The organism is Sphingobium sp. IP1, from assembly GCF_002708645.1.
Lineage (GTDB): Bacteria > Pseudomonadota > Alphaproteobacteria > Sphingomonadales > Sphingomonadaceae > Sphingobium > Sphingobium yanoikuyae.
This window is the reverse complement of record NZ_NOIW01000047.1, coordinates 1-41,042: the sequence shown is the minus strand read 5'-3', so window position 1 is coordinate 41,042 and position 41,042 is coordinate 1. Positions and strand designations below refer to the sequence as shown.

Below are 41,042 nucleotides of genomic sequence, written 5' to 3'. Positions count from 1 at the left end.
CAAGGATCTGCAATCCTCCTTCGCGCAACCGACCGTCATGACCGACAATCTGGCGCTGGTGGCCGACAGGATGGCGCGGGGCGAATTCGACCTGATCGCAGTCGGCCGCGCCCTCCTGATGGACGCGCAATGGGTGACGAAGATGCGCGACGGCGAGGCGGTCAATCCGTTCCGGCTGGACGCCTACGCCACGCTCGATTGATCGACGGACGCTCCGGCTCCGGCCGGGGCGTCAGTGGCTGTCGGCCGCGGCATAGACCTGGATACGCGCGATATTGGTGCGTTCGGACTGCCGCGCGATGACGGCGACTGCTTCGGCGATGTCGCGAGGCTGCATCGCGGGTATGGAGCTGTCCCAGGCGGGCTGTCCCCTCGCTTTCATATCCTCGAAAATCTCGGTGCTGGTCGTGCCCGGCGCGACGATCCCTACCTTGACCCCCGATCCGGCAAGCTCGACCCGCAAGCAGTCGGAAAAAGCCTCGAGCGCGCGCTTGAGGCCGCCATAGACGCCCACGCCGGGGGCGGCGATGTTCGCCCCGATGCTGGAGATGTTGATGATCTGCCCTCTGCCGGCCGCTTTCATCGTGCGCGCGAACAGGGTGCTGGCGCGCACCACCGCCTCATAATTGATCGCGATCATCGGACGGAGTTGGTCGAGGTCGAATGTGTCGATCGGCGCAGCATGAAGCATACCGGCATTGTTGACGAGGATATCGGCGCGGCCGAATCGGTCGAGAACGAAATCGTGCAGCTTTTGCGGCGCATCCGGGTCCGCCATGTCGGCCGCGAAGGCCGTGCTGCCACGGCCCAGTTCCTCTGCCAGTTCGGTGAGACGGTCGGCGCGGCGGGCGACCAGCACCAGGGTCGCGCCCGCTTCAGCAAGCGCTCGGGCGCTCGCCGCGCCGATGCCCGACGATGCGCCGGTAACGATGGCGATCTGCCCTTCCAGATTGTCCATGACGTGATGTCCTCTTCCCAGATCAAACGAGACGGATGAGCCGCTTGCCGTCATTTTCGCCGCGATAGAGACCGGCGAGCGCGTCGGGACAGGCCTCGATCCCGTCCAATATATCCTCGCGCCACGTGAGGCGGCCCTGCGCGATCCATGCCTGCAGTTGCGCCGTCGCTTCGGCATAGCGATCGACATGGTCGAAGATGACGAAGCCCTCCATCCGGGCGCGCTTGACCAGCAGATGCCGTTCCACGCGCGGCCCGGTGGGCCATGGCGCCCAACGGTCGATCGATGCCGTGCCGCACACGACGACGCGCCCCCGCTGCGCCAGATGCGGCACGACCGCGTCGCTGATCGCGCCGGCGACATTGTCGAAATAGATGTCCACGCCGTCGGGAGCATGGCGGGCGATAGCCGCGCCTATGTCGTCGGTGCGATAATCGATGGCATGATCATAACCATAATCCTCCACGCAGCGCCGGGCCTTGTCGGGGCCGCCGGCAAGGCCGATCGTGCGGCAACCCAGGATGCGGGCGATCTGCCCGACGGCCGAACCGACCGCGCCAGCCGCCGTGGATACCGCAATGATGTCGCCCGCGCGGGGCTGGCCGACCAGCGTGAGCGCGAGATAGGCTGTCATGCCGTTGATGCCCAGAATGCCGAGCGATGCCCGCATCTCGGCCGCGCTGGTGCGCTGGACGACCTGATCGGCCGCGACGCAGGCATAGTCCTGCCAGCCGAACCAGCCGGACACATGCTCGCCGACCGCATAGTCGGGATGCGCGGAGGCGACCACTTCGCCCGAAGCAAGGCTGCGCATGACCGAGCCGATGGCGACGGGCGCAGCATAATTGCCCGTATCGGCGATCCAGCCGCGCATCGCCGGTTCGATCGAGAGATAGTGATTGCGCACCAAAATCTGGCCCGGCGCGGACTGCTGGACCGGCGCATGCCGGATCGCGAAATTCTCCGCCTGCGCGACTCCCGCCGGGCGGGACGTCAAAATGACCTGGCGGTTGAGATCAGCCATCCAGACCCGCCTTGACCAGGGTGAACTTCCGGCGGGAAATCTTCCAGCCGTCCGATGTCCGAACCAGGCAATCGTCATAATAGCCGGTCGCGCGATGGGTCACGCCGCCCTGGGCCGCCTCCGGCAGGATCGCATCGACATAGCTGCGCGCGTGCACCTGGTCGTCGCGCTTCTCTATCACGATATTGGTGATGCGGTGCAGCGTCGGCCCCATGTGGCGGTGCGCATCGGCCATATATTCGGCGATTTCGCGCGGACCGCGCCAATGTCCGAAGCTGCCGTAATCGGTCTCGCAATCCTGGGCGAAGCAGGTCCGGAACAGCGGCCAGTCCCGCGTGTCGATACCGGTGGCGTAACGCAGCAGCACATGTTTGATCGCGCGTTCATCGTCGGCGCCGACAAGCAAGCGCCTTACCAGACTGCCATGTGCAGGCATGTTTTCCTCCCCTTGTTTCCCGAAGAAACATAAAGCGCCTTTGGCCAATCTTGCCCGCCAAAGGATAGGATTAGGCGGCCTCTTGCCGCGATTCGTCGCCTTTCCTTGGCTGGTGGAAGGCGCCTATCCCTCGCCGCCCGCTATGGTTTGGGCAGGGCATAGGCGATCAACGCATCGCTCGCACCGGCCAGCATGGCGCCATGTCCGCCCGCTGCGATCACCACGAACTGGCGTCCGCTGGCATTGGACCAATAGGTGGTGGGGGAGGCGTTGCCACCCGCCGGCAGGCGCGCCTTCCATACTAGCCGGCCGGTCGTGGTTTCATAGGCGCGGAACATATGCTCCTGTGTCGCCCCGATGAAGGTGAGGCCGCTTGAGGTCACTACCGATCCGCCGATATTGGGCACGCCCATGGGAATCGGCACGAAGGTCGGCAGGGCCAGTGGACCGCTGTCACGCGAGGTGCCGAATAGCCGGCTCCACACCAGCTTGCCGGTCTTGAGGTCCACGGCGTTGATGCGGCCATAGGGGGGCTGCTGGCACGGAATGGCGAGTGGGGAGAGGAAGGGCGCGATATGGGCGGCATAGGCCACGCCCATCTGGGCGACCGGCCCGCCGACATCGCTCATATGGGCGGCGGTCATCGGCCTGATGCCCTGCCGGTCCGCAACGGCTCTGGGGATCAGGCGGTTATAGTTGCCGACCTGGTTGTTGTTGACGATCATCAGCCCGCGCCGGGGATCGACCGATACGCCGCCCCAGTCGATTCCGCCCAGAAAGCCGGGCCAGGTGAGCGTTGGATGCTCGGTCGACAGCGGCGTCATGTCGCCGTCGAAACGGGCCTGGCGGAAGCGGATGCGGCACATCGCCTGATCGATCGGCGTCAGGCCCCACATGCCCTTTTCCGTCGGACGCGGACCGCCGAAACTGGGCATACCCACCGAATAGGGTTGGGTCTTCGACAGGCGTTCGCCGGGAACGACGCCCTGCGGGACGGGGCGTTCCTCCACCGGCAGAATTGGCTTGCCGGTCGCCCGGTCGAGGAAGAATATCTCCCCGCGCTTGGTCGGCTGGAGCAGGCCGTGGACGCCGCCGGGGAGGTCGACCAGCGTCGGCTGGGCGGGCACGTCATAGTCCCACAGGTCATGATGGGTCGTCTGGAAGGACCAGCGCACCGCCCCGCTTTCCGCATCGAGCGCCAGCACGGCGCTGGAATAAAGATCGTCATTGGCGGTGCGATGTCCGCCGAAATAGTCGGGCGTCGCGTTCCCCGTGGGCACGTACACGAGGCCCAGCCTGTCATCCGAACTCATCGGCGCCCAGCTATTGGGCGTGCCCGGCGTGAATACCCGGCCGGGCGGCGGCGGGCCGTGATCGTCGGGGCGGCCGATGTCGAACGCCCAGGAAAAGTCGCCGGTGACGGCATCGAACGCCCGGACGACGCCCGAGGGTTCCCTGATTTTCTGACCGTCCATCACCCAGCCGCCCAGAACGAGACGGCCCCGCACGAGGGCGGGGGGCGAGGTCACGAAATAATAGCCCTTGTCGACCGTGCCCAGTCCCGCTTTCAGATCCACCTGACCGCCCTGTCCGAAGCCGGGGCATAGCTTGCCGGTGGCGGCATCAAGCGCGATCAGCCGGGCGTCGAGCGTGGCGGTGTAGATGCGTTCGGCGCAAAAGCCCCGGGCCTGCGGTACGCGATAATGGGTGACGCCGCGGCAGACGAGGCCATAGACGCCAGCGAGATCGGTCTTGGGCTGGTGCCGCCATAATTGCCGGCCCGTTTCGGGGTCGAGCGCGATCACATCATTATTGCCAGCGCACAGGAACAGACGATTGCCCACCTTGAGCGGATTGGCCTGAAAGGCGGTGCCTTGCTTGCCGTCGGTCAGCTTGCCGGTGTGGTAGGTCCATGCCCTTTCCAGATGACCGACATTGGCGGGCGTGATCTGCGCCAGCGGCGAGTAGCGCGACCCGCCCCGATCGTTGCCATAGGCGATCCAGTCGCCATCGGCTGCTCGTGCAGGTCCGGCGCCCCAGAGCGCACTGGGCGCTGGCGGCGAACGATCCGTCCAGAAAGCGGTGCCGACGGCGCCTATGAAGAGCAGGAGAAGAGCGGGCCACAGCGCGCGGGCGCCGGGCAGGGGACGGCCAAGCCCGACATGCTGCCGATAAAAGGGGGTGAGCATGTAGAGGCCCATGGCGACGGGCATGGCCAGCCGGGGCGCCAGCGCCCAACCGTCCAGTCCGACCTCCCAGAGCGACCAACCCAGATTGGCGACGAGAAAGGCCCAATAGAGGGTGATCGAGAGCCGCGAACGGCGCCAGCCGAGAAAGGCGGTGACCGTCATGACGAGGCCGGACACGCCATACCAGATCGACCCGCCTAGTAGCGCGAGCTGCCCGCCCAGTCCGAGCAGCGACAGACCGGCAAGAAACAGGAGCAGGACGAAAAGCATGTTCAGAAAACGGCGCATCAGGCTCCCCCTCGGAATCCGAAAAGGCTGTGGGGAAATCAGGCGGGCAATTGGGCCGCGAGCCAGTCCGGCACATTGATCCGGTAGCAGTTCTGCTCATAGAGGCGGCTGATCTTCCAGCCTTGCGCGGTGCGGACGAATTCATGATGGTACCAGAGGCCGAAGACCAAGGTATCGGTCGTTTCGCCATTGCTGACCGTCATCGGATTATAGCAGGCGGTTTTGGTCTGCGCCCGGTCGCCCGCGATCTGATATTGGGTGGTGGACACGGCATGTTGAAAGGCCAGGATCGGCGTCAGGCTTGCCGAGAGGAATGCCTTGATTTCCGTAAGGCTGCCGACGACGCCCACCATTTCCGAATAGTCGATCACAGCGTCGTCGGTAAAATAGCGGTCCAGCGCATCCCAGTCGCGTGTATCGACCGCATAGCAATAGCCAACGATCAGGTCCTGAATTTCGAACCGGTCCGACATTTCCTGCAGGGTCAGTGTCATGGCCTCTCCTCCGCCTCACCTCATTCTATAGAATGGCTGCTGGCACAGGGGAGCAGGCTCGCCGCCTTCCATTAGGTAGGTGCCGGGCGCGGCGGCTATGGGGAAGAAGCCACAGCCCACGGGACCGATCCCGCGGACCGTTTTTTGATCAAGGAGACTATTATGGGCCTCGCCCCGTTCACGGAAGCCGATTTCGTCCTGTCCAAGGAAACGCGGGCGGACATCACAGCCGGGCTGACCGAGCGGCAGGCGTTCATGGTCAATCACTGGATGGACCTGCATGAGGTCATCAATCGCGGCGATTGGGATGGAATGGACGCATTCTTCAATACCGACACGATGACCTACGACAACCCGAACCGGCCCGACCTTGGCACTTATCATGTGTGGAAGACCTCGCCGCAGGGCCTCTACAAGACCTTCCCGCCCAGCATCTATCGCACGCTGAAGGCCTGGGGCCGTGGCGAGGACGAGATCTGCGTGCTGTGCCATCATCATGGCAAGCATACCGGCGGCCCATATATGGGCGTCCAGCCCACCGGGAACGACCTCAACGTCCTGTGGTTCTCATGGCTGCGTTTCCGGGGCGACAAGATCGATCACATCTATTCCATCTCCGACGTGCTGACGATGCTGAAGGATCTCGAAGTCATCAACGTTCCCCAGCCCGTCGATCCCTATAAGTGACCGACATGCCGAACCGGCGCAGCGAGGGCGCGCCGGTTCGGCGAAACGGGGACGTCGGTGTTTGGGATGGAAGGAATGGCAAAGGCATGAAGCGGTCCGTCGAACTGAAGATCGATGTCAGCGAGGCGGCGGCGCTCGGCACGGCCGCCCATGTGGCAATTACTGTCCATCTGCCGGATGTTACGGCATTGGCCCATCCCACGACCGTCTGTTTCGCTTTCCCCGGCGGGGGCTATTGCCGACGCTATTACAGCTTCGACATGCCGGACGGGTCGGGCGGCGGTGAAGCGGGTTTCCATTGCCAACGCGGATGGATTTTCGTCGCGTGCGATCATCTGGGATTTGGTGATTCGACGATTCCCGACGGCAATGTCCTTAATCTCGACAATGTCGCGGCGGCCAACGACGCCATGGTGCGCGCGGTCATGACCCGGCTGGAAGCGGGCACGCTCGTCGACGGACTGGCCCCGATCGTCGATGCCACATGCCTTGGCATCGGCCAGTCGATGGGCGGATGCTTCACGGTCGTCGCGCAGGGCAATCACCAGACATTCCATGGCATCGGCGTGCTGGGCTATAGCGGCGTCCATACCGTCGTGCCGACCCGGCCGGGACAGCCGCCTGCCGCATGGCCCTGGATTTCGCGCCGCTCATCGCTCGATGCGCCGCATGTCCTGAACGCGGCGGCGCTGGCGCAGGCGCCGGGCGTGACGCTGGGCGACGCCGAAGCGCTCCAGGCGGCGGCAAGGGCTGGCGAGCATCCCTTTCAATGGTCCTTCCACCATGATGACGAGCCTGAGGATATCGTCACGCTCGACATGAAGGCGTCCGCTGGGCTGGTCGATCCGCTACCCGAATGGCGTTCGGCGACCACGCCGCCTTGTGGCGTCTACATGGTGGCGCCGGGCGCGGTGGCGCTGGAAGCCGCGGTCGTGCGCGTCCCCGTGCTGATCGCAATGGGCGAGCGTGACGTGGTGCCCGATCCCCTTGGCGAGCCCCGCGCCTATAAGAGCGCGGAGGACATCCAGCTCTTTATATGCCCCCAAATGGCGCACATGCATAATTTCGCGCCCACCCGCGTCCGCTTCTGGGAGCGCATCCATAATTGGGGCGATGGGGTGGCCGCGCAGCGCTTTTTGGGTTGAGCGGAGCAGGCGGCTTCAGAGGCTGAAGCCGCCATCGACGATCAGGGTCTGTCCGGTCATATATTTCGCCCTGTCCGAAGCCAGGAAGGCGACGGCCTCGGCGATATCCTCGCCGCTGCCGAAGCGTTGCAGGGCAATGCGCCTGCGCTGCGCTTCCCAGATTTCCGGCGAGTATAGCGATGTCAGGAAATCGGCGCCAAGCCCGGCGTCGATGATGCCCGGCGCAACCATGTTCGCCCTGATGCCGTAACGGCCTTCCTCCTTGGCGATGGCGCGGCCCAGCGCCTCCATTCCGGCCTTGGGGACCGATGACAACGCGTCGCCGGGGGGGAAGCAATAGTTTGCGACCGACACGACGGTGACGAAATTGCCAAAGCCCTGGGCGCGGAAATAGGGCAGAGCGGTGGACACGATGCGGGTCAAGCCCACCAGTTCGATCTCGATGACTTCGCGCCATTGCTCTTCGCTGATCTGGCTGACGAAGGGTTGGGCTATGTCGACCCCGCTGGCGAAGACCATCGTGCCGATGGCGCCGAATTGCTCGACCGTCTCGCGGATACCGGTCTCTATGGAGGTGCGATCGGAAAGATCGCAGGCAATGGACAGCGCCTCGCAAGAATTGTTTGGCAGGGACGCCGCGACCGCCAACGCCTTTTCCCGGCTGGATCGGTAGCCGATGGCGAGTTGATCCCATTCGGTCGACAAGCGTCGGCAGATCGCGCTGCCGAGGCCGCCGGTTCCGCCGACGACGAAGGACGCGCCTTTCGTCATAGCGGCAGATGAAGTGCCAGGTGGTGAAGCAGGCGATCGGCAAAGGCATCGTTGCGGTCGCCGGTGAACATATGGCCGACGCCATGGGCGATCTCGACCTCCAGTTGCGGGGCGAGCGCCCGAAACTGCCGAACGCTTTCGTCCGAGACGATCTCGCTCAGTTCCGCCTTGACGAGGACGAGTGGCGATCGCGCGCGACGGGCCGCGTCGATGAGCGCTTCCCCTTCCGAAGGGGGGTGCAGAAATTCTGGCGCCGTTGTGCGGGGGTCCCAGTGCCAGAACAGCCGTCCATCCGCTTCGCGCATCGATTTGGCGAGGCCCGACACGTCGGGCAGGCGGGGCTGGCCGAGATGGGCATGCAGCGCATCGGCCGCTTCTTCCAGCGACGCGAAACCGGAGTCGCTGGCGCGGAAGAAGTCACGAATGTCATCAACGCCGTCATCCACCATATAGGGGGCGACGTCGGCGAGCATGATGAGGCGCACCAGATCGGCATGGCGCGACCCGCCGACCAGCACGGATTGGCCGCCACGCGAGGCCCCCACCAGCGCGATCGGCCTGTCGAAGGCCCGGATGATGGACTCGACGTCGCGACCATAGGCTTCCAGCAGATAGTCGCCGTCGGCGGCCCATCCGCTGTCGCCATGGCCGCGCAGATCGAAGGTCAGGCCGTAATAGCCGGCTTGCGCCACTCGCCTGGCAGACCCGGCCCAGGAACGGCGGCTCTGGCCGCCGCCATGGAAGAAGCAGACGGGTGGCGCGGCAGGGTCGCCATAGGCGTCCGCAACCATCTCCAGCCCGTTACCCGGCAGGCTTATCCGTGTGGGGATCGTCATGCCGGGCGACTGCATCATTCGGCGGCGACCGGCGGGACCATGTCTGCGAACGACGGATGCTCGCCGGGGCCCTTATAGGCGAATTTGCCGGGCGCATGGTGCCACTTGCCGTCGTTGCGGCTCTCATAGGGCGAGGCGACCTCGATCAGCGCACCGTGCGTGCTCTTGTGGCCGACCCAACTCCATTTCTGCCAGGTCATGTCCGGATCGTTGAACGTCTGGCCACCGCCGGGCAGGTGCAGCCCTTCGGCCCGCAGCTTTTCCATCGCGCCCGGCACGTCGTCGGTCGCATAGCAGAGGTGATGGACATGTTCGCCGACCTTTTCGAGGCGATCGCCCATGGGCGTGCCCGGTGCCGGCTGAATGAACTGGATTTCCGTGCCGCCATTGTTGACGAAGGTCGCCCACTTCATGCCGGCGTCGTCGCCGCTGGAAAATTCGTCATATTTGACGAGACGTTCTTCCAGCGAGGCCGGATCGAGCACGCGCAGGATCTTGGTCCAATCCTCGATCGCCTTGTCCAGATCGCGCACGACCATGCACACATGGGCAAAAGGTCCGCTAGGCATTGATATTCTCCTCTGATTTTTTAGGTTTCCACCGTCGCTGTGCCGGAATTGACCGTGCCGCGGCCATCGACATCCAGCGAGAATTCGCAGGTCACGGCATTGCCTTCGATCGCCGCGATCTTGCCAGTCACCACTGCCCGGTCGCCGCCATAGACGTTGTCCAGAAAGCGCGAATCCATCGCTTTGATCCGCCCACCGGGAAAAGCGCGCATCAGCATGTTCATCATATAGGCGACGTTGATCGGACCCTGGTTGATGACCCGGTCGCCCAGTCCCTTCGCCTTCACAACCTCGACATCGAGATGAATGGGATTGGGATCGGCAAGGAACACGGCCCATTGCTGCATGGCCTGTGGGCTGACGCTCTCGATCGTGAAGGGCGGCAGCATGTCTCCGACGGCGTGGCTCATGCGGCGAACTCCTTGCGGGGCAATACCCACACATTATCGGTTTCCAGCACCTGCGTGCCATCGAGCATGTGCAGGCGCAGGCGATAGGTCAGCACGTCCATGACGCCCAGCTTGCGGCTGCGCTTGCGGACGAGGCTGAGTATCTCTCCCGTCACTCTGTAGTTTTCGCCCACCTTCAGCGGCGCATCGAACCGCACGCCGCTGCTGCCCATCATCGGGCCATCCTCGACATCGAATTCGCACGCTTCGCAGACGCCCGCCACCGTCTTGCCCATCGCGACCTGGGTGGCGATATAATAATAGATGGGATGTGCGCTGCCATCGGCGGCCGGCTCGATCCCGGTCGACCGGCATAGCGCGGCATTCTCCTCCGCCGTGATGGTGAACACCTTTTCCCCGTCCAGCGATGTGCCGGCGGCGTCGGGGGCAGGGGGTAGATCGTCGAGATCGCTCATCGCTTATAACCCTTAGAAGGAACGCGGCAGGCCGAGGCTTTCGGCAATCGTGTTGCGCACCATCTCGTTGCTGATCGGCGTCATCCGCAAGATGCGGTGATCGCGCCAGTAACGCTGCATGTCGGTCTCCGCCGAATAGCCCATGCCGCCCAATATCTGGATGCCGAGGTCCGCGGCCTTCACCGCATTTTCGGTCGCGACCATCTTGAGCATGTTCGCCTCGACGCCGCACGGCATCCCGTTGGCCTGCATCCAGGCAACATTGTTGAGCAGCAATTCGGTCGTCTTCTGCCAGGTCGCGATGTCCGCGACATAGTGCTGCAGGATCTGGAACCGGCCGATGATGCCGCCGAACGCCTTGCGTTGCAGCATATATTCCAGCGCGTCTTCCAGCACGCCGTCGATCGCGCCCAGACATTGCGCACCGACCATGATCCGCTCATTGTTGAGCGTCGGCAGCATCGCGTACCAGGCCTGTCCGGGTTCCCCCAGCACATCCTCGTCGGGGACGAAGACATCCTCATAATGGACCTCGCACGATCCCATGGCGCGCATGCCGAGCTTGGGCAGGAGCGAAGCGGTGATGCCGGGCGCCTTGGCGTCGACGAAGAACATGGTGAGGCCATGATGCTTCTTTTCGACAGTCTTGTCGGTGCGGGCGAGGACGAGCAGCCTGTCGGCCGCCTTGGCGCCGGTCGTCCACATCTTGGCGCCGTTCAGCTTCCAGCCGCCCTCGACCTTTTCGGCATGGGTCTTCATCGCGCCCAAAACGTCGGTGCCGCCGTCGGGTTCTGTCATCGACAGCGAGACGCGCAGCTTGCCCTGCGCCATGGGGCGCAGCCAGCGGTTTTTCTGCTCCTCCGTGCCGACCGCGCCGATCGTCTTCGCGCCGCCGAAGGAGGTAAGGCCCCAGACCCACAGCAGGCCGCCGGCCGTCCGCGCGAATTCGCGGGCGAAGATCATCTGCATCATGACGTCGCCGCCCAGGCCGTCATATTCCTCCGGAATGCCGATCCCGAAAAATCCCTGCTCGGCAATCTTGTCCCACAAAGCATAGGGATAATTTTCTTCGTCGGCCTCCAGCGCGCGCATCCAGTCCTTGGGCGCTTCCGCATCGACCCAGCGGCGGACGATGTCCCTGAACGCCTGCTGTTCCTCGGTGAGTGAAAAATCCATCGTCGTTCCCGTTTGTAGCACTGCGACTAAGCGCCCGGCGGATGCATTGCGAACCTATCCAACTATAGGGCAGGTCGTCGGCAGAAACTGAACAATTGGTCCACCATCATCCCCAACTGACTGGGGATAGGCGCATTTTCGATCGGGTCGCCTTCGCTGCCGATGGTGTTGATGGCGATGCCCAGCGGCGTGGGCCAGCCCCGCAGCGCGTGGGTAATTACCCGCAATTGCTGGAGTGTAGCGACTGCGGCCTGCCAGCCGGCCGCTGTTGCCACACAGCCCACGGGCAGGCCGTCGAAATAGCAACGCTCGTCGCGGCTCATATCCTCGACATAATCGAGCGCATTCTTCACAAAGCCGGAGATCGCACCATGATATCCTGGTGAGCCGATGATCACGGCATCCGCCGACCGCAGGGTGTCGACATAACGTCTTGCCGCATCCGGACGATCCGGATTTTCAGGCGCGTAAGACGGGAAGTCGATATCCGCCCCGGCGAGCAGCGTCGTGCGTGCGCCGCGGTCCTCTGCGATGGCAAGCGCCTTGCGAAGCGCCCGCTCAGTGGAGGAATAGGCGCGCATTGTGCCGCCAATGGCGACGAAATGAAGCTGGGTCATATCAGATCGACAAGCCTCCCTCGACCGGGATGACCGATCCGGTGACATAGGCGCCCGCGCGCGAGGCGAGATAGATGGCGGCGCCCGCCAGATCCTCGGGCGTGCCGACGCGGCCACGCGGCACCATGGACACGACCATCTTGCGCATCTCGTCGGAGGTGATGACGGTCATTTCGGATTCGAAGAATCCGGGCGCGATGACGTTGACGGTGATGTTGTCGCTACCCAGTCGCTTGGCGAGGCCCTTCGCCATCCAGTGGATGGCGCTCTTCGATGCCTGATAGGCGTAATTTTCCTTCGGCCCGACCTTGAGCGCGCCGACCGACCCGATGTTGATGATCGATGCGGGGCGCTCCGCCGTGCCCCCCGCGCGGAGCAGGGGCAGGAATTTCCGGAGCGTGAAGAAGGGCGCTTTCAGGTTCAGGTCGATGACCGGATCCCATTCGTCCTCGCCATAGTCGTCTATGGGCGCGTCGGCCATGGTCCCGGCGTTGTTCACCAGGACATGCACGGCCTGCTCTCGTGCGGACACCGCCGCGACCAGGGCCTCGATCCCCGCGAGCGTCGATAGATCGGCGACCAGGCCGGTGCAGCGGCCGCCCGTCTTGGCGGAAATCTCCGCTGCTGCTGCCGTTACCTTGGCCTCGGTCCGCGCGCAGATATAGACTTGGGCGCCCGCAGCGGCAAAGCCGGTTGCGATATGGCGGCCGATGCCGATCGATCCGCCGGTGACGACGGCGACGCGATCCTGTACCGAGAACAACTCCGCGGCATTCATGCCAGGGCCCCCGCGTCGGTAATCTTCAGGATGAGGTCGGTCGTGCCCTCCGGATCGCCCACCAGAAGGGCGTGATCGCCCGGATGGTCATGGATGGTCCAGCCCAGTTCGCGCGCCCGGTCGTGCATCGCCGTCATCACGGTGATGGCTGCCGCGATATAGTCGACCGGTCGGGCGATCGTCTCGGCCCCCACGGGGATGACGCAGGCGGTCGCCTTCATCGGCTGGTCCGACAGATTGTCGAGCAGCCATTGTTCCCGCGCCGGGTCCATGAGATGCGGATGTTCCTTGGCGGCCGCGCGCTGCATCTCGTGCACGCCCGACCCGACCGGGCCTTCGCCCGCTTCGAGCATCGCATCGAGCGCAGCGAGCTGGTCTTCGGGCACATAGCCCATGAGGGAGGCGATCCGTTCCCCCGACCGGGGCACGATGGCGTCGAGATAGATGATGGCGGCGATGCGGTCGCCCACCTCGGCGATCACGCCGGGCGCGACCGTGCCGGCATAGCTGTGGGCGACCAGCACGACGTCGCGCAGGTCCTCAAATTTGAACACGTTGACGATGTCGCGCACATGGGTCGCATTGCCGACATCGCGGCCGATCAGATGCTCGCGCTCGCCAAAGCCGGTGAAGGTCGGCGTGTAGACCTTGTGGCCCTTCGCCTCCAGAATTTCGCGGACATATTTCCATGTCCAGCCGCCCATGCCGCCGCCATGGAGAAGTAGGAATGTGGTCATGACGATCAGGCCTCCGTCGGTTCTGTGTTCTGGATGAATTCGGGGAACGGGTCTGGTCCCCACAGGAACATGCTGTCCTCCGGCGCATGGTTGGCGGCCGGCCAGTCGACATCATGCGGGATGAAGTCGATATCGGCCGAATATTCGCTGAAGCTGCCCCAGGGGTCGCGCACATAGTAGAAATAATTGGCACCCAGCACATGCTGGCCCACGCCCCAATTGGGGCCATAGCCTGCCCGCGCCATGGTCGCGCCGCCCAAGCCCACTTCCATCACCGACCCGACGTCCCAGCTATTGTGGTGCATGCCCCGCCGATCAGACAGGACGAGGGCCAGCAGGTGATGATCGCTGCCATGGGCGCCGTGCAGGAAGGCGACGGCCGGTTCGCTCTTGTCGGACAGGCGCAGGCCGAGCGTCTTTTCATAAAAGTCGATCGCGGCATTCACGTCGGTCGTGAAGATCGCAAAATGCGACAGGCGGCGCGGGTGAACCTTTGGCGCCTTGCTGTTGGGGATCGCGCCGGATTGGCCGGGCGCCGCGCTGACGAAGGTGAACTGGCTCTTTTCCGATGGCGTCGCCTTGTCGGCAACGCGGACATTGATCGGAAGGCCATCGAAGCCCGCGAACCAGATGCCGTCCGCTTCCGCGCCTTCGGGCGCTTCGATCCGGGTGACGCCGCAGCCGTCGAGATGGGCGGCAAAGGCATCCGCCTCGTCGGGATAGATGCCAAAGCTCAGATAGCGCAGCCGCTTGGCGTCGCCGCCCTGGCTCAGCACCGCCCAGCGATGCGGATTGCCAGCCGCATAGAGTTCCAGCGTGCCGTTGCCCTCCCGGACCTCAAGCCCGAAGAGCGTGTAGAATGTCAGCGCGGCGTCCAGATCGGGCACTTCGACCGCAAAATGATCGATGGAATGGACGCCCAAACTATTGGTGCGACGTCCCGACGGGCTGTTCTGGTTCATCCTTCCCTCCTTGGCTGGCCGGGCACCGACAGGGCGGCGCCCGACCTTTCGATCATGCTGCCTTGATGGGGTTCACCAACAGGCCGATTTTCTCGATTTCCACCTCGCACACATCGCCATCCTTCATGAACAGCGGAGGCTTGCGGGCAAGACCGATGCCCGACGGGGTTCCCATGACCAGGACATCGCCTGCTTCCAGCGTGAAGCAGGTGGAAAGGAGGGCGACCGTGTCGACGACATCGAACACCATGTCCGAGGTGTTCGCGCTCTGCACCACCTGGCCGTTGAGGCGGGTTTCGATCTTGAGGCCGGCGCCGCCCGCAGGCAGTTCGTCCGCCGTCACGAGCCAGGGGCCAAAGGCGCCGGTGTCGTCGAAATTCTTGCCGACCGTCCACTGCGGCGTCTTGAGCTGATAGTCGCGGATCGAACCGTCGTTGAACACCGAATAGGCGACGATATGCGACAGCGCGTCGTCCTTGCTGATATCCTTGCCGCCCTTGCCGACGACCGCGACCATTTCCGCCTCATAATCAAGTTGATCGGAACAGGGCGGTTTGATGATCGGTGCGCCATGGCCGATGAGGCTGGAATTGAAACGGCCGAATACCGTCGGGAATTCGGGTACGGTAAATCCGCCTTCGGCTGCGTGATCCTTGTAGTTGAGACCCAGGCAGAGGATCTTGGGCGCCTTGACGAGGGGCGGCAGGAACATGAGGTCTTCAACCTGCACTTCCTCGCCCTCTGCGCTGACTTTCACGCCGGCGTCCGTCAGGGCGCTGCCGCCGCTGGCGATCAGCGCATCCAGATCATAGAGGGCAGCGTCGCCGAACAGCGCCTTGACGCCCGCGCCCGTGTCCACTGCCAGACCGACCGCGCCATTCTTCGTTACCTTGGCCAACCGCATATGCAAACCTCCTGAGAATCTGTCCAACCCACTGAACCGATGGCATGGGTTTTAATGAAATATATTTCAAGCGATAAAATACATCTTGTCGAATTGCCACGGTTGGCGAAGCTGATATAGCTCTTCCGATGACGAAGAAGCTGAGCCTGACCGAACGCGCCTACCGGCAATTGCGCGACGATCTTCTGACCTGTCGGCTGGTGCCGGGCGCGAAAATCAACATCAAGGATATCACGGAAACGCAGGGCTTCAGTCTCGGGGCGGTGCGCGAAGCCCTGTCGCGGCTCACGTCCGAGGGCTTCGTGACGCAGGACGATGCGCGGGGTTTTCGAGTGACGCCGATATCGATCGGTGACCTGACCGATCTGGTCAGGGTCCGCAGCGAGATTGAAGGGCAATGCCTCCGGCGCGCCATCGAGAAGGGCGGCCTGGACTGGGAAGCCGCGATCGTCAGTGCGGCCCACAGGTTGAGCAAGACCCCGACCCGCGACCCGCGGGAAGCGGCCCGCCTGAACGAGGATTATGCCGACGCCCATGCGGCGTTCCACCATGCCCTGGTCGCCGCGTGCGACAGTCCATGGCTGCTCAAAATGCGCGACTGGCTCTATGCCCAGTCGGAGCGCTACCGTTATCTCACCGTACCCTTGGCCCATGGCGACCGGGATCTGGTTCATGAACATGCGCAGATCGTCGATGCGGCGCTGGCGCGGGACGCTGATCGCGCCGTGGCGCTGCTGACGGACCATTTGATGGCGACGGCGCAGTTGTTGATCGACCCGCAGAATGCGCGGGGCGGGACCGATGCCGAATGGGCGGCTGGCGTGGATCGGGCCCTTTGATCCCATATCAGTTCTGCCGGTTCTGACCGGTGCCGCCGCCACTGGCGGGCATCAGCATGTTGCTCATGCCGCCATCGACCAGCAGGTCGACGCCGCTGATATGGCCGGCATGGGGACCGATCAGAAACAGGATCGCCTGCGCGACATCCTCGGCCACGCCCAGCTTGCGCAGGGGAATATTGGCCTCCCGCTGATCGCGTCGCGACTGGTCCTTATATCCTGCAGCCGTCATCGGCGTGTAAGTCGGGCCGGGCGACACCGTATTGCACCGGATGCCGTCGGGGCCCCATTCGATACTGAGCTGGCGGATCATCATCAGCAGGGCGGCCTTGCTGGAGGAATAAAAGCCGAGCGCAGGCGTGGGCTGGGTGGCCGACATGGACGCAGTCGCGACGAAGGCGCCCTTGCTCTCCCTGAGGTGAGGATGGGCCGCTTTGCCCAGCAGCCAGGAGGAACGGGTGTTGATGGCGAAGATGCGATCGAAATCGCTGATCGGCAGGTCGACCAGCGCGCCGCCCATGATGATGCCGGCATTGCTGATGACGGCGTCGATCCCGTCCATATGCGCGAGCGCTGCCGCCACGATCCGGTCGCCGCAATCCGGTTCGGCCAGATCGACCACGCAGGTCGCCGCGGTGGGGCCGACGGCATCGGCCACCACCTGAAGATTGGCCGCGTCGCGATCCGCGAGCAGCATCTTGTGTTCGCCCGGAATCACGGACCCGGCCGCCAGCAGTTCGGCGCAGGCCCTGCCGATGCCGCTTGCAGCACCCGTGATGATCACCCGCATGTCACTCTCCCTACACTTTCATGGCGTCGACGCGCCGTGCTTCAGTCTTTCAGGCCCAGTTCGTCCATCAACGCGCCGCGCAGCTTGAACTTCTGGATCTTCGATGCCGACATCGGCCATTCGTCGATGAAACGGATATGCCGCGGAACCTTGAAGGAAGCGAGGCGCTGGCGGGTGAAGGCGATGAGTTCCTCCGCTTCGACCTCGACCTCGCCTTCGCGTTCGACATAGGCCGCAGGAATTTCCGCCAGCCGCTCGTCCGGCAGCCCGACGACCTGCGCCAGGCGAACCGCCGGATGGGTGGCCAGCACCGCCTCGACCTCGGCCGCGGCGACATTTTCCCCGCCCACTTTCAGCATATCCTTGAACCGGCCATGAAACATGACATGGCCCTGTTCGTCGATCGATCCGATGTCGGCGCTATGATACCAGCCGTCGGCGTCCAGCGCTTCCGCGGTCTTTTCCGGATCCTTGTAATAGCCGTCGAACAGATTGTAGCCGCGAATGAGAATTTCGCCGCGTTCGTCCACGCCCTTCTCCGCGCCGGTTTCGGGATCGACGATCTTCATCTCTATGCCGGCCAGGGGAAAGCCGAGCTTCTTGAAGCCCATTTCCGGGTCCATCGCATAGCCGCCGGTGGTGACGATGCCGGTCGCCTCGGTCATGCCCATGGTGCCCACCTGGAGCATGTTCGGGGCCTTCTCGCGATAGGCCTGGCCCACGCGATCCGGCATGAAGGCGAAGCAGCTATTTTGTAGGCGCACCGACGACATGTCGGTCTTGGCCCAGTCGGGATGAGTGATCATGGCCTGATGGAAGGTGACGAAGGGCAGGAACATCATCGTCACCCCTTCATCCTCGATCTGCCGCAGACTCTCCCCGGCATCGAAATGCGGCTGGCCGATGAAGGTGCCGCCCACGTCGATCGCGCCCAGCATGCAGAGCATCGCCGCGATATGGAACAGCGGCAGCGGCGACCAGGCGCGCTCGTCGGGCTGGAAGGACCAGCGATAACGGGCGAGATTCGATGCCTCCCGGGTGACGGCCTCGTGGCTGAGCAGGCACCCCTTGGGATTGGCCGAGGTGCCAGACGTATAGAGGATCATCGCGGTGTCGCGGACCCTGACGGTCAGACGGGACGCATGAATCTCCACATCCTCCACGCGCAGCGCCGCCGCGTCGAAGGTCGCCTGATCGACGAAACCAGGGGCCGAACGACCGCCCAGCATCACGATCCGCTTGAGCAGAGGCGCGTCCGCAAGCGTGAGTGCGGAGGAGTCGGTGGCATCGGGCAGGTCGGGGAATGCCTCCACCAGCCGTCCGCCGAAATCGATATGGTCACTGATCATGTCATTGGTGATGATCGCAGCCAGATCGGCATTTTGCGCGACATAGGCCATTTCGGGCGCCTTGTACCGCGCGTTCATCAGCACGGAGACGGCGCCGCACATCGCATTGGCGAACAGGGTTTCGACAAATTCGATGCTGGACGGCAGCAGGATGCCGACATGGTCGCCGCGCTGGATGCCCAGCGCCTTCAGGCCGCGCGCGCGCTTCAGGACGCTCTGTACGACATCGTCATATGTCTTGCGTTCCCCCGGAAATACCAGCGCTTCCTTGCCCGATGCCTTGTCCCACCCTTTGAGAAGCAGATCGCCCAGAGTGGTTGCAGAAATACGGAATGGGGCGCAATCTTCGCCTTGTGTGACCACGGATGTCCGCTCCTAAAATGCCGGTCAGCTATTGATGATGATCAGATTGCAGCCATCGCCCCTGTCTGCGCCTTTCGTTGGATAGGTGCAGCTTTGCCTGCCGGCTCCAAGAGCAAGGGCAGAGATTTTTGTATCACTGGTCGGGAATTCACGATGGAAGCCTATGTCTACGATCATGTCCGGACGCCGCGCGGCAAGGGCCGCCCGGACGGCGCGCTGCACGAGATCACCTCTGTCGAAATGGCGACGCAACTGCTGAAGGCGCTTCAGAGCCGCAATGATCTCGATACGGGGCTGCTTGACGACGTGATCATCGGCATGGCCCAGCCGGTCGGCGAACAGGGGGGCGTGCTGGCGCGCGCGGCGGTGTTGCAGGCGGGCTATGCGCAGACGGTCGCGGGCCAGCAGATTCATCGTTTCTGCGCCACCGGTCTGGACGCGGTCAGCCTGATCGCGGCACAGGTCCATTCCGGCATGATCCAGGCCGGCATCGGCGGCGGCGTCGAGTCGATGAGCCGCACGGTCATGGGTTATGACTCGGGTGCCTGGACGTCCGATCCGTCGGTCGCCTTCAGCAATTATTACGCGCCGCAGGGCATCGGTGCCGACCTGATCGCGACGCTGGACGGCTACACGCGAGAGGATGTCGACAATTTCGCGGTAGAGAGCCAGCGCAAGGCCGCTCATGCCTGGGAAAACGGCTATTTCAAAAATGCGATCGTGCCGGTCAAGGATGTGCTGGGCGACGTGGTGCTCGACCATGACGAGCATATGCGGCCTGGCACCACGGTGGAGAGCCTAGCCAAGCTCAAGCCCGCCTTCGAAGGGTTTGGCAAGGCCGGGTTCGAAGCGGTGGCGAAGGCCAAATATCCCGAAATCGAAGAGTTGAACTATGTCCACCATGGCGGCAACAGCTCGGGAATCGTCGATGGCGCGGGGCTGGTTCTGGTCGGATCGAAGGAATTTGGGGAAAAGGCCGGGCTCAAGCCGCGCGGTCGCATCCGGTCCTACGCCAATATCGGGTCGGAACCCACGATCATGCTGACGGCCCCGGCGGCGGTGTCGCGCAAGGCGCTCAAGGCGGCCGGCATGACCGAGAAGGACATCGACTTGTGGGAACTGAACGAAGCCTTCGCGAGCGTCGTGATGCGCTTCCAGCGGGAACTGAACGTCCCCGACGACAAGATCAACGTCAATGGCGGCGCGATCGCGATGGGCCATCCGCTGGGCGCGACCGGCGCCATGATCCTGGGCACCGTGCTGGACGAATTGGAGCGGCGGGACGCGGAAACCGGCCTCATCACCCTGTGCGCGGCCAACGGCCTGGGCACGGCGGCCATCATCGAGCGCGTCTGAGCGCATACCGAACTATAGAGCGGGACATCCCATGAAGACTATGCGACTGGAAAAGGCCGAAGACGGCTTTGCTATCCTGACCCTCGACGCCGAAGGCTCGATGAACGTCGTCAACGATGCTTTCATCGCCGACATGGAAGCGGCGACGAAGCAGATCATCGAGGACGACGGCATCAAGGGCGTCATCCTGACGTCCGGCAAGAAGACCTTCATGGCCGGCGCGGATCTCAAGCAACTGGTGAACGGGTTCGGCACGCTGACGCCGCAGGAGGCCTACGCCTTTGCGAAGCGCGCGACCGACATGCATCGCGCCATCGAGCGATCGGGCAAGCCCTGGGTGGCGGCGATCAACGGCCTGGCGCTGGGCGGCGGTTTCGAACTGGCGCTGGCCTGCCACCGCCGCATCCTGGTGGATGATGCCAAGGCGCAGGTCGGCCTGCCCGAAGTCAATGTCGGCCTGCTGCCCGGATCGGGCGGCACGGTGCGGCTGGGCATCATTGCGGGCATGAAGACCGCGCTCGATCTGCTGCTGTCGGGCCGTTCGGTCGGGCCGCAGGAAGCGCTCAAGCTCAAGATCGTGGACGAGGTTGTGCCGGCGGACAAGCTGATCGACGCAGCCAAGAGCTGGCTCGCCACCGGCCCCGATCCAGTCAAGCCCTGGGACGTGAAGGGGTGGACGCCGCCGCAGAAGAAGGGCCTGACCGTGCCCGAGGATTCCGGCGCATACATGATGTATACCGGCGGCCTCGCCAAGGTCGGCTACAACCAGCCCGCACCCGCCGCCATCCTGAACGCGGTGTTCCACGGTATGCAACTGCCCTTCGACAAGGCGCTCGCGGTCGAGGGCAAATATTTCGCCAAGCTGCTGACCGATCCGGTCGCGCGCAACATTATCCGTACCACCTTCATTTCGAAGCAGGGGGCCGAAAAGGGCGCGCGTCGCCCCGAAGGCTTCCCCAAGTTCGAAGCCAGGAAGGTCGGCGTGCTGGGCGCCGGCATGATGGGCGCGGGCATCGCGTTCGTGTCGGCCAATGCGGGCATCGACGTCGTGCTGATCGACCGCGACGTCCCGACGGCGCAGAAGGGCAAGGACTATTCGGCCAAGGTGCTGGGCAAGCTGGTCGAAAAGGGCAAGCTGACGCAGGACAAGGCGGACGCCGTCCTCGCCCGCATCACGCCGACCGACGACTTCGCGCTGCTCGATGGCTGCGACATGGTGGTCGAGGCCGTGTTCGAGGATACGGCGATCAAGGCCGAAACCACGAAGAAGGCTGAAGCCATATTGCCGACCCAAGCCATTTTCGCGTCCAACACCTCGACCCTGCCGATCTCGCAGCTCGCCCAGGCGTCGCGCAGTCCGGACCAGTTCATCGGCCTGCACTTCTTCTCGCCGGTCGACCGCATGGGCCTGGTCGAGGTCATCATGGGGCAGCAGACCAGCAAGGAAACGCTAGCCAAGGGGCTCGATTTCATCGCTCAACTGCGCAAGACGCCGATCGTCGTCAACGACAGCCGCGGCTTCTACACCAGCCGCGTGTTCCAGATGCTGATCCATGAAGGCGCGGCGATGCTAGCGGAGGGCGTGCCTCCCGCGGTGATCGAGAACGCCGCCAAGGCGGTGGGGATGCCGGTCGGGCCGCTCGCGCTGCTGGACGAACTGACCCTCGACCTGCCGCTCAAGATCGTCGACCAGGCGATCGCCGAGGAAGGCGATAAATATACGCCGCCGGCCGGCACTGCCGTGATGCGCCGCATGAAGGACGAGATCGGCCGGTCCAGCCGCAAGGCGGGCGGCGCCTTCTATGATTATCCCGAAGGCGGCAAGAAGCATCTGTGGAAGGGCCTGGCCGATCACTTCCCGGTCAAGCAGGATTGGGATGTCGAGGAGCTGAAGAAACGCTATCTCTACGCGCAGGCGATGGAAACCGCCCGTTGCCTGGAGGAGAATGTGCTCGAAACCCCGCAGGATGCCGATCTGGGCGCGATCTATGGTTGGGGCTTCCCGGCATGGACCGGCGGGACGATCAGCTACATCGACACGATCGGCCTCAAGACGTTCGTCGAGGAATCCGACCGGCTCGCCCAGCTCTATGGTCCGCGCTTCCTGCCGTCGGCATGGCTGCGCGACAAGGCCGCCAAGGGCGAGGATTTCTATGCGCCCGCGAGCGCAACCAGGGTCAAGGAGCCGATGCCGGCATGAAGCGCTTGATCTTCGAGCCGGAACATGAGCAGTTCCGCGACTCCGTCGTCAAGTTCATGACGGCGGAGGTGGGCGCGCATGCCGAACGCTTTCGCGAACAGGGCATGGTCGACCGGGAGCTGTTCCTGAAGGCTGGCGAACAGGGCCTGCTCTGCACCTGGGCGGACGAGAAATATGGCGGGGCGGGGATCGACGATTTCCGCTTCGAGCAGATCATCATCGAGGAGAATATGCGCCATGGCGACATAGGCTTCTATATCAATCTGCATAATGATCTGGTCGCGCCCTATATCGCGAAGCTCGGTACCGACGAGCAGAAGGACCGCTGGATGCCCGGCATCGTCAGCGGCGAGAAGATTCTGGCCGTCGCGATGACCGAACCGTCGACCGGCAGCGATCTCGCTGGCATGCGCACCAGCGCGGTGGACAAGGGCGACCATTGGCTGCTGAACGGGGCCAAGACCTATATTTCCAACGGCATCCTTGGCGATCTGATCGTCGTCGCCGCGCGGACCGATCCCAATAGCCGCCACGGTCTGGGCCTCATGGTCGTCGAACGCGGGATGGAAGGCTTCGAGCGCGGGCGCAAGCTGGCGAAGATGGGGCTGAAGGCGCAGGACACGGCCGAGCTCTTCTTCAACGACGTGAAGGTGCCCAAGGAGAATGTGCTGGGCGATCCGACCCAGGGCTTCAAATATCTGGCGCGCTTCCTGGCGCAGGAGCGGCTGGTCGCGGCCATCGGCTTCATGGCGACGGCGCAGACCGCGTTCGACATCACGCTCGATTATGTGAAGGAACGCCGGGCGTTCGGAAAGCCGATCGGCGCATTCCAAAATACGCGATTCAAGATGGCGTCGATGCGGGCCGAACTGGATGCGCTCCAGACCTATGTCGACCAGTGCGTGCTGCTGCTCAACGCGGGCGAACTGACCCCCGAAGATGCGTCGGCCGCCAAACTGCTGACCAGCGAGCTGGAAGGCCGGGTGATGGACGAATGCGTCCAGCTCCATGGCGGCGCGGGCTATATGGAAGAATATCGCATCAGCCGCATGTATACCGACGCCCGCATCAGCCGCATCTTCGCCGGAACGTCGGAAATCATGCGCGAAATCATCGGACGCGGGCTAGGCTTGGACGAGCGCAAGCTGTCCTGACTTCTGGACCGGGGATGAGTCGAATGCTTGACGTCAAACGATTGCGCGGCTTCCGGGTGCCGGAAGCGCAAGATGTCTGCGATCCGCGCGGGGCGATCCTCTATGCCCTGGGTGTTGGCGCCGGTTTGGGCGCCATAGATGAGCAGAATTTGATTTTCGAACGCGATCAGGCCGTGTTGCCGACCATGGCGCTGGTCCTGGGGACACCTGGCTTCTGGCCGATGGCGCCGGAACTGGGCTGGGACTGGCCGCGCATTCTGCATGGCGAGCAGACGCTGAAACTGTTCCGTCCGCTCGAACTGGGCCAGTTGGTCAACGGCCGGATCGAGATTATCGGTCTCGCGGACAAGGGGGCAGGCAAGCCTGCGCTCGTGCGGGCAAAACGCGTGATCACCACGCCGACGGACCGTCCGATCGCCGAGATGGAGGAAGTGTGGGTCTTGCGCGGCGCGGGCGGTTTTGGCGGGCCGCGTGATCTTGACGGGCCGGCGCCGGTCATAATGCCGGATGCGCCGGCGGATGCATGTCTCGATCTCCCGACGGCCTCCAATCAGGCGATGCTCTATCGCCTGACCGGCGATCGAAATCCCCTGCATGTCGACCAGGGTACGGCGCAGGCGGCAGGTTTCGACCGGCCGATATTGCATGGCCTCGCCACTATGGGGCTGGCGGCGCGCGCGCTGATCCATCTGTGCTGTGAGGGCGATCCGGGTTTGTTGACCGACATGCGGGTGCGTTTTACCGCGCCGGTCTGGCCAGGCGAGACGGTTCGGACGGAAATCTGGCGCCGGGGCGACACCATATCGTTTCGGGCGAGCGTGCCTGACAGGAACAGCATCGTCATCGATGGCGGCGAGGCCCGCATCGGTGGTTTCAAGGAAGAAAGGGACGCATTGACGTGAAGATATTGGATGGCAAGGTCGCACTGGTGTCTGGCTCTGGACGGGGCATCGGGAAGGCTATCGCGCTGAAACTGGCCAGTGCCGGCGCCCATGTCGTGGTGAACGACCTGGACGAGGATGTCGCAAAGGCGACGGCGAACGAAATCGAAAGCCTGGGCGTTCGCGCCGTGGTGTGTGTGGGCGACGTGACGGAGGCCGATTTCGGCGACAAATTCGTGGGAGCGGCGGTCGCGCATTTCGGCACGATCGACATCATCGTGAACAATGCGGGCTATGCCTGGGATTCTGTGCTTCAGAAGACGAGCGACGAGCAGTGGATGGCCATGCTCGATGTGCATCTCAACGCCCCTTTCCGCATCTTGCGCGCCGCGCAACCGGTGATCGCTGCCGCGGCGAAGAAGGAGGCCGCGGAACAGGGCCGGGCCACACGCCGGACGGTCATCAATATATCTTCCGTGGCGGGTCTTGGCGGCAATGCCGGTCAGTCGGGCTATGCGGCGGGCAAGGCGGGAATCGTCGGTCTCACCAAGACGGTGATGAAGGAATGGGGGCGCTATAATGTCACCGTCAATGCCGTGGCCTTCGGCGCCATCATGACCCGCATGACCGCAGGCGAGGCGGGCAGCTCGACCATCAGCGTCAAGGGTCGGGACATCAAAGCCGGCGTCAGCGACGAAATATTGGAAGCCATGGAAAAAGGCATTCCGCTGGGCCGCGCCGGCACGCCGGAAGAAGCGGCGGGTGCCGTCTTCCTGCTGTGCCTGCCCGAAGCCGATTATATCACCGGCGAGGTGATCGTCGCGGGCGGGGGCTGGAAACTCTGACGACAGGATGGGCGGGCCCTGGTGCCCGCCCTCGGTCAGGCGGGCCAGCCAGGCGTGCGGCCCTGCATGGCCTGAAAGATGGGACGCATGGGATCGGGCACGGATCCGGCGCCGATGCCCGTACCGAAATTGATCCCGCGCCGCTCAAATATCCGCCATCCCTCGGCCGTGCGTCGCAGCCTGTCCTCATAACCGCCCACCGCGAGAAGGTCGGTGGGGCGCAGCGGATCGGCATCGGGGATATCGAACCACTGCCAGGTCATGACGCGGCTGGCTGCGCGCGCTTCGTCGCCGTTCACCTCTATCACCAGGTTGGTGATATTGTGCGAACAGCCCATCAAAGCGCCCTGATAACCCATGCACTGGGCATGGATAGCCTCGCGCCCCACGGAACGCGCGCTGCCAAAGTCGATCGATCCGTCGTCCGTGAACACTTCCTCCGCGATGCGATGAAATTGCATCGAATCGACCAGATGGGCGTACCGATAGATGCATTCCTCGATCGCGAGGCGATCCGCCAGCATGGCGAGGTCGATCGTCATGGCAAAACTACTCCTCTGCGGCGTGCAAGGGCCGTCGTGATGTCCCACAATCGTCCCCCCTCCTGCGCGGGCAGATCGAAGGGGGCCGGTGTGAAACGCTTGGGATTTTTGAAGATGGCGGCTTGCATGGCCGGACGTGCTTCGTCGAGCAGCAGCCGTGTGGCATTGACGGCTGATTTCTCGGCCGTGATGCCCAGCCGACCCATGATCCGCATGATGAGCGGCATGGCGGGGTCAAGCATCGCTCTTGTCCGGGTGGATGCCACGCCGGTCGCATAGAGTCCGATCTGTCGGTCCGCCCAGCGCCGCGATGCCTCGTCCAGGAACAGGAAGCCCTGGACATGGGTGGTCAGGATCGCTTTGAAGAAGCGCCATTTGCGCCGTTCGAACTGCAGATCGTCAAGATCGGGCGCCGCCATCCGATAGGGGACGGCGCCAGCGATATGAACGATGCGCCCGTCACCCGATGCGGCCAGCGCATCGGCGCATAAGCGATTGATGATAGCGCGCGCGAGATATTGGAGCGCGAACGCGAACTCCAACCCGTCGGTTGTCACGGTCTTGCCCGAAAATGCGCTCATCGCGCTATGCATCAGACCATCGATCGTGGAGCGCCAGAGGTTGATGCCCTGCGCGGCGGCGGCTGCCCCCGCGATCGTCGAGAGGTCGGCCTTGAGAAAGGCGGCGTCCCGCGCGCCCGCATCCAGCATTGCATCGACCGCAGCCGCGCCGCGATCCTCGTTTCGCGCGACGAGGAGGATGGATGAGCCGTGCCGCGCCACGTTCAGCGCCGCGGCGCGACCAATGCCGTCCGTGCCGCCGACGAAAACGAAATTGCCGTTTCTCGCCATGGCGGCCCCCTCCCTCAGCCGCAGCCGACGACCCCGCCGTCGACCGGGATTTCCGCGCCGGTGACATAGGCTCCGGCGCGCGAGCACAGGAAAATGACGATGCCGGCGATATCGTCCGGCGACCCCAGCCGTTTGAGCGGAATATGCGCCAGCAGGGCAGGATCGACCTGATCCTCGTCCCGCATATGCGCCGTCATCTTGGTCGGGAAGAAGCCGGGAATGACCGCGTTGACGGTAATGTTCCGTTCGGCGAGATCGCCGGCCAGATCGCGCGTCATCATATGGACCGCGGCCTTGCTCGCGGCATAGCTGTAGGCGCTGAGCCGGGCCGTCTTCATCCCCGCGACCGAACCGATGTTGATGACCCGGGCCGGATCGCCCGGCGTTCCGGCCGCGCCGAGTTCGGGCAGCAGTTCGCGGACCATGGTGAACGGCGTCTGGACATTCACCGCCATCACGCCGGGCCAGGCCTTGTCGGGGAAGCTGTCGATCGGTCCGCCCCAGGTCTTGCCCGCATTGTTGACCAATATATGGCATTCGCCGACCGCATCGCGATACCGGGCGACGAGGTCCACCGCCGCCTCGGGCGTGGACAGGTCGGCGGGGAGCGGGATGCATGATCCCAGCGCCGCCATGTCGCGGGCGGCTTCTTCGCAAATGTCGGCCTTGCGCGATGTGATCGCGACCGTCGCCCCGGCCCGCAGCAGACCTTCGGCGATCATGCGGCCCAGGCCTTGCGCGCCGCCGGTGACCAGCGCTTTCTTGCCGGCCAGGCTGAACAGATCGCTCACATCGTCACCACGACTTTGCCGAATTTATGCTGGTCACGCAGATGCAGCAGCGCTTCCTTCGCCTGGGCAAGCGGATAGGTCGCCTCGATCACCGGCTTGATTTCATGTTGTCCGGCAAAGGCGAGCATTTCCTTGAAGTCCTGCGGATCGCCGACCTGGCTGCCGACGATACTCGCGCTCTTCAGGAAGATGTCGGTGGCGTTGAACTTGATCTCATTGCCGGCGGTAGACCCATAGATGACGATGCGCGCGCCCGGATTGATGGCGCGGACATAGTTGGCGAAGCTGGGCGAGGGCGCGCCGTCCAGCACGACGTCGATGCCGCCGGTCAGCTTGCCGACCTGCTTGCGCCAGTCGGGATCGGTGTAGAGCAGGCCGCCCTTGGCCCCCATCGCAATGGCCCGATCAATCACGTCCTGACTTTCGCCGGTGACATAGACATTGGCGCCCTTGGCCACGGCGAAGGCCAGGCCGAATGTCGCCACGCCGCCACCCACGCCACTGATGAGCAGCGTCTCGCCCGCTTCCAGCCGCCCCTTGAACATCAGCGCGCGCCAGGAGGTCAGCGCCGTCAGCGGCATGGCGCCGGCTTCCTCGAAACTCATGAAGGCCGGCTTGGGCGCCAGATTGTCGACCGGCACGCAGATATATTCGGCGATCGTGCCGGCAAAGGGCATGCCGAGCAGGCCGAAATCGGCGGCCGGCGCATGGCGGTTGGGGCCCCAATTGCGCGCGGGATAGAGGACGACCTCGTCCCCCTCGCTGACGCCGGTCACGCCCTCGCCGATCATGTCGACAACGCCCGCGCCGTCGCAGCCCAGCGTGATCGGCACAGTCATGCCGGGATATTGGCCCTGCGTGATGAACAGTTCGCGATGGTTGATCGATGCCGCCCGCAGCGCGACGCGCACCTCTCCCGGACCAGGAACCGGGGTGTCGACATCCGTCACCACCACGGAGTCAGGGCCGTCGATCCGTTCGAGATAAAGGGCCTTCATGGTCAACCTTTCCTAATATCCTGCTCTGTGCCGCAGTCTGTATGGCAACGCTGGTTGCCGAGCGACCTTGGCTTGTTCGCTTGGAAGCTGGACAATTTTCTGCCTCACTGGGAACCTATCTGCCGATAGGAAAAAGGGATTGCGTTATAGATTCATCGCGCAGAATATATTTCGCATAACAGAACGAATCGCGCCAAGCGCGCGTCAGGAGAGAACAGCATGACTGTCGTGCCTACAGCTATCTTGCCGCCCCGTTCGACTCATAGGCCTATCCGCCGCGCTGCGTTGGTGGCGTTGACGGAGAGGGTGGCGCAGTCGCGCATGACCGCGGTGTCGGCCCCGGCTGGCAGCGGGAAAACGACCGCGATGCTGTTCTGGGCGGACGAACTCAGGTCGCAGGGGCGTCCCGTCATCTGGCTCGCGGCCAGGGCGGGCATAGAAAGCAAACGGTCCTTTCTCCAGGCGCTCAAGGCGGCCGGTATTGCGGCCGGCATGGCGTGGGATGCATTGGACAGCGACGCGTCCGACGCCAACTGGCTGTCCGTCCTCGCGACGATGGGCAGCGTAAGGCCGGTCATCATTGTGGATGACGCGCAGTTTCTGGCGAAGCCGATCCTGGAATTTCTGGCCCAATTATCCTCGAGCGCGCGCGACGCATTGACCATCATCATCGCTGCGCGCGGTACGGTCGGCCTGTCGCTGGCGCGTATGCGGGCGCTCGGATTTCTGGTCGAAGTGGGCGTCGCGGATCTGTCCTTCACCTTGGCGGAAGCGACGGAACTGGTCACGCGGTCCATCGGAACGCCGGTGGATTCGCGTGACCTTCAGGACATTGTGGGCGATACCCAAGGCTGGGTTTCCGGTATCGTCATTGCATGCGATCTCTATCGCCGCACCAGCGACAGCGCGGTCAAGCTTCGGCTGACTGGCCTGCGCCCCGAATTTGCCGAATATTTCCATGACGAAGTGGTGAGTTTGCAACCGGACGATGTTCGCCGCTTCCTTGTCGACACGTCGATCCTCGATGAACTGACGCCCTCGGCCTGCGCGGCGGTAACCGGCGACGAGAATGCCCGCGCGATGCTGGACCATGTCTTTCGCGAAGGCCTGTTTCTGAACGCGATTGACCAGGAACATAGTCGTTATGCCTATCATCGGCTGTTTCGTGAGATGGTGTTGGGCCGGCTGATCGATCGGGCGCCCGACCGCGCTGCCGTCATGCATCGGCGGGCGAGCGAATATTTTGCCGATACCGGCCAGCTTGCCCTGGCGATCGAACATGCGCGGCTGAGCGGGGAAAAGGCGTTCCTCGCCGACCAGTTGGATCGTCTGGCTGAAGGACTGACCTATTCGGGCTATCTCTATCGCATCGACGAACTGGGCGCGGAACTGCCCTGGCCGATCCTGGCCGAACGGCCCAATCTGCTCCTGGCGCTGGCCTGGAGGCGCATCCGCCAACTGGCCTTTTCATCGGCCGACAGACTGATTTCCGCCGCGCGGCAAGCCTGTGACGCGAAGCGGGAGGCGCAGTCCCTGCCCGCGCATGAAATCGAGCAACTGGACCTGCTGATCCGCCATCGCTTCGTCATGCTGGCGGCGGCGCGCGACGACATGATCAGGGTCGAGGCCGATTCGGAGCCGCTGCTTGCCGAATTGGCCGACAGTCATGCCTATCTTAGCTGCACCTTGCTGGCGCAGCTCATGTCGGCGCGGCGCGAGCTGTATCATTTTCAGGACATGCTCAAGCTGGAGGCGGAAACGAGCCGCGCTCTGTCGCGTCCCGGTTCGGCCTTCGCATCCATCGCCCTGAAGGCATCGGTCGCGCCGACCATGATGGCGCAGGGCAAGATTCCCTTGGCGCAACGTTTTCTGGAAGAGGCCTTCGCGTTAGCCGTTGAAATCCATGGCGCGGGTTCCGGTCTGGCCGCGCTTCCCGCGCTGCCGCTGGCCGAACTGCTCTATGATGCGGGCGATCTTGAACAGGCGGCGGAGCTGGCGGAACAATATCTGCCAGTCGTGCGGCAATGGGGCTTTTCCGATCAGATGGCGTCGGGCTATCTGGTCAGCGCGCGCCTGCGGGCGGCAAGGGGCGATCTGCCCAGCGCGCTTTCTACGCTTAACGATGCGCATCTCGTGGCGATCGAATGTGGGCTTGATCGCCTGCGCTCCTTCATCGTGGCCGAAGAGGTGCGGCTTTTGATCAAGGCGGGGCAGATCGACGAGGCCGAGCAGCATTTCCTGGCGGGCGATCCGCAACTGGACGGCGAACCCATTCCCACCCTGCACCCGACGCGGCGCAATGAGAATATCGCGATCGCCTGGCTCAGGATCGAAATGCAGCGCCATCGGCTGGGCCGTGCGCGCAAGGTCGCCTATCGGTGGCTGGAATTCGTCAAGCGCGCCGGAGCGGTCCGGTCCGCCGTGATCTTCGAATTGCTGCTGGCGGAAATCGCGGTGCTTCAGGGCAACCGGTCCGAGGCGCGCAGGGCCGTTCGCGCTGCCGTGGAGATGGCCGAACCGGCCGGCTGGGTGCGGGTCTTCGTCGATGAGGGACAAGTCATCGCGTCTCTGATCCTCGAAGCCTATTCGCAGGGACCGGAACTGGAAACGCCGGCCGATCGCTTCGCCGTCCGCCTTGTGTCGATGTTGCGGCGGGGACCGCAGATCGAAGCGGAGGAAGAAGAGGAGGATGATTTCGGCCTGACCGGGCGCCTCGCCAACCGGGAAGTCGATATTTTGACGATGGTGAGCGGAGGCCTGCGCAACCGGGAAATTGGCGACCGCCTCGGCCTGACCGAAGGCACGGTCAAATGGTATATGCAGCAAATATACGACAAGCTGGGCGTGCGTCGTCGGCCGCAGGCGGTTCTGCGGGCGCGGCAGCTCGGCATTTTGCCCTGAAGCGCGCGCCGCTTCCTATCGAAGGATAGATTGCGCCGTTCGCGCAACCTGCGACCGGCGCAATCTGCGCGAAAGGAAATATCATGGCAAAACGCAAGGTCATCATCAGCTGCGCGATTACAGGCGCAATCCACACGCCCTCCATGTCGCCCTATCTGCCCGTGACGGCGGAGGAGATTGCGGAATCGGCGGTCGGCGCGGCGGAGGCGGGCGCCGCCATCATTCATCTGCATGCGCGCAATCCCGTCGATGGGCGGCCGGACCAGAATCCCGACCTGTTCGAACCCTTCCTCAAGGTCATCAAGCAGCGTACCGACGCCGTGCTGAACCTGACCACCGGCGGGCACCCCTCCATGACGGTGCAGGAACGCATCCGTCCCGCCCAGACTTTCGCGCCCGAAGTAGCCAGCCTCAATATGGGGACGATGGGCTTTGGCCTGTTTCCGATGCTGGACCGGTTCAAGACGTTCAAGCATGACTGGGAGCCGGCGGCGCTCGAAGCTTCGCGCGATCTGGTGTTCAAGAACACCTATGCCGACATCGAACATCTGCTGACCACCTTGTCGCCGCTGGGCACGCGTTTCGAATTCGAATGCTATGACACCAGCCATCTCTACAATCTGAAATATTTTCTCGATCGCGGCCTCGTAAAGGCGCCGCTGTTCATCCAGACATGCTTCGGCATATTGGGCGGCATCGGCAGTCATCCCGACGATATCATGCATATGAAGCGGACGGCCGACCGGCTGTTCGGCGACCAATATGAATGGTCCGTGCTGGGAGCGGGCGCGCGCCAGATGAGCATCGTCGCCATGGCGGCGTCGATGGGCGGCAACGTCCGCATCGGTCTGGAAGATTCGCTGTGGGGCGGTCCGGGGCGGCTGGCCGAGACCAATGCGGAGCAGGTGAAGACCGCGCGGCAGATCGTTGAGGGCATGGGGCTTGAAATCGCCACGCCGGACGAGGCGCGCGCCATGCTGGACCTCAAGGGCGCGGACCGGACGAACATCTGATGATGGAAAAAAGCGGGCCGCTGGCCGGTATTCGCCTGCTGGAGATCGACGCGATCGGCCCCGTGCCGCTCGCGGCGATGCTGCTGGCGGATATGGGTGCAGAGATCGTCCGGATCGCCCGGCCGCCTTCGGCTACGGCGGGGGATTGGGACGATGTCGGTGGTGACATCCTGCACCGCAGCCGGGCGGTGACCTATCTCGATCTCAAGCAGGACGCCGATCGCGAACATCTGCTCGCACTGGTCGAGCGGGCGGACGGGCTCATCGAGGGATACAGGCCCGGCGTCATGGAACGCCTCGGCGTCGGTCCCGATGTCTGCCTTGCGCACAATCCACGGTTCGTGTTCGGTCGGATGACGGGCTGGGGCCAGTCCGGGCCGCTGGCTCTGCGGGCGGGCCATGACATCAACTATCTGTCGATCACCGGCGCGCTCCACGCGATGGGAGAGCGGCAGGGAACGCCTCCGGTGCCGCTCAATCTGGTGGGCGATTATGGCGGCGGCGCCATGTTCCTGATCTTCGGCCTGTTGAGTGCGCTGCTGGCGGCGCAACGGACGGGCCGGGGGCAGGTTGTCGACGCCTGCATCACCGACGGCGTCGCGTCGTTGATGAGCCTTTTCTACGCATGGCAGCCCAAGGGTTTGTGGGAAGATGCGCCGGGCTCCAATCTGCTGGACGGCGCGGCGCCCTTCTACCGCTGTTACGAATGCGCCGATGGGCGGCATGTCGCGGTGGGGTGTCTGGAACCCAAATTCTTTGCCCAGATGGTGGACGGACTGGGTCTTTCCGATCGGCGCTATGACCAGAACGACCGTGAAGGCTGGCCCGTGATGCAGGCTGATTTCGCTACCGCCTTCGCCAGGCGAACGCGCGACGAGTGGGCTGAAAAATTTGCGGAGACCGACGCTTGCGTGTCACCGGTACTTTCCATGGCGGAGGCGCCGGAGCACGCGCATAATCAAGTCCGGGGTACTTTCGTGACACGGAATGGCGTGGTCCAGCCCGCGCCTGCGCCACGGCTGTCGGCTACAGAAGGGAGCTTTGCCGAGCCGAGAATGATTGAAGTTGGCGATTTGATCGCAGACTGGTCCTGACACAGGATTCCATCACTTTCGTCGCTGCCCGTTACGCAGCAAATGATGGGTGCGGCACAATTGCCTCGATCGAAATCTTAGCGCGATATGATCGTCTGACCCTGCCGATCGATAGGTTATAACGGTACCCCAACCCTCTTTTGCTGACGGCATGTTTCGACCTGCGACGAATAGCAGGCTTGTCTACAGAGAGGATAGAGCGATGAAGTCCTACATAGTTAAGGTTGTGCTGCTTTCGACGGCCGCCACTGTCGCAACGCCCCTGTGGGGCCAGACCAACGTCGCCGAAACGCCGCAAGCCGAGCAAAGCTATCCCACCAGCGATATCGTCGTTACCGCCCGCCGCCGCGAAGAGCGGCTGCAGGATGTCCCGGTGTCGGTCACCGCCTTCTCTGCTGCGGGGCTGGAGCGAAGCAATGTCCAGACAGCCACCGACCTGAAGACCATTACGCCAGGTTTCACCTTCGCCTCCGAGGGCGGCAAGGATACGATGGCCCTGACGCTGCGTGGCATCGGTAACCTGCCACTTGGCGAGGGTACGCCCGGCGTCGTCATGTATGTCAACAACGTGGCGTTGCCTGCGGTCGGATCGAATATTCCTGCCTACGACGTGGCCGGCATCCAGGTATTGAAGGGGCCGCAGGGCACCTTGTTCGGAAAGAACACGCTTGGCGGCGCCGTCTTGATCAACACGCAGGAACCGACCTACGATTTTAGCGGCTATATCCAGGGAATGTACGGCCGGTTCGATCATCGCGAGCTGGAAGGCGCCATCAATGTGCCCATCGTGGACGGCAAAGTCGCCTTGCGGGTCGCCGGCCAGATACGCCGTCAGGATCCGCGTATCCCGGCGCTCGACAGTGGTCCCGGCTTTGATGATATCCATCAGGACAGTTTCCGCGCCAGCCTGCTGCTGGAACCGACTGACTGGATCAAGAGCCTGACCATCTATGAATATAGCAAGGCGAACGAACTGGCTGGCGGCCTTAATCTCATTCGCCAGAATTTCCCTTTCGGCGTATTTTTCGGCCCGGAACTGGGCGCCGCGCTTGATGCGCAGGTTCAGGCAAATCTGCAAACGCAACGCAACAACGAATATGGTTCATTCGACGGCGGGATCAACGGTGGCTATGCCGACCGCAAGGCGCAGTCGATCATCAATAACACGTCCTTGACTTTCGGGGATATCACCGTCCGCAATATCATCGGCTATCGCAGGAATTACAGCAATCAGTTGATCAATACCGGAGCGGTTAGTCCGCTGACGCTCCCCGTCGCGCCCGGCGTCAACGTGCCTTTCACGCTCTTCTATGCATCGCAATTGGGACGGCGCGAATATTTGAGCAACGAGTTCCAGGTGCTTGGCGACTTTGGCGCCCTGAACTTCATCGTCGGCGCCTATTACAACAAGGATAACAGCTATGGTGCGGCTGGATCGCAGTTCACGGCCTTCTCGGTAGGCGGCATCCCGGCCTCGCCGATCACTGCCCATGTGACCAACAGGAATAAGGCGCTGTTCGGTCAGATCGGGTACAAGATCACAGACACGCTTACGCTGAACGCCGGTATCCGGTATAGCTGGGACAAGGTCAGCGCCTGCGGCGGGGCCATTGGCACCTCTTATGTCACCGACGAAGAATGCCGTGACGTGGCGGCTCTCGGCCTGATCGATGGCGTGGGCACGGTCAGTAACAGCGGCAAGGCGCCGAGCTGGACCGTCGGCCTTGATTACAAGGTGAAGCCTGACTGGCTGCTCTATGTGGTCTCCCGCCGCGGCTATCGCGGTGCGAACGTGAATACGCCCTTCTTTGAATCGAAGTTCACAACTGGCGGCACCGATCCCAGTTGCATCTTCGGCGGCGGTGTCTGTCCTGACCTGCGGCCGTTCCAGAAGACTGGCAAGGAAACCGTCACCGACGTCGAGGTGGGTTCGAAAATCAATTTCGAGGCAGGCGGCGCGCGAGGCCATTTGAACCTGTCGGCCTATTATGCCAAATATAAGAATGCGCTACAGTTTCTGAACGTGACCGGGGTCGTGCCAAACGGCGCACCCGATACGCCGTCGAACACCGCTTTCGGCGCGAACATCTCCGATCAGACGATTACCGGCATTGAGTTCGAAGCGAGTGTCAGCCCGTCGCGCAACTTAACTGCGTCTTTCAACGGCGCCTTCACGAAGGTGAAGATCGACAAGGTGACGCTGCCAGCCAACCTGCCGACCGGGATCGTTTGCTCGCCGGAGAATATCAACAAATTCTCGCCGACCTTCTCGGGCACTTTCGCCATCAGCTGGACGCTGCCGTTCAAACCGGCCGATGGGGACGTCGTTTTCGATTCCGACCTGTTCACGACGGCCGATTTCGGTGGCCAGAATGGAGAGAAGCTGCCGGGCTACAATCTCGTCAATGCTCAACTTAGCTGGAAGGGCGTCGGGGGCACCGGTCTCGACCTGTCCGTCTTCCTGAAGAATGCGTTCAACGAGAAATATTATTCTGCGGCCAGCGTCCTGCTCCTGTCTTTCCCGATCAGTTCCGCATATCGGGGCGAACAGCGAACCTGGGGCATCAAGGGGCGCTACAGTTTTTAAGGCGCATGAGGGGGAGGACGACAACCTCCCCTTTACCTGCATATCGACAGGGTGGCGGCGCTCCATCTTCTTCTATGCAGGCAATTATTGAGATGGGGGAGCCTAGGTGCACGATGAAATTCGGCATTTGCAGCATGTGGGGTTCCAGCCTCGATAGCTTTCGCGAAGAAGTGAAACTGGCTTCCGACCTTGGCTTCGATCTCGTCACCGTCGGTGATTCGCCGGCGGGCTGGCGCGACCTCTATGTTTCCCTCACGCTCGCCGCGATCGAGGCGCCCAATGTCACGTTGGCGCCGCTGGTTACCTCGCCTTTCATGCGGCATCCTTTGGTGACGGCCTCCGCCCTCAGCACGATCGACGATCTTTCCGGCGGGCGCGTGGCGCTGGGTCTGGCCACGGGCGGCAGCACGGTCCTCGCGATCGGGCGTCCTCCCGCGACGCAAAGGGAAATTCGGGCGGAATTGGCGGCGCTCAGGGATTTGTTCGCCGGAAGGCCGACGGCGTGGAACGGCGTGGCTGTCAAGCCGCTCCGTTTCGCCCGCCCGATTCCCATCTATTATTCCGCCTTCGGTCCCAAGGCGCTGGCGCTGGCGGGCGAGCAGGCCGACGGCGTCATATTGTTCGCGGGCGAACGCCATCTCGACGCGCTGAAGGACCGGATCGATACCGTCCGGGCCGCGGCGCAGGCGGCGGGGCGCGATCCCCTGTCGATCGATATCTGGGTCGTTTCCTTCGCCTCGATCCGTCCCACACGGGCCGAGGCTATCGACGATCTCAAGGCGTTCATCGTCGTCAACGGCATGGCCTTCCGCACACCTGAAACCCTGGCGCGTGTCCCGACGCAGTTTCGCGGCAAGATCGATGCATTGCACGCGCGCTATGATCCGACCGAGCATGTGGTTGTGGGCGGCAGGAATGTGGCCCTGATGGAGGAATTGGGTCTGACCGAGTTCCTGGCGGACTTCGATACGCTGGCGGGGCCTGTCGATGCGGCAGTCGACATGCTGCGGCGCGTGAAGGCGATGGGTGTCTCCACCTTCATCGCGGCCTTGCCCGGGCATGCTGCGCCGCTAGAAACCATTAGCGGGCTTGCCCGAGCGCGGAGTATGATGTGACACTGGATCTACTGCATCTGAGCGAAGACGAAGCAGCGGGCATCGCGGCGGTGCTGCGATCCCGGTCGCTGGGCGACATGATGGCGGCGGCGGAGGCGATGACGGTGGCGGCGCATGGCCGTCGCCTGACCTATTCCCGCAAGGTCTTCATTCCCCTCACCAAATTATGCCGTGACGTGTGCCACTATTGCACCTTCGCCACCACGCCGGCCCGCGCGGGTGACGCCTATCTCAGTCGGGATGAGGTGCTGGCCATCGCCCGTGCGGGCGCGGCGGCCGGTTGCCGGGAAGCCCTTTTCACCCTCGGCGATCGACCCGAGGCCCGCTATGCCGCTGCGCGCGAGGCTCTCGCGGGGCTTGGGCATGACTCGACCTTGTCCTATCTGGCCGAAATGGCGGAACTGGTGTTTCGTGAGACGGGCTTGCTGCCGCATCTCAATCCCGGTCTGATGAACGGCGAGGATTATGCGCAGTTGCGGCCGCATGCCGCTTCCATGGGCATCATGCTGGAAAGCAGCTCGGATCGCCTGTGCGCGCGGGGCGGCCCGCATTTCGGCTCGCCCGACAAGCAGCCGGCCCTGCGATTGGCCGCCATCGAGGAAGCCGGACGGGCGCGCGTGCCGTTCACGACCGGCCTGCTGATAGGCATCGGCGAAACCCGCGAGGATCAGGTGGAGGCGCTGGTCGCCATTCGCGATCTGCATCGCCGCTACGGCCATGTGCAGGAAGTCATCATCCAGAATTTCCGGGCAAAGCCGGGAACGCGCATGGCGGATCATGCCGAACCGTCGCTCGACGATCATCTCTGGGCCATCGCCGCCGCGCGGATCATACTGGGGCCCGAGATGACGATCCAGGCGCCGCCCAATCTACACGATCGCGTCGATCTGGCGCCGCTGATCCGGGCCGGCGTCAATGACTGGGGCGGGGTGTCGCCCGTGACGCCCGACCATGTGAACCCGGAGGCGCCCTGGCCGCATCTGGAGATATTGGAGGACGCCACCCGGTCCGCAGGTCGCCTGTTGATGCAGCGGCTCGCCATCGGCCCGCGCTATGCCCTTGCCGCGCGGGATTGGGCGGCGCCGGCCATCGCCACCCAGATCCTGCGCGCCATTGACGGGCGGGGATTGCCCAAGGTCGACGACTGGTCCGCAGGGCATGGCGATCCAGCGCCCGACATCATGGCGGTGGAGCCCGTTTCGGCCTCCCGATTGATCCGGTCCATCCTCGCTGCGGCGGAGCAGGGCGAACGGCTAAGCGAAGCGGATATCGTCACCCTGTTCGATGCCGAGCAGGAAGATTTTGCCGCCATCGTCGACCGGGCCGACCGGTTGCGGCGGCAGGCCGTGGGCGACACGCTGACCTATGCGGTCAACCGCAATATCAACTATACCAATATCTGCCTCTATAAATGCGGCTTCTGCGCCTTTTCCAAGGGCAGCACCAAGGCCATGCGCGGGCCTGCCTACAGGCTCGACATGGAAGAGGTCGGACGCCGCGCGGCCGAGGCCTGGGATCGCGGCGCGACCGAAGTCTGCCTTCAGGGCGGGATCCATCCCGACTATGACGGGCATACCTATCTCAATGTCCTCAAGACGGTGCGTGAGGCTGCGCCGGATATCCATATCCATGCCTTCTCGCCGCTGGAGGTGACCCATGGCGCCCGCACGCTCGGCCTGCCGCTGGAGGATTATCTGGCGCGACTGAAGGAGGCGGGGCTCTCCACCTTGCCCGGTACGGCGGCGGAGATACTGGACCCTGAAGTTCGCGATATCATCTGCCCGGACAAGGTGACGGCGGACGAATGGATCGAGGTGATGCGCGTGGCGCACGGGGTGGGCCTGCGCAGCACGGCCACGATCATGTTCGGCCATGTCGAAGAATATAAGCATTGGGCGCGCCATCTGCTCCGGATTCGCGGATTGCAGGAGGAGACGGGCGGCTTCACCGAATTCGTGCCGCTGCCCTTCGTGCATATGGAATCGCCGATCTGGCGAAAGGGGCTGGCGCGCTCGGGCCCCAGCTATCGCGAAGCGGTGCTGATGCATGCGATCGCGCGCATCGTGCTGCATCCGGTGATCCCGAATATTCAGGTATCCTGGGTAAAGATGGGGCCGGAGGGGGCCGCGGCGATCCTGAATGCGGGCGCCAACGATATGGGTGGCACGCTGATGGATGAATCGATCACCCGGGCCGCTGGTGGCGTCAACGGGCAGGAATTCGGCCCCAGGGAAATGCAGGCCCTGGCGGCATCCGTCGGGCGACCTGTGCGCCAACGCACCACGCTTTACGAACCGGTGCGACCGCGTCGCGCCGTCTTGGCTGAACCATCGTGAACGATCTGCAACATCGTTCGCCAGCTCCATTGAAGGACAATATATGACTCTTCCCGCCATTGCCGTCGTCGGCGGCACCGGTAATCTGGGCGCTGCGATCGCCTGGCGCCTGGCGCGTGCCGGCTATTCCGTGACGATCGGATCGCGCAACGCCGAAAGTGCGGAAAAAGCCGCCGCGGAATTGGGGCATGGCCTGCGGGCTGGCGCCAATGTGGATGTCGTCGCGAATGCGGACATCATCATCGTGACGGTGCCCTTTGCCGCGCAGGAGGCGACGCTTCGCGACATCGCGCCGCATGTCGTTGGCAAGTTGGTCGTGGATACGACCGTTCCCCTCGTTCCGCCCAAGGTGATGCGGGTCCAATTGCCCGATGAAGGCTCCGCCGCCCAAAAGGCGCAGGCGGTTCTGGGAGAAGGCGTGACGCTCGTGTCCGCGTTCCACAATGTCGCCGCGCATAAACTGGCCAAGGACATCGATGTCGGCTGCGACGTGCTGGTCTTCGGCGACGACAAGGATGCGCGCGGTCGCATCGTGGCGCTGGCCGATGCCATGGGATTGCGGGGGCTTCACGGCGGCGCGCTGGTCAACTCGGCGGCCGCCGAAGCGCTCACGTCGATCCTCATTTTCATGAACAAGACCTATAAGGTTGACGGCGCGGGCATTCGTATCACAGGAGATTTGATCCCGCCCGAGGCTTGAGGTGTATTCGATGATCGAGATCGTACCGTTGACCGGAATTGGGGAGGTCAGACCGGGCGATGATCTGGCGGACATTCTGCATGTGGCGCTTGATCGGTGCGGCATTGAACCCCGCGCCGGCGACCTTCTGGTCGTGACGCAAAAGATCGTGTCCAAGGCCGAGGGGCGTTTCGTGTCGCTGGCTGATGTGGAGCCGGGGGAAGAGGCGCGGCGCCTGGCCGATATCACGCGCAAGGATGCGCGGCTGGTGCAACTGGTGCTGGATGAATCGAGCGCCATCCTGCGCGCTGTGCCCCACGTCCTGATCGCGCGGCACCGGCTGGGCCATGTCATGGCCAATGCCGGGATTGATCGGTCCAACATCGGGGCGGGGGAGGGCGATCGCGCCTTGCTCCTGCCGGTCGATCCCGATGGAACGGCATCGCACCTGCACGCCCGACTGGGCCTGCCCGTCGTCATCTCGGACAGTTTTGGCCGACCCTGGCGGATGGGCGTGGTGGCGGTCGCTATCGGCGCTGCCGGATTGCCGGCGTTGCTGGATCGCAGGGGCGAACTGGATCGCGACGGGCGGACGCTGGAAGTCACCCAGGTCGCCCTGGCCGATATCGTCGCGACGGCCGCCTGCCTCGCCACCGGGGAAGGCGCGGAAGGCATACCGGCGGCCCTGGTGCGGGGCTGCCTGCTGACCGGCCCGGAACGTCCCGCCGCCGATCTGGTGCGTCCCGTTCATGAAGATCTGTTCGCATGAAGCGCGTCGTTGTTCTGACCGGCGGCGTGGGCGGCGCGAAGCTGGTTCTGGGTCTGTCGCGCATTATGGCGGGCGATGGGTTGACGGCGATCGTCAATACCGGGGATGACTTCCGGCATCTGGGGCTGCATATATCGCCCGACATCGACACCC

At 63.6% G+C, this 41,042-nt stretch carries 39 protein-coding genes and 1 pseudogene; 18 read left to right on the top strand and 22 right to left on the bottom strand.

All coding sequences use genetic code 11. From position 1 onward, the window contains the following. Positions 1-202: pseudogene (locus CG471_RS16625) on the top strand (12-oxophytodienoate reductase); the annotation flags it as partial. Positions 203-232: 30 nt separating this feature from the next. Here the strand turns inward: CG471_RS16625 and CG471_RS16620 are convergent. From CG471_RS16620 to CG471_RS16600, 5 genes are all read right to left on the bottom strand, one after another. After that, a complete protein-coding gene (locus tag CG471_RS16620; RefSeq protein WP_099232559.1) occupies positions 233-958 on the bottom strand; it encodes an SDR family oxidoreductase in 726 nt (241 codons plus the stop codon). A gap of 22 nt (positions 959-980) precedes the next feature. Then, positions 981-1,982 (bottom strand): NADP-dependent oxidoreductase, encoded by a 1,002-nt coding sequence (locus tag CG471_RS16615; RefSeq protein ID WP_099232558.1) that lies wholly within the window; start codon positions 1,980-1,982, stop codon positions 981-983. Continuing rightward, positions 1,975-2,418 carry a nuclear transport factor 2 family protein gene (locus tag CG471_RS16610; RefSeq protein ID WP_257211581.1) on the bottom strand — a complete coding sequence of 148 codons (444 nt, stop codon included), beginning with the start codon at positions 2,416-2,418 and terminating at the stop codon, positions 1,975-1,977. Before CG471_RS16610 ends, CG471_RS16615 begins: the two co-directional genes overlap by 8 nt. A gap of 140 nt (positions 2,419-2,558) precedes the next feature. After that, positions 2,559-4,895, bottom strand: a complete 2,337-nt coding sequence (locus CG471_RS16605) for a membrane-bound PQQ-dependent dehydrogenase, glucose/quinate/shikimate family (protein ID WP_099232556.1) — start codon at positions 4,893-4,895, stop codon at positions 2,559-2,561. Between the two features lie 38 nt (positions 4,896-4,933). Beyond that, positions 4,934-5,389: a nuclear transport factor 2 family protein gene (locus CG471_RS16600; protein ID WP_099232555.1), complete on the bottom strand. Its 456-nt coding sequence runs from the start codon at positions 5,387-5,389 to the stop codon at positions 4,934-4,936. 162 nt (positions 5,390-5,551) lie between these two features. On the opposite strand from CG471_RS16600, the gene CG471_RS16595 reads away from it, so the two are divergent. Then, positions 5,552-6,076 carry an ester cyclase gene (locus tag CG471_RS16595; RefSeq protein WP_099232554.1) on the top strand — a complete coding sequence of 175 codons (525 nt, stop codon included), beginning with the start codon at positions 5,552-5,554 and terminating at the stop codon, positions 6,074-6,076. An 86-nt stretch (positions 6,077-6,162) separates the two neighbouring features. After that, a complete protein-coding gene (locus CG471_RS16590; protein ID WP_099232553.1) occupies positions 6,163-7,221 on the top strand; it encodes a hypothetical protein in 1,059 nt (352 codons plus the stop codon). Between the two features lie 15 nt (positions 7,222-7,236). Here the strand turns inward: CG471_RS16590 and CG471_RS16585 are convergent, their stop codons facing one another. The 11 genes from CG471_RS16585 to CG471_RS16535 all read right to left on the bottom strand — a co-directional run bounded on the left by CG471_RS16585 (position 7,237) and on the right by CG471_RS16535 (position 15,436). Next, positions 7,237-7,992 carry an SDR family NAD(P)-dependent oxidoreductase gene (locus CG471_RS16585; protein ID WP_099232552.1) on the bottom strand — a complete coding sequence of 252 codons (756 nt, stop codon included), beginning with the start codon at positions 7,990-7,992 and terminating at the stop codon, positions 7,237-7,239. Continuing rightward, positions 7,989-8,828, bottom strand: coding sequence for an alpha/beta fold hydrolase (locus CG471_RS16580; RefSeq protein WP_257211580.1), 840 nt, complete (start codon positions 8,826-8,828; stop codon positions 7,989-7,991). The genes CG471_RS16585 and CG471_RS16580 overlap by 4 nt, the downstream gene beginning before the upstream one ends. A 14-nt stretch (positions 8,829-8,842) precedes the next feature. Beyond that, positions 8,843-9,397: a VOC family protein gene (locus CG471_RS16575; RefSeq protein ID WP_257211579.1), complete on the bottom strand. Its 555-nt coding sequence runs from the start codon at positions 9,395-9,397 to the stop codon at positions 8,843-8,845. A 20-nt stretch (positions 9,398-9,417) separates the two neighbouring features. Next, positions 9,418-9,807, bottom strand: a complete 390-nt coding sequence (locus CG471_RS16570) for a MaoC family dehydratase (protein WP_099232550.1) — start codon at positions 9,805-9,807, stop codon at positions 9,418-9,420. Beyond that, a complete protein-coding gene (locus CG471_RS16565) occupies positions 9,804-10,262 on the bottom strand; it encodes a hypothetical protein (protein WP_099232549.1) in 459 nt (152 codons plus the stop codon). Before CG471_RS16565 ends, CG471_RS16570 begins: the two co-directional genes overlap by 4 nt. 12 nt (positions 10,263-10,274) lie before the next feature. After that, entirely contained in the window at positions 10,275-11,438 is a 1,164-nt protein-coding gene (locus tag CG471_RS16560) for an acyl-CoA dehydrogenase family protein (RefSeq protein ID WP_099232548.1), read from the bottom strand. Positions 11,439-11,500: 62 nt separating this feature from the next. Next, positions 11,501-12,055, bottom strand: coding sequence for an NADPH-dependent FMN reductase (locus CG471_RS16555; protein WP_099232547.1), 555 nt, complete (start codon positions 12,053-12,055; stop codon positions 11,501-11,503). A 1-nt stretch (position 12,056) separates the two neighbouring features. Further along, positions 12,057-12,833, bottom strand: a complete 777-nt coding sequence (locus CG471_RS16550) for an SDR family oxidoreductase (protein ID WP_099232546.1) — start codon at positions 12,831-12,833, stop codon at positions 12,057-12,059. Next, positions 12,830-13,570, bottom strand: a complete 741-nt coding sequence (locus CG471_RS16545; protein ID WP_099232545.1) for an alpha/beta fold hydrolase — start codon at positions 13,568-13,570, stop codon at positions 12,830-12,832. The genes CG471_RS16550 and CG471_RS16545 overlap by 4 nt, the downstream gene beginning before the upstream one ends. A gap of 5 nt (positions 13,571-13,575) precedes the next feature. Further along, positions 13,576-14,532 carry a VOC family protein gene (locus CG471_RS16540; protein ID WP_099232544.1) on the bottom strand — a complete coding sequence of 319 codons (957 nt, stop codon included), beginning with the start codon at positions 14,530-14,532 and terminating at the stop codon, positions 13,576-13,578. A gap of 52 nt (positions 14,533-14,584) precedes the next feature. Continuing rightward, entirely contained in the window at positions 14,585-15,436 is an 852-nt protein-coding gene (locus tag CG471_RS16535; RefSeq protein WP_099232543.1) for a fumarylacetoacetate hydrolase family protein, read from the bottom strand. 128 nt (positions 15,437-15,564) lie between these two features. On the opposite strand from CG471_RS16535, the gene CG471_RS16530 reads away from it, so the two are divergent. Beyond that, positions 15,565-16,275 (top strand): GntR family transcriptional regulator, encoded by a 711-nt coding sequence (locus tag CG471_RS16530; protein ID WP_099232542.1) that lies wholly within the window; start codon positions 15,565-15,567, stop codon positions 16,273-16,275. A gap of 7 nt (positions 16,276-16,282) precedes the next feature. On the opposite strand, the gene CG471_RS16525 is transcribed toward CG471_RS16530, so the two are convergent. Together CG471_RS16525 and CG471_RS16520 are read right to left on the bottom strand one after the other, a co-directional pair. Then, complete coding sequence (locus tag CG471_RS16525; RefSeq protein WP_099232541.1) at positions 16,283-17,065, bottom strand: SDR family NAD(P)-dependent oxidoreductase; 783 nt, start codon at positions 17,063-17,065, stop codon at positions 16,283-16,285. Between the two features lie 41 nt (positions 17,066-17,106). Beyond that, positions 17,107-18,777: a class I adenylate-forming enzyme family protein gene (locus CG471_RS16520; protein ID WP_099232540.1), complete on the bottom strand. Its 1,671-nt coding sequence runs from the start codon at positions 18,775-18,777 to the stop codon at positions 17,107-17,109. Positions 18,778-18,930: 153 nt separating this feature from the next. Here CG471_RS16520 and CG471_RS16515 point away from each other — a divergent pair, with 153 nt between their 5' ends. Genes CG471_RS16515 through CG471_RS16495 form a run of 5 tightly spaced genes read left to right on the top strand, consistent with a single transcriptional unit; the run spans position 18,931 to position 25,213 of the window. Beyond that, positions 18,931-20,133, top strand: coding sequence for an acetyl-CoA C-acetyltransferase (locus CG471_RS16515; protein WP_099232539.1), 1,203 nt, complete (start codon positions 18,931-18,933; stop codon positions 20,131-20,133). A gap of 31 nt (positions 20,134-20,164) precedes the next feature. Beyond that, positions 20,165-22,333: a 3-hydroxyacyl-CoA dehydrogenase NAD-binding domain-containing protein gene (locus tag CG471_RS16510; RefSeq protein WP_180275727.1), complete on the top strand. Its 2,169-nt coding sequence runs from the start codon at positions 20,165-20,167 to the stop codon at positions 22,331-22,333. Then, entirely contained in the window at positions 22,330-23,487 is a 1,158-nt protein-coding gene (locus tag CG471_RS16505) for an acyl-CoA dehydrogenase family protein (RefSeq protein ID WP_099232537.1), read from the top strand. Before CG471_RS16510 ends, CG471_RS16505 begins: the two co-directional genes overlap by 4 nt. Before the next feature lie 23 nt (positions 23,488-23,510). Beyond that, positions 23,511-24,389 (top strand): MaoC/PaaZ C-terminal domain-containing protein, encoded by an 879-nt coding sequence (locus tag CG471_RS16500; RefSeq protein ID WP_099232536.1) that lies wholly within the window; start codon positions 23,511-23,513, stop codon positions 24,387-24,389. Beyond that, on the top strand, positions 24,386-25,213 hold the full coding sequence (locus CG471_RS16495) for an SDR family NAD(P)-dependent oxidoreductase (protein WP_099232535.1): 828 nt from the start codon (positions 24,386-24,388) through the stop codon (positions 25,211-25,213). The genes CG471_RS16500 and CG471_RS16495 overlap by 4 nt, the downstream gene beginning before the upstream one ends. A 35-nt stretch (positions 25,214-25,248) precedes the next feature. Here CG471_RS16495 and CG471_RS16490 read toward each other — a convergent pair whose 3' ends face one another. Genes CG471_RS16490 through CG471_RS16475 form a run of 4 tightly spaced genes read right to left on the bottom strand, consistent with a single transcriptional unit; the run spans position 25,249 to position 28,395 of the window. Next, on the bottom strand, positions 25,249-25,755 hold the full coding sequence (locus CG471_RS16490) for a nuclear transport factor 2 family protein (protein WP_099232534.1): 507 nt from the start codon (positions 25,753-25,755) through the stop codon (positions 25,249-25,251). Continuing rightward, a complete protein-coding gene (locus CG471_RS16485; RefSeq protein WP_099232533.1) occupies positions 25,752-26,606 on the bottom strand; it encodes an SDR family NAD(P)-dependent oxidoreductase in 855 nt (284 codons plus the stop codon). Before CG471_RS16485 ends, CG471_RS16490 begins: the two co-directional genes overlap by 4 nt. 14 nt (positions 26,607-26,620) lie before the next feature. After that, entirely contained in the window at positions 26,621-27,397 is a 777-nt protein-coding gene (locus tag CG471_RS16480; protein WP_099232532.1) for an SDR family oxidoreductase, read from the bottom strand. Next, positions 27,394-28,395, bottom strand: coding sequence for a zinc-binding dehydrogenase (locus tag CG471_RS16475; protein ID WP_099232531.1), 1,002 nt, complete (start codon positions 28,393-28,395; stop codon positions 27,394-27,396). Before CG471_RS16475 ends, CG471_RS16480 begins: the two co-directional genes overlap by 4 nt. 321 nt (positions 28,396-28,716) lie before the next feature. On the opposite strand from CG471_RS16475, the gene CG471_RS16470 reads away from it, so the two are divergent. From CG471_RS16470 to CG471_RS16430, 9 genes are all read left to right on the top strand, one after another. Further along, positions 28,717-31,296 carry a LuxR C-terminal-related transcriptional regulator gene (locus tag CG471_RS16470; protein ID WP_257211578.1) on the top strand — a complete coding sequence of 860 codons (2,580 nt, stop codon included), beginning with the start codon at positions 28,717-28,719 and terminating at the stop codon, positions 31,294-31,296. An 83-nt stretch (positions 31,297-31,379) separates the two neighbouring features. Then, positions 31,380-32,309, top strand: coding sequence for a 3-keto-5-aminohexanoate cleavage protein (locus tag CG471_RS16465; protein WP_099232530.1), 930 nt, complete (start codon positions 31,380-31,382; stop codon positions 32,307-32,309). Then, on the top strand, positions 32,309-33,403 hold the full coding sequence (locus tag CG471_RS16460) for a CaiB/BaiF CoA-transferase family protein (protein WP_099232529.1): 1,095 nt from the start codon (positions 32,309-32,311) through the stop codon (positions 33,401-33,403). Before CG471_RS16465 ends, CG471_RS16460 begins: the two co-directional genes overlap by 1 nt. Positions 33,404-33,554: 151 nt before the next feature. Next, entirely contained in the window at positions 33,555-35,990 is a 2,436-nt protein-coding gene (locus tag CG471_RS16455) for a TonB-dependent receptor (RefSeq protein ID WP_257211577.1), read from the top strand. 113 nt (positions 35,991-36,103) lie between these two features. Next, the gene (locus tag CG471_RS16450) at positions 36,104-37,105 is read left to right on the top strand and encodes an LLM class flavin-dependent oxidoreductase (RefSeq protein ID WP_180275726.1); all 1,002 of its coding nucleotides are present in this window, start codon (positions 36,104-36,106) and stop codon (positions 37,103-37,105) included. Then, positions 37,102-39,441, top strand: coding sequence for a 5-amino-6-(D-ribitylamino)uracil--L-tyrosine 4-hydroxyphenyl transferase CofH (cofH, locus tag CG471_RS16445; protein ID WP_099232526.1), 2,340 nt, complete (start codon positions 37,102-37,104; stop codon positions 39,439-39,441). The genes CG471_RS16450 and cofH overlap by 4 nt, the downstream gene beginning before the upstream one ends. A 43-nt stretch (positions 39,442-39,484) precedes the next feature. Beyond that, positions 39,485-40,141, top strand: coding sequence for an NADPH-dependent F420 reductase (gene npdG / locus CG471_RS16440; RefSeq protein ID WP_099232525.1), 657 nt, complete (start codon positions 39,485-39,487; stop codon positions 40,139-40,141). Between the two features lie 10 nt (positions 40,142-40,151). Further along, positions 40,152-40,889 (top strand): coenzyme F420-0:L-glutamate ligase, encoded by a 738-nt coding sequence (gene cofE, locus CG471_RS16435; RefSeq protein WP_099232560.1) that lies wholly within the window; start codon positions 40,152-40,154, stop codon positions 40,887-40,889. Continuing rightward, a partial coding sequence (locus CG471_RS16430) for a 2-phospho-L-lactate transferase CofD family protein (RefSeq protein WP_180275725.1) occupies positions 40,886-41,042 on the top strand: 157 nt, incomplete at its 3' end. The genes cofE and CG471_RS16430, both read left to right, overlap by 4 nt.

Excerpts from the sequence above, each read along its gene's own strand:
- CG471_RS16620 (WP_099232559.1), bottom strand. The coding sequence starts at position 958 with ATGGACAATCTGGAAGGGCAGATCGCCATCGTTACCGGCGCATCGTCG.
- CG471_RS16615 (WP_099232558.1), bottom strand. The coding sequence starts at position 1,982 with ATGGCTGATCTCAACCGCCAGGTCATTTTGACGTCCCGCCCGGCGGGA.
- CG471_RS16610 (WP_257211581.1), bottom strand. The coding sequence starts at position 2,418 with ATGCCTGCACATGGCAGTCTGGTAAGGCGCTTGCTTGTCGGCGCCGAC.
- CG471_RS16605 (WP_099232556.1), bottom strand. The coding sequence starts at position 4,895 with ATGCGCCGTTTTCTGAACATGCTTTTCGTCCTGCTCCTGTTTCTTGCC.
- CG471_RS16600 (WP_099232555.1), bottom strand. The coding sequence starts at position 5,389 with ATGACACTGACCCTGCAGGAAATGTCGGACCGGTTCGAAATTCAGGAC.
- CG471_RS16595 (WP_099232554.1), top strand. The coding sequence starts at position 5,552 with ATGGGCCTCGCCCCGTTCACGGAAGCCGATTTCGTCCTGTCCAAGGAA.
- CG471_RS16590 (WP_099232553.1), top strand. The coding sequence starts at position 6,163 with ATGAAGCGGTCCGTCGAACTGAAGATCGATGTCAGCGAGGCGGCGGCG.
- CG471_RS16585 (WP_099232552.1), bottom strand. The coding sequence starts at position 7,992 with ATGACGAAAGGCGCGTCCTTCGTCGTCGGCGGAACCGGCGGCCTCGGC.
- CG471_RS16580 (WP_257211580.1), bottom strand. The coding sequence starts at position 8,828 with ATGACGATCCCCACACGGATAAGCCTGCCGGGTAACGGGCTGGAGATG.
- CG471_RS16575 (WP_257211579.1), bottom strand. The coding sequence starts at position 9,397 with ATGCCTAGCGGACCTTTTGCCCATGTGTGCATGGTCGTGCGCGATCTG.
- CG471_RS16570 (WP_099232550.1), bottom strand. The coding sequence starts at position 9,807 with ATGAGCCACGCCGTCGGAGACATGCTGCCGCCCTTCACGATCGAGAGC.
- CG471_RS16565 (WP_099232549.1), bottom strand. The coding sequence starts at position 10,262 with ATGAGCGATCTCGACGATCTACCCCCTGCCCCCGACGCCGCCGGCACA.
- CG471_RS16560 (WP_099232548.1), bottom strand. The coding sequence starts at position 11,438 with ATGGATTTTTCACTCACCGAGGAACAGCAGGCGTTCAGGGACATCGTC.
- CG471_RS16555 (WP_099232547.1), bottom strand. The coding sequence starts at position 12,055 with ATGACCCAGCTTCATTTCGTCGCCATTGGCGGCACAATGCGCGCCTAT.
- CG471_RS16550 (WP_099232546.1), bottom strand. The coding sequence starts at position 12,833 with ATGAATGCCGCGGAGTTGTTCTCGGTACAGGATCGCGTCGCCGTCGTC.
- CG471_RS16545 (WP_099232545.1), bottom strand. The coding sequence starts at position 13,570 with ATGACCACATTCCTACTTCTCCATGGCGGCGGCATGGGCGGCTGGACA.
- CG471_RS16540 (WP_099232544.1), bottom strand. The coding sequence starts at position 14,532 with ATGAACCAGAACAGCCCGTCGGGACGTCGCACCAATAGTTTGGGCGTC.
- CG471_RS16535 (WP_099232543.1), bottom strand. The coding sequence starts at position 15,436 with ATGCGGTTGGCCAAGGTAACGAAGAATGGCGCGGTCGGTCTGGCAGTG.
- CG471_RS16530 (WP_099232542.1), top strand. The coding sequence starts at position 15,565 with ATGACGAAGAAGCTGAGCCTGACCGAACGCGCCTACCGGCAATTGCGC.
- CG471_RS16525 (WP_099232541.1), bottom strand. The coding sequence starts at position 17,065 with ATGCGGGTGATCATCACGGGTGCTGCAAGCGGCATCGGCAGGGCCTGC.
- CG471_RS16515 (WP_099232539.1), top strand. The coding sequence starts at position 18,931 with ATGGAAGCCTATGTCTACGATCATGTCCGGACGCCGCGCGGCAAGGGC.
- CG471_RS16510 (WP_180275727.1), top strand. The coding sequence starts at position 20,165 with ATGAAGACTATGCGACTGGAAAAGGCCGAAGACGGCTTTGCTATCCTG.
- CG471_RS16505 (WP_099232537.1), top strand. The coding sequence starts at position 22,330 with ATGAAGCGCTTGATCTTCGAGCCGGAACATGAGCAGTTCCGCGACTCC.
- CG471_RS16500 (WP_099232536.1), top strand. The coding sequence starts at position 23,511 with ATGCTTGACGTCAAACGATTGCGCGGCTTCCGGGTGCCGGAAGCGCAA.
- CG471_RS16490 (WP_099232534.1), bottom strand. The coding sequence starts at position 25,755 with ATGACGATCGACCTCGCCATGCTGGCGGATCGCCTCGCGATCGAGGAA.
- CG471_RS16485 (WP_099232533.1), bottom strand. The coding sequence starts at position 26,606 with ATGGCGAGAAACGGCAATTTCGTTTTCGTCGGCGGCACGGACGGCATT.
- CG471_RS16475 (WP_099232531.1), bottom strand. The coding sequence starts at position 28,395 with ATGAAGGCCCTTTATCTCGAACGGATCGACGGCCCTGACTCCGTGGTG.
- CG471_RS16470 (WP_257211578.1), top strand. The coding sequence starts at position 28,717 with ATGACCGCGGTGTCGGCCCCGGCTGGCAGCGGGAAAACGACCGCGATG.
- CG471_RS16465 (WP_099232530.1), top strand. The coding sequence starts at position 31,380 with ATGGCAAAACGCAAGGTCATCATCAGCTGCGCGATTACAGGCGCAATC.
- CG471_RS16460 (WP_099232529.1), top strand. The coding sequence starts at position 32,309 with ATGATGGAAAAAAGCGGGCCGCTGGCCGGTATTCGCCTGCTGGAGATC.
- CG471_RS16455 (WP_257211577.1), top strand. The coding sequence starts at position 33,555 with ATGTTTCGACCTGCGACGAATAGCAGGCTTGTCTACAGAGAGGATAGA.
- CG471_RS16450 (WP_180275726.1), top strand. The coding sequence starts at position 36,104 with ATGAAATTCGGCATTTGCAGCATGTGGGGTTCCAGCCTCGATAGCTTT.
- npdG (WP_099232525.1), top strand. The coding sequence starts at position 39,485 with ATGACTCTTCCCGCCATTGCCGTCGTCGGCGGCACCGGTAATCTGGGC.
- cofE (WP_099232560.1), top strand. The coding sequence starts at position 40,152 with ATGATCGAGATCGTACCGTTGACCGGAATTGGGGAGGTCAGACCGGGC.